This is a genomic window from Pseudomonas sp. HMSC063H08 (assembly GCF_001813645.1).
Taxonomy (GTDB): domain Bacteria; phylum Pseudomonadota; class Gammaproteobacteria; order Pseudomonadales; family Pseudomonadaceae; genus Pseudomonas; species Pseudomonas aeruginosa.
Genome location: NZ_KV813476.1, coordinates 1 through 54543 on the forward strand (window position 1 = coordinate 1; position 54543 = coordinate 54543).

55 protein-coding genes and 1 pseudogene (1 of these 56 only partly in view) are annotated in these 54543 nt (G+C 66.8%); 33 read left to right on the forward strand and 23 right to left on the reverse strand.

The genetic code is table 11. From position 1 onward, the window contains the following. Positions 1-131: 131 nt before the first annotated feature. The 3 genes and pseudogenes from HMPREF2924_RS19185 to pys3 form a co-directional block, all read right to left on the reverse strand. Positions 132-404: a colicin immunity domain-containing protein gene (locus tag HMPREF2924_RS19185; protein WP_031690664.1), complete on the reverse strand. Its 273-nt coding sequence runs from the start codon at positions 402-404 to the stop codon at positions 132-134. Further along, positions 405-734: a colicin D domain-containing protein gene (locus HMPREF2924_RS36785; RefSeq protein WP_174217859.1), complete on the reverse strand. Its 330-nt coding sequence runs from the start codon at positions 732-734 to the stop codon at positions 405-407. Beyond that, positions 720-2616 (reverse strand): annotated as a pseudogene (gene pys3 / locus HMPREF2924_RS19190) (pyocin-S3); the annotation flags it as partial. The pseudogene pys3 and the gene HMPREF2924_RS36785, both read right to left, overlap by 15 nt. Before the next feature lie 494 nt (positions 2617-3110). Between pys3 and HMPREF2924_RS19195 the strand changes: the two are divergent. The 5 genes from HMPREF2924_RS19195 to HMPREF2924_RS19215 all read left to right on the forward strand — a co-directional run bounded on the left by HMPREF2924_RS19195 (position 3111) and on the right by HMPREF2924_RS19215 (position 9547). Then, positions 3111-3479 (forward strand): DUF2195 family protein, encoded by a 369-nt coding sequence (locus HMPREF2924_RS19195; RefSeq protein ID WP_003133848.1) that lies wholly within the window; start codon positions 3111-3113, stop codon positions 3477-3479. A 27-nt stretch (positions 3480-3506) separates the two neighbouring features. Continuing rightward, positions 3507-4286 (forward strand): ATP-grasp domain-containing protein, encoded by a 780-nt coding sequence (locus HMPREF2924_RS19200; RefSeq protein WP_003133850.1) that lies wholly within the window; start codon positions 3507-3509, stop codon positions 4284-4286. A 311-nt stretch (positions 4287-4597) separates the two neighbouring features. Continuing rightward, positions 4598-6514, forward strand: a complete 1917-nt coding sequence (toxA, locus tag HMPREF2924_RS19205) for an exotoxin A (RefSeq protein WP_003133852.1) — start codon at positions 4598-4600, stop codon at positions 6512-6514. A 259-nt stretch (positions 6515-6773) separates the two neighbouring features. Next, on the forward strand, positions 6774-8264 hold the full coding sequence (locus HMPREF2924_RS19210; RefSeq protein WP_003140554.1) for an APC family permease: 1491 nt from the start codon (positions 6774-6776) through the stop codon (positions 8262-8264). A 101-nt stretch (positions 8265-8365) separates the two neighbouring features. Next, on the forward strand, positions 8366-9547 hold the full coding sequence (locus tag HMPREF2924_RS19215; RefSeq protein ID WP_003133856.1) for an iron-containing alcohol dehydrogenase: 1182 nt from the start codon (positions 8366-8368) through the stop codon (positions 9545-9547). 4 nt (positions 9548-9551) lie between these two features. Here the strand turns inward: HMPREF2924_RS19215 and HMPREF2924_RS19220 are convergent, their stop codons facing one another. Beyond that, positions 9552-10454 (reverse strand): LysR family transcriptional regulator, encoded by a 903-nt coding sequence (locus HMPREF2924_RS19220; protein WP_003116332.1) that lies wholly within the window; start codon positions 10452-10454, stop codon positions 9552-9554. A gap of 493 nt (positions 10455-10947) precedes the next feature. Here HMPREF2924_RS19220 and HMPREF2924_RS19225 point away from each other — a divergent pair, with 493 nt between their 5' ends. The 5 genes from HMPREF2924_RS19225 to HMPREF2924_RS19245 all read left to right on the forward strand — a co-directional run bounded on the left by HMPREF2924_RS19225 (position 10948) and on the right by HMPREF2924_RS19245 (position 15844). Continuing rightward, positions 10948-12282 carry an MFS transporter gene (locus HMPREF2924_RS19225; RefSeq protein ID WP_003133858.1) on the forward strand — a complete coding sequence of 445 codons (1335 nt, stop codon included), beginning with the start codon at positions 10948-10950 and terminating at the stop codon, positions 12280-12282. 67 nt (positions 12283-12349) lie between these two features. Continuing rightward, complete coding sequence (locus HMPREF2924_RS19230; RefSeq protein WP_003086534.1) at positions 12350-13003, forward strand: HAD family hydrolase; 654 nt, start codon at positions 12350-12352, stop codon at positions 13001-13003. 83 nt (positions 13004-13086) lie between these two features. Continuing rightward, positions 13087-13803: a UTRA domain-containing protein gene (locus HMPREF2924_RS19235; RefSeq protein WP_003086532.1), complete on the forward strand. Its 717-nt coding sequence runs from the start codon at positions 13087-13089 to the stop codon at positions 13801-13803. 165 nt (positions 13804-13968) lie between these two features. Then, complete coding sequence (locus HMPREF2924_RS19240; protein ID WP_003133861.1) at positions 13969-14871, forward strand: LysR family transcriptional regulator; 903 nt, start codon at positions 13969-13971, stop codon at positions 14869-14871. A 136-nt stretch (positions 14872-15007) separates the two neighbouring features. Next, on the forward strand, positions 15008-15844 hold the full coding sequence (locus tag HMPREF2924_RS19245; protein ID WP_003086528.1) for a bifunctional allantoicase/(S)-ureidoglycine aminohydrolase: 837 nt from the start codon (positions 15008-15010) through the stop codon (positions 15842-15844). Between the two features lie 97 nt (positions 15845-15941). Here the strand turns inward: HMPREF2924_RS19245 and HMPREF2924_RS19250 are convergent, their stop codons facing one another. Next, positions 15942-16790: a CAP domain-containing protein gene (locus tag HMPREF2924_RS19250; RefSeq protein WP_003082304.1), complete on the reverse strand. Its 849-nt coding sequence runs from the start codon at positions 16788-16790 to the stop codon at positions 15942-15944. A 90-nt stretch (positions 16791-16880) separates the two neighbouring features. Then, the gene (locus HMPREF2924_RS19255; protein ID WP_003109095.1) at positions 16881-17756 is read right to left on the reverse strand and encodes a LysR family transcriptional regulator; all 876 of its coding nucleotides are present in this window, start codon (positions 17754-17756) and stop codon (positions 16881-16883) included. Positions 17757-17901: 145 nt separating this feature from the next. Here HMPREF2924_RS19255 and HMPREF2924_RS19260 point away from each other — a divergent pair, with 145 nt between their 5' ends. Then, positions 17902-18888 carry an NAD(P)H-quinone oxidoreductase gene (locus tag HMPREF2924_RS19260; protein WP_003133873.1) on the forward strand — a complete coding sequence of 329 codons (987 nt, stop codon included), beginning with the start codon at positions 17902-17904 and terminating at the stop codon, positions 18886-18888. Between the two features lie 6 nt (positions 18889-18894). Here HMPREF2924_RS19260 and HMPREF2924_RS19265 read toward each other — a convergent pair whose 3' ends face one another. Continuing rightward, positions 18895-19626 carry a PA1136 family autoinducer-binding transcriptional regulator gene (locus tag HMPREF2924_RS19265; protein ID WP_003086520.1) on the reverse strand — a complete coding sequence of 244 codons (732 nt, stop codon included), beginning with the start codon at positions 19624-19626 and terminating at the stop codon, positions 18895-18897. Positions 19627-19797: 171 nt separating this feature from the next. Here HMPREF2924_RS19265 and hchA point away from each other — a divergent pair, with 171 nt between their 5' ends. The 3 genes from hchA (at position 19798) to HMPREF2924_RS19280 (ending at position 21759) form a co-directional block, all read left to right on the forward strand. Then, positions 19798-20673: a glyoxalase III HchA gene (gene hchA / locus HMPREF2924_RS19270; protein WP_003133875.1), complete on the forward strand. Its 876-nt coding sequence runs from the start codon at positions 19798-19800 to the stop codon at positions 20671-20673. Between the two features lie 255 nt (positions 20674-20928). Beyond that, positions 20929-21342, forward strand: a complete 414-nt coding sequence (locus HMPREF2924_RS19275) for a thiol-disulfide oxidoreductase DCC family protein (RefSeq protein ID WP_003163116.1) — start codon at positions 20929-20931, stop codon at positions 21340-21342. A gap of 66 nt (positions 21343-21408) precedes the next feature. Beyond that, positions 21409-21759 carry a DUF7079 family protein gene (locus tag HMPREF2924_RS19280; RefSeq protein ID WP_003133878.1) on the forward strand — a complete coding sequence of 117 codons (351 nt, stop codon included), beginning with the start codon at positions 21409-21411 and terminating at the stop codon, positions 21757-21759. Positions 21760-21768: 9 nt separating this feature from the next. On the opposite strand, the gene HMPREF2924_RS19285 is transcribed toward HMPREF2924_RS19280, so the two are convergent. Beyond that, positions 21769-22458 (reverse strand): hypothetical protein, encoded by a 690-nt coding sequence (locus tag HMPREF2924_RS19285; protein ID WP_003133880.1) that lies wholly within the window; start codon positions 22456-22458, stop codon positions 21769-21771. Positions 22459-22770: 312 nt separating this feature from the next. Here HMPREF2924_RS19285 and HMPREF2924_RS19290 point away from each other — a divergent pair, with 312 nt between their 5' ends. Then, the gene (locus HMPREF2924_RS19290) at positions 22771-24039 is read left to right on the forward strand and encodes an MFS transporter (RefSeq protein WP_003133883.1); all 1269 of its coding nucleotides are present in this window, start codon (positions 22771-22773) and stop codon (positions 24037-24039) included. Next, positions 24027-25004, forward strand: a complete 978-nt coding sequence (locus tag HMPREF2924_RS19295; protein ID WP_003082283.1) for a rhamnosyltransferase — start codon at positions 24027-24029, stop codon at positions 25002-25004. Before HMPREF2924_RS19290 ends, HMPREF2924_RS19295 begins: the two co-directional genes overlap by 13 nt. Here HMPREF2924_RS19295 and HMPREF2924_RS19300 read toward each other — a convergent pair. Beyond that, entirely contained in the window at positions 25001-25408 is a 408-nt protein-coding gene (locus HMPREF2924_RS19300) for a FosA family fosfomycin resistance glutathione transferase (RefSeq protein WP_003082280.1), read from the reverse strand. The two genes, HMPREF2924_RS19295 and HMPREF2924_RS19300, sit on opposite strands and share 4 nt — an antisense overlap. Positions 25409-25442: 34 nt before the next feature. Then, positions 25443-26354: a LysR family transcriptional regulator gene (locus tag HMPREF2924_RS19305; RefSeq protein WP_003086503.1), complete on the reverse strand. Its 912-nt coding sequence runs from the start codon at positions 26352-26354 to the stop codon at positions 25443-25445. Between the two features lie 134 nt (positions 26355-26488). Between HMPREF2924_RS19305 and HMPREF2924_RS19310 the strand changes: the two genes are divergently transcribed. Together HMPREF2924_RS19310 and HMPREF2924_RS19315 are read left to right on the forward strand one after the other, a co-directional pair. Continuing rightward, positions 26489-27478, forward strand: a complete 990-nt coding sequence (locus tag HMPREF2924_RS19310) for an aldo/keto reductase (protein WP_003133886.1) — start codon at positions 26489-26491, stop codon at positions 27476-27478. Positions 27479-27572: 94 nt separating this feature from the next. Next, the gene (locus tag HMPREF2924_RS19315) at positions 27573-28160 is read left to right on the forward strand and encodes a DUF4234 domain-containing protein (RefSeq protein ID WP_003082271.1); all 588 of its coding nucleotides are present in this window, start codon (positions 27573-27575) and stop codon (positions 28158-28160) included. Between the two features lie 6 nt (positions 28161-28166). On the opposite strand, the gene HMPREF2924_RS19320 is transcribed toward HMPREF2924_RS19315, so the two are convergent. Both HMPREF2924_RS19320 and dgt read right to left on the reverse strand, forming a co-directional pair. Then, entirely contained in the window at positions 28167-28919 is a 753-nt protein-coding gene (locus HMPREF2924_RS19320) for an SIR2 family NAD-dependent protein deacylase (protein ID WP_003086499.1), read from the reverse strand. A gap of 13 nt (positions 28920-28932) precedes the next feature. Next, on the reverse strand, positions 28933-30429 hold the full coding sequence (gene dgt, locus HMPREF2924_RS19325; protein ID WP_003133889.1) for a dGTPase: 1497 nt from the start codon (positions 30427-30429) through the stop codon (positions 28933-28935). Between the two features lie 230 nt (positions 30430-30659). Between dgt and HMPREF2924_RS19330 the strand changes: the two genes are divergently transcribed. Both HMPREF2924_RS19330 and HMPREF2924_RS36485 read left to right on the forward strand, forming a co-directional pair. Beyond that, complete coding sequence (locus tag HMPREF2924_RS19330; RefSeq protein ID WP_003082265.1) at positions 30660-30980, forward strand: DUF2025 family protein; 321 nt, start codon at positions 30660-30662, stop codon at positions 30978-30980. A gap of 132 nt (positions 30981-31112) precedes the next feature. Then, a complete protein-coding gene (locus tag HMPREF2924_RS36485) occupies positions 31113-31244 on the forward strand; it encodes a hypothetical protein (RefSeq protein WP_003086493.1) in 132 nt (43 codons plus the stop codon). 33 nt (positions 31245-31277) lie between these two features. Here HMPREF2924_RS36485 and def read toward each other — a convergent pair whose 3' ends face one another. Beyond that, complete coding sequence (def, locus tag HMPREF2924_RS19335; RefSeq protein WP_003133891.1) at positions 31278-31817, reverse strand: peptide deformylase; 540 nt, start codon at positions 31815-31817, stop codon at positions 31278-31280. 209 nt (positions 31818-32026) lie between these two features. Here def and yfiR point away from each other — a divergent pair, with 209 nt between their 5' ends. From yfiR to HMPREF2924_RS19360, 5 genes are all read left to right on the forward strand, one after another. Continuing rightward, entirely contained in the window at positions 32027-32599 is a 573-nt protein-coding gene (gene yfiR, locus HMPREF2924_RS19340; RefSeq protein WP_003086488.1) for a small colony variant regulatory diguanylate cyclase inhibitor YfiR, read from the forward strand. Further along, complete coding sequence (tpbB, locus tag HMPREF2924_RS19345; RefSeq protein WP_003116327.1) at positions 32599-33906, forward strand: small colony variant regulatory network diguanylate cyclase TpbB; 1308 nt, start codon at positions 32599-32601, stop codon at positions 33904-33906. The genes yfiR and tpbB overlap by 1 nt, the downstream gene beginning before the upstream one ends. Further along, on the forward strand, positions 33878-34384 hold the full coding sequence (locus HMPREF2924_RS19350) for a small colony variant regulatory network protein YfiB (protein WP_003133895.1): 507 nt from the start codon (positions 33878-33880) through the stop codon (positions 34382-34384). The genes tpbB and HMPREF2924_RS19350 overlap by 29 nt, the downstream gene beginning before the upstream one ends. A 274-nt stretch (positions 34385-34658) precedes the next feature. Beyond that, positions 34659-35213 (forward strand): magnesium transporter, encoded by a 555-nt coding sequence (locus tag HMPREF2924_RS19355; protein WP_023094830.1) that lies wholly within the window; start codon positions 34659-34661, stop codon positions 35211-35213. Between the two features lie 106 nt (positions 35214-35319). Next, entirely contained in the window at positions 35320-35694 is a 375-nt protein-coding gene (locus tag HMPREF2924_RS19360; protein WP_003082252.1) for a hypothetical protein, read from the forward strand. A gap of 9 nt (positions 35695-35703) precedes the next feature. Here HMPREF2924_RS19360 and HMPREF2924_RS19365 read toward each other — a convergent pair whose 3' ends face one another. Continuing rightward, entirely contained in the window at positions 35704-36543 is an 840-nt protein-coding gene (locus tag HMPREF2924_RS19365) for a CvfB family protein (protein ID WP_003082250.1), read from the reverse strand. Positions 36544-36797: 254 nt separating this feature from the next. Here HMPREF2924_RS19365 and HMPREF2924_RS19370 point away from each other — a divergent pair, with 254 nt between their 5' ends. Then, positions 36798-39122, forward strand: a complete 2325-nt coding sequence (locus HMPREF2924_RS19370) for an LTA synthase family protein (protein ID WP_003109109.1) — start codon at positions 36798-36800, stop codon at positions 39120-39122. A gap of 103 nt (positions 39123-39225) precedes the next feature. Further along, a complete protein-coding gene (locus tag HMPREF2924_RS19375) occupies positions 39226-39561 on the forward strand; it encodes a lysozyme inhibitor LprI family protein (protein WP_003133901.1) in 336 nt (111 codons plus the stop codon). A gap of 2 nt (positions 39562-39563) precedes the next feature. Here HMPREF2924_RS19375 and hcuC read toward each other — a convergent pair whose 3' ends face one another. Then, positions 39564-41330, reverse strand: a complete 1767-nt coding sequence (gene hcuC / locus HMPREF2924_RS19380) for a hydrophobic compound transporter HcuC (RefSeq protein ID WP_003086478.1) — start codon at positions 41328-41330, stop codon at positions 39564-39566. 470 nt (positions 41331-41800) lie between these two features. Here hcuC and HMPREF2924_RS19385 point away from each other — a divergent pair, with 470 nt between their 5' ends. Beyond that, complete coding sequence (locus tag HMPREF2924_RS19385; protein WP_003109112.1) at positions 41801-41992, forward strand: hypothetical protein; 192 nt, start codon at positions 41801-41803, stop codon at positions 41990-41992. Between the two features lie 100 nt (positions 41993-42092). After that, complete coding sequence (locus tag HMPREF2924_RS19390; RefSeq protein WP_003082243.1) at positions 42093-42314, forward strand: VF530 family protein; 222 nt, start codon at positions 42093-42095, stop codon at positions 42312-42314. Between the two features lie 3 nt (positions 42315-42317). Here HMPREF2924_RS19390 and hcuB read toward each other — a convergent pair whose 3' ends face one another. Both hcuB and hcuA read right to left on the reverse strand, forming a co-directional pair. Continuing rightward, positions 42318-43466: a hydrophobic compound transporter HcuB gene (gene hcuB / locus HMPREF2924_RS19395; protein WP_003133903.1), complete on the reverse strand. Its 1149-nt coding sequence runs from the start codon at positions 43464-43466 to the stop codon at positions 42318-42320. A 90-nt stretch (positions 43467-43556) separates the two neighbouring features. Next, the gene (gene hcuA / locus HMPREF2924_RS19400) at positions 43557-44180 is read right to left on the reverse strand and encodes a hydrophobic compound transporter HcuA (RefSeq protein WP_003082239.1); all 624 of its coding nucleotides are present in this window, start codon (positions 44178-44180) and stop codon (positions 43557-43559) included. Positions 44181-44292: 112 nt separating this feature from the next. On the opposite strand from hcuA, the gene HMPREF2924_RS19405 reads away from it, so the two are divergent. Further along, positions 44293-45003: an rRNA pseudouridine synthase gene (locus tag HMPREF2924_RS19405; protein WP_003086466.1), complete on the forward strand. Its 711-nt coding sequence runs from the start codon at positions 44293-44295 to the stop codon at positions 45001-45003. 4 nt (positions 45004-45007) lie between these two features. Here HMPREF2924_RS19405 and HMPREF2924_RS19410 read toward each other — a convergent pair whose 3' ends face one another. After that, positions 45008-45787, reverse strand: coding sequence for an AraC family transcriptional regulator (locus tag HMPREF2924_RS19410; RefSeq protein ID WP_003082235.1), 780 nt, complete (start codon positions 45785-45787; stop codon positions 45008-45010). An 89-nt stretch (positions 45788-45876) separates the two neighbouring features. Between HMPREF2924_RS19410 and HMPREF2924_RS19415 the strand changes: the two genes are divergently transcribed. The 3 genes from HMPREF2924_RS19415 (at position 45877) to HMPREF2924_RS19425 (ending at position 49259) form a co-directional block, all read left to right on the forward strand. Beyond that, complete coding sequence (locus HMPREF2924_RS19415) at positions 45877-47034, forward strand: multidrug effflux MFS transporter (protein ID WP_023094831.1); 1158 nt, start codon at positions 45877-45879, stop codon at positions 47032-47034. A gap of 116 nt (positions 47035-47150) precedes the next feature. Then, positions 47151-48347, forward strand: a complete 1197-nt coding sequence (gene roeA, locus HMPREF2924_RS19420) for a diguanylate cyclase RoeA (protein ID WP_003116321.1) — start codon at positions 47151-47153, stop codon at positions 48345-48347. Positions 48348-48545: 198 nt separating this feature from the next. Continuing rightward, positions 48546-49259, forward strand: coding sequence for a TorF family putative porin (locus tag HMPREF2924_RS19425; RefSeq protein ID WP_003086461.1), 714 nt, complete (start codon positions 48546-48548; stop codon positions 49257-49259). A gap of 4 nt (positions 49260-49263) precedes the next feature. Here the strand turns inward: HMPREF2924_RS19425 and fliJ are convergent, their stop codons facing one another. The 5 genes in view from fliJ to fliF are tightly spaced (at most 13 nt apart) and all read right to left on the reverse strand, a layout consistent with a single transcriptional unit that may run on beyond the window. Next, positions 49264-49707, reverse strand: a complete 444-nt coding sequence (gene fliJ, locus HMPREF2924_RS19430; RefSeq protein WP_003133917.1) for a flagellar export protein FliJ — start codon at positions 49705-49707, stop codon at positions 49264-49266. Between the two features lie 13 nt (positions 49708-49720). After that, positions 49721-51076 carry a flagellar protein export ATPase FliI gene (gene fliI / locus HMPREF2924_RS19435; protein ID WP_003133919.1) on the reverse strand — a complete coding sequence of 452 codons (1356 nt, stop codon included), beginning with the start codon at positions 51074-51076 and terminating at the stop codon, positions 49721-49723. Then, a complete protein-coding gene (gene fliH, locus HMPREF2924_RS19440) occupies positions 51066-51872 on the reverse strand; it encodes a flagellar assembly protein FliH (RefSeq protein WP_003082217.1) in 807 nt (268 codons plus the stop codon). Before fliH ends, fliI begins: the two co-directional genes overlap by 11 nt. A gap of 1 nt (position 51873) precedes the next feature. Next, positions 51874-52890: a flagellar motor switch protein FliG gene (gene fliG, locus HMPREF2924_RS19445; RefSeq protein ID WP_003082212.1), complete on the reverse strand. Its 1017-nt coding sequence runs from the start codon at positions 52888-52890 to the stop codon at positions 51874-51876. A gap of 5 nt (positions 52891-52895) precedes the next feature. Beyond that, on the reverse strand, positions 52896-54543 hold the 3' portion of the coding sequence (gene fliF / locus HMPREF2924_RS19450; protein ID WP_003109118.1) for a flagellar basal-body MS-ring/collar protein FliF. Its footprint extends 149 nt past the window's final position; 1648 of the gene's 1797 nt are visible here — the last part of the coding sequence; its start codon lies beyond the right edge, outside the window — the gene reads right to left on this strand; the stop codon is at positions 52896-52898.

Genomic DNA, 54543 nt, shown 5'->3' on the forward strand with positions numbered 1-54543 from the left:
ACGCGGCGAGCATCGACACGCCGCCGTCGAAGCCGAATCTGATGGCTTATTCGGAAGTTTCCCTAAGAAGCAGACGAAGCCCATAAACTGACTTCGCCTGATCTATATTTTTGGATATAAAAGACTATCAGCTAGATATAGCTATATTTCTTCAAAAGCTCTCTAACTTCCTGTTTTAGCTCCTCTTCATTTATCTCACCATCATCATCCTTCGGGCCATCCGTGAAGCAATCTGCCATTCCAAACATAAGTCTGAGGCAAGCGCCAAGATTATCATCATCCTTTTTCAGCAATCCTGACGCACCTTCGCTACGCCACATTTCAAAGAATTTTTTTGTGAAACTCTTTCCGCTTAACGATCCATCCAAAAAATTTCTTGCAAGATCAATAAGTGCCATGCTCATTTAAAGCACCTCATTCTCAAAATAGTTTTTTTCCTGTTTGCTTCCTGGTTCAAGATACCACCCTGACAAAAACATTCCATCCTCTTTGATAACAACCACAATATTAGTGTCAGGATTGTAAAATACCTTGGATCCTTGATATCTATGATAAACACCTTTTTCAATAGTTGAAGGTAAGCCAAGGTGTTCCAGAATTTTATCTCTGAACTCCGCCAAGGTGGTGTTATTTGCATTTCTGCCGGCGAAGCCAAAGTCATCGGCATGACTTTGATATTTCTTAAGCAGCTGCTTTCTCGTGAATATACCACTATCAAGAGGACTACTGAGCATTACATAAACAGGTTTGACTCCAGAATCCGCCGGGAAAATCACGATCAGATCGTCCAGATCTAACGGCACTTCCGGATAGGACTCCGGTTCGGCCTGCACTGGGGTGATCGTTGCTCCCTCATACACCGGAACCGGCTGCGGTACGACCGGAGTGTTGCTTGAGGGGTTCTGGCTTCCTGGAGGGGTAGCAGGGGTCCAGGTCAAGATCAGCGGGGGTGTATTCGGCACGGTGGACTTTGCGGGAACCGTCACCTCATACCGGCCTGTCGCAGTATTGAGGGTCGCGGCGCGAACAGGCACGCCCTTGGGGACAGTTGCACCGTTGGTCAACATCGCGGCAATCTGCGATTTACCACTCGGGCTCTCTTGTGCAGCACTCGTGAGTCGTACCGGCATATCAACCGTGCCACCTGCCTTGGCGACGCTTTGCAAATCAGCCGTGCCAGGAAGCCCCAGAGCGGACGCCTCCAGTGCCAATGCATTGCGAACGCCGGCAGGAACCTTGTCACTGTCTTTACCAGCCTGGTCGGAGTAGAGCGATAGCACCGCGAAGGTGGCCACGTATGCGCCAGGTCCACTACCAGCAATCTGAATCAAGCGATTGACAGCATTCGTTAGGGAAGCCGCCAGGCGAGCCGTCTCCACTGCCGCACTACCAAACCCGGCCACCGAAACCAGCGGCGTAGAGGTGGCCGGCATCGCCAAGGTGTTCGCAGCCTGAATGATCTGACCTGGTACTACATCGGCTGTTTTTTGCAAATCGTTGGTCGCCGCACGCTGTGCCTCGGCTACCGCTGCCGAAACCTCCTTGGCTTTGGCCTGCAGCGCTGCTTCGGTCTGCAGGGCAAAGGTGTTCACCTTGGCATAGGTGCTTTCAGTGAATTGTCGAAGGGTTGCTTGTGCAGCTTGCGAAGCCGCCTTGGTGGGGCTGGCCTTGACCTGGGCGGTTAGCCTGTTGACCTCGGTTTCGACCTCGGCGGCCGCATTGGCAGCAAACTGAGCCAGCGCTTGTTTTCGTGCTGTCGAAAACGCCGTGGCTTCGTTGACGATCTGCTTGACTTTGGTGTTGAAAGCCGTGACCTGGGCTTCTCCACTGGCCTGTGCTGCCAAGGCAATCTGATTCCGAAATGCCGCGCTGATCAGGTTCTGGCTGGACGAAATCTGGCTGTTGGCTTGTTGCTGGGCTTGCGCTGTCTTGACCTGCACCGCCTGGGTTGCCGAGGCGACTGCACCACTGACCTGGGTGGAAACCTGAGACAGACTAGCATCCACTGCTTTCACACGTTGCTGGACCTTGGTGGCGGTCGGAGTGGTGATCGCGTTGAAGTCGGCACCGAGCTGTTGAGTGACCTGCTGGGCTTCCAGGCGTGCCGCTTCTTCCGCTTTGCGTTTGGCGTCCGCTTCTGCCTGACGCTGGGCTTCTGCCTCCGCCCGGCGGCGGTCGGTTTCAGCATTGAGCTTGTTCAAGCGCTCTTGAAGACTATTGATCTGATCATTCAGGATGATTGTGTTGTAGCTTATCCAGACTAGCCGAGTTCTGAACCACATCCAATTCGTTATCTAGTTCAGGGCGCTTTCGATTTAGCAGCCCGGTGACAACTACGGTTGATCTTTCCAGCCACTGCTCAGGTGTGAAGCTGGCAGATAGTGCCGGATACTTGGCAGCTTCCGTATCCAACTCTGCCTGAACGTCGGCTTCCAGACTCTCTTTCCTCTTTTTGAAGTCAGCCTCCATGGCCAGAGTAAAACCACGGAAAGGGTTACCGAACGGATAGTTGCTTAGTATGTCCTGCCTGTCTCGTGATACGTCTATGCTAACTCCGCCAGGTTTCCCGGGGCGACTTGAGTATCTAACAATCAGTGGCTGTGGTGCATCAGCCATAGTTTTTACCTCGATTTGAGCTTGAGAAAATATACAGAGGTATTCTTGCTGGAATATGTGCCCACTGGAATCCAACTTCTAAAATCAACGCCAATGCACCTGGCACACACGCCAATCAACTACAATCCCTCCACACGACCATGAGCGTCATCGATTTCCTTCAATAGAGCTGACTCATTTGCGCATGTGTCCATCAAACGGTCATTTCCTGAACGCACACCTCATCTACCCCGGCCAGTCACGGAAGCCGCATACCTTCAGTTCATTAACGAACTCCCACTTTCAAAATTCATCCATGCCGCCCCTTCGCGAGCTTCCGGACAAAGCCACGCTGATTGCGAGCCCAGCGTTTTTGATTGAAAGCCGCTGCACCTGGTCAGGCCGTTTCCGCAACGCTTGAAGTCCTGGCCGATATACCGGCAGGGCCAGCCATCGTTCGACGAATAAAGCCACCTCAGCCATGATGCCCTTTCCATCCCCAGCGGAACCCCGACATGGACGCCAAAGCTCTGCTCCTCGGCAGCCTCTGCCTGGCCGCCCCATTCGCCGACGCGGCGACGCTCGACAATGCCCTCTCCGCCTGCCTCGCCGCCCGGCTCGGTGCACCGCACACGGCGGAGGGCCAGTTGCACCAGCCAATCATCCTTGAGGCCCGGCGCTCCACCGGCGAATGCGGCTGTACCTCAGCGCTGGTGCGATATCGGCTGCTGGCCATGCATGCCAATGCGAAGGCACAGGTCCTTCAGGAAGGTCTGCTCGACGGTCGCTACGAAGGCACCCGTACCCTAACGCTGGCAGCGGATGCGCAACTGGCGGCCGACAGCACGCTCGTGGTACGTCTTGGTTGCGCCGTCGCCGAATGACCATCCACCGACCCAGCGAGGTTCGCGATGCACTTGCTTTACCCCTCCGCCCCCGACCGCAGCAACGCGGTCGATGAACTCTTCGTCGAGGAATATGACGCGGCCCGTTCGGCAGGCTTGGCCTGTTCGCTGTTCTGCGACGAGGAACTGGAGAGTGGACGCTTTCGCGCCCGCCCGGAGTTTCCGGCAAACCCCCAGGTGCTGTATCGCGGCTGGATGCTCACACCGGAAAACTACGCTCGCCTGCACGGCGCGATCCTCGTCGCTGGCGGACGGCCCCTGACCAGTCCACAGCAATATCGGCACTGCCATTACTTGCCGGAGTGGTATCCGCTCTGTGAGGACCTCACGCCGGCGACCCTGTTCCTGTCCAGGAACGCCGACTTCGAGGCAGTGTTGGCGCAAAGCCCGTGGCGCGCCTGGTTCGTCAAGGACCATGTGAAATCCCTGACCACCCAGCGCGGCTCGAAGGCCACCAATGCTGCGGAAGTGCGGGAAGTCCTCGATTCGATCGAGCGTTATCGAGGCACCATCGAAGGCGGTGTATGCCTTCGGGAGTTCGAGGCGCTGCGTGCGGAAACCGAGGAACGCTACTTCGTTCTTCACGGCCGCGCTCACGGGCGTCTCGATACCGTCCCGCCGCTAGTGGAACAGGTGGCACAACGTATCGATTGCCCGTTCTTTTCCGTCGACGTGGTCGAGTCGACCAGTGGCGAGTTGCGCCTGATGGAACTCGGCGATGGCCAGGTCTCCGACCGCAAGCAATGGCCCGCCGCACGCTTCGCGGCGATGCTGGCACAGGCATAGTCGGAACCGCTGCAATCCCAACCCGACCAAGCTCCCCTTGATCGATCCCGAGGGGGGCTCGTCACTCGCCCAGTGCCTCGACCACTTACTCTCATCCGAAGCCCAGGAACGGTTGTCCGTCCCCTCGCCCATGGATATTTCTTCCACTCTGCAATCCAGTTCATAAATCCCATAAAAGCCCTCTTCCGCTCCCCGCCAGCCTCCCCGCATCCCGCACCCTAGACGCCCCGCCGCTCTCCGCCGGCTCGCCCGACAAGAAAAACCAACCGCTCGATCAGCCTCATCCTTCACCCATCACAGGAGCCATCGCGATGCACCTGACACCCCATTGGATCCCCCTGGTCGCTAGCCTCGGCCTGCTCGCCGGCGGCTCGTCCGCGTCCGCCGCCGAGGAAGCCTTCGACCTCTGGAACGAATGCGCCAAGGCCTGCGTGCTCGACCTCAAGGACGGCGTGCGTTCCAGCCGCATGAGCGTCGACCCGGCCATCGCCGACACCAACGGCCAGGGCGTGCTGCACTACTCCATGGTCCTGGAGGGCGGCAACGACGCGCTCAAGCTGGCCATCGACAACGCCCTCAGCATCACCAGCGACGGCCTGACCATCCGCCTCGAAGGCGGCGTCGAGCCGAACAAGCCGGTGCGCTACAGCTACACGCGCCAGGCGCGCGGCAGTTGGTCGCTGAACTGGCTGGTACCGATCGGCCACGAGAAGCCCTCGAACATCAAGGTGTTCATCCACGAACTGAACGCCGGTAACCAGCTCAGCCACATGTCGCCGATCTACACCATCGAGATGGGCGACGAGTTGCTGGCGAAGCTGGCACGCGATGCCACCTTCTTCGTCAGGGCGCACGAGAGCAACGAGATGCAGCCGACGCTCGCCATCAGCCATGCCGGGGTCAGCGTGGTCATGGCCCAGGCCCAGCCGCGCCGGGAAAAGCGCTGGAGCGAATGGGCCAGCGGCAAGGTGTTGTGCCTGCTCGACCCGCTGGACGGGGTCTACAACTACCTCGCCCAGCAGCGCTGCAACCTCGACGATACCTGGGAAGGCAAGATCTACCGGGTGCTCGCCGGCAACCCGGCGAAGCATGACCTGGACATCAAGCCCACGGTCATCAGTCATCGCCTGCATTTCCCCGAGGGCGGCAGCCTGGCCGCGCTGACCGCGCACCAGGCTTGCCACCTGCCGCTGGAGACTTTCACCCGTCATCGCCAGCCGCGCGGCTGGGAACAACTGGAGCAGTGCGGCTATCCGGTGCAGCGGCTGGTCGCCCTCTACCTGGCGGCGCGGCTGTCGTGGAACCAGGTCGACCAGGTGATCCGCAACGCCCTGGCCAGCCCCGGCAGCGGCGGCGACCTGGGCGAAGCGATCCGCGAGCAGCCGGAGCAGGCCCGTCTGGCCCTGACCCTGGCCGCCGCCGAGAGCGAGCGCTTCGTCCGGCAGGGCACCGGCAACGACGAGGCCGGCGCGGCCAGCGCCGACGTGGTGAGCCTGACCTGCCCGGTCGCCGCCGGTGAATGCGCGGGCCCGGCGGACAGCGGCGACGCCCTGCTGGAGCGCAACTATCCCACTGGCGCGGAGTTCCTCGGCGACGGTGGCGACGTCAGCTTCAGCACCCGCGGCACGCAGAACTGGACGGTGGAGCGGCTGCTCCAGGCGCACCGCCAACTGGAGGAGCGCGGCTATGTGTTCGTCGGCTACCACGGCACCTTCCTCGAGGCGGCGCAAAGCATCGTCTTCGGCGGGGTGCGCGCGCGCAGCCAGGACCTCGACGCGATCTGGCGCGGTTTCTATATCGCCGGCGATCCGGCGCTGGCCTACGGCTACGCCCAGGACCAGGAACCCGACGCGCGCGGCCGGATCCGCAACGGTGCCCTGCTGCGGGTCTATGTGCCGCGCTCGAGTCTGCCGGGCTTCTACCGCACCGGCCTGACCCTGGCCGCGCCGGAGGCGGCGGGCGAGGTCGAACGGCTGATCGGCCATCCGCTGCCGCTGCGCCTGGACGCCATCACCGGCCCCGAGGAGGAAGGCGGGCGCCTGGAGACCATCCTCGGCTGGCCGCTGGCCGAGCGCACCGTGGTGATTCCCTCGGCGATCCCCACCGACCCGCGCAACGTCGGCGGCGACCTCGACCCGTCCAGCATCCCCGACCAGGAACAGGCGATCAGCGCCCTGCCGGACTACGCCAGCCAGCCCGGCAAACCGTCGCGCGAGGACCTGAAGTAGCTGCCGCGACCGGCCGGCTCCCTTCGCAGGAGCCGGCCTTCTCGGGGCCTGGCCATACATCAGGTTTTCCTGATGCCAGCCCAATCGAATATGAATTCATCCTGATAGATAATCCGCCTAACCTGCGTCTGCCACGCTTTCGCTCGTCCCGGAAGCGGCCATAACAATTCCAATAGCCGACGAGGACTCTCCATGCTCACCCATCGCACCGGTGGCATCCGCCTTTCCCCTTCCCCGCAGCGCTCGCCCGGAGACCGCCATGACTGATCTCCGCGATACCTCCCGCGACGAACGCCTGCTGGCGGCCCACGGCTATCGCCAGGAACTGGAGCGCGGGCTGAGCCTGTGGTCGTCCTTTTCCGTCGGCTTCGCCACCATCTCGCCGGTGGTGGGCATCTACTCGGTGATGTCCCTCGGCGCCATGAGCATGGGCCCCTCCTGGGTCTGGGTGGTGCCGCTGTGCCTGCTGCTGCAGTTCGGCGTGGCGCTGGTCTACGCCGAGCTGTCCTCGCAGTTTCCGCTGGCCGGCGGCTGCTACCAGTGGGTGCGGCGCCTGGTGGGCGACCGCCTGGCCTGGTTCACCGGCTTCCTCTACCTGGCTTCGGCGCTGGCCTCGCTGACTACCGTGGCCTACCTCGGTGGCTTCTGGCTCGGCCTGCTGGCGACCGGCGCGCCGCCGTCGGCCAACGGCCAGGTGCTCTGCGGCGCGCTGCTGCTGGCGCTGGGACTGGCGGTGAACCTGCTGGGGATCAACCCGTTGAAGTACTTCGTCAATGCCGGGATCGTCGCCGAGGCCATCGCCTCCATCGGTATCGGCGTGCTGTTGCTGCTGTTCTTCCGCAACCATCCGCTCGACCTGCTGTTCAGCGGCCCGGGCGGCACAGGCGATGCGGACGGTTCCTACCTGGACGGCGTGCTGACCGCGCTGGCGGTGGGCGGCTGGGCCTTCCTCGGCTTCGACGCCTGCTCGCAGATTTCCGAGGAAACCACCGATGCCCGCGTCTCCACTCCCCGGGCGATCCTGCGCTCGATGCTGGTGGTGGGACTCACCGTGATGCTCACCGCCTTCGCCGTGACCCTGTCCTACCAGGACATCGGCGCGGTGGTCAGCGGCCAGGTGGTCGACCCGGTCACCCCGGCGGTGGTGGACGCCTTCGGCGCCTGGGCCGAGCGGCCCTTCGTCGCAGTGGTGCTGATCGCCTTCGTCGCCTGCGTGGTGTCGGTGCAGACCTACATCGGCCGGGCGATCTTCGGCATGGCGCGCGACGCCATCCTGCCCGGCTCCGCCCTGCTGCGCCGGGTCGACCGGCGCAAGGTGCCGATGGCGGCGATGGTCTGCAGCACGCTGCTGGCCAGCCTAGGCCTGGCCCTGGGGCTGAACGCCACGGCGGTCGGCACGCTGATCGCGTTCGGCAGCGGCGGTTTCTTCGTGGTCTTCCTGATCGTCGCCGCCTGCGCCCTCTGGGCCCGCCTCGTCGGCCGCTGGGACCCGGACAAGGGCGCCTTGCGCCTGGGACGCGCGGGGCTGGCGGTGAACGTCCTGGCAGTCGCCTGGCTGTCGTTCGAGGCGCTCAACGTCGCCTGGCCGCGGGCCAGCCTCGCCCCGCCCGACGCGCCCTGGTTCCAGGTCTGGGCGGTGGTCGTGGTGTTCTCCGCGCTGGCCGCGTTCGGCCTGCTCTACATGGTCATCGCCAAGCCGCATCGGCGCATCGCCACCAGCCTCAGCTTCGCCGCTCCGCCGGCGGACTGACCCGCACGCGCCGGCCGTTCCGGCGCCTCCTCCGGTTGTTCCCGCACGCTGGCTTCGCGCCCGGCGGGGCCCGGCTCATCCTGCTTTCACGGAGCATCGCCATGAGCGACCTGCATTACTGGAACTACCCCACCGATATCCTCTGCGGCGTCGGCGCCCTGGAACAACTGCCGAGGCGTTGCGCGCTGGCGGGCGCACGCCGGCCCCTGCTGGTCACCGATCCCGGCATGCTCGCCCTGGAGCCCCTGCGCCTGGTGCGCGAGTGCCTGGAACGCGCCGGCATCGACCATGACCTGTTCCACGAACTGTCGAGCAACCCCAGCCTCGCTGAAGTCCAGGGCGGCGCCAGGCGCTTCGAGGCCGGCGGGCATGACGCGCTGATCGCCCTCGGCGGCGGCAGCGCCCTCGACGCGGCCAAGGGAATCGCCCTGCTCAGCCGCGATCCGCACGGACTCGAACGCTTCGAATGGACACAGACGCTGCGCAGCTATCCGACCCTCGCCGACTACCCGCCGCTCGGCCTGCCGCCGCTGCTGGCGCTGCCCACGACCGCCGGCACCGGCTCGGAACTGGGACGCGAGGCGGTGCTGACCGACACGCAACTGGGCATCAAGCGGGTCGTCGGCCACCGCGAGCTGTTGGCCGCCTGCGTATTCCTCGACCCGCGCCTGACCCGCGGGTTGCCGCCGGCGCTGAGCGCCGCCACCGGCATGGACGCCCTCACCCATCACCTGGAGGCGCTGTTCTCGCCGCTCTACCATCCGATGTCGGCGGGCATCGCCCTGGAAGGCGTGCGCCTGGTCAGGCAGCACCTGGAAAACGCCGTGCGCGACGGCAACGACCTCGCCGCCCGGGAAGGCATGCTGGTAGCCTCGGCCAGCGCCGCAGTGGCATTCCAGAAGGGGCTTGGCGGGGTCCACGCCCTGGCCCACCCGCTGGGCGCTCGCCATCACCTGCACCACGGCCTGCTGAACGCCGTGCTGCTGCCCTACGTTCTGCTGGCCAACCGCCCGGCGATAGAAGCCGACGCCGCGCGCCTGGCGCGCTACCTGGAACTCGACGAAGCGAGCTTCGACGGCCTGCTGGCGTGGATCCTCGAACTGCGCGCGCGCATCGGCATCCCGGCGAACCTCGCCGCCCTCGGCCTGGATGGCGAGGACGCGCAATGGGTGGGCGAGCAGGCGCTGGCCGACCTGTCCTCCTCGGCGACCAACGCCCTACCGCTCGATGCCCGGGATTATGCGCGCATCTACCGCCAGGCGGTGGCAGGGACTCTCGCCTGAGTGCTCAGGACCCCAGGCCGTGGACCTGCAGCAGGTCGTCGATGAAGGCGCGGGCGGCTTCGCTGAGGGGGCGCCCGGCATAGACGATCATGCTGTGCTCCACCGGATAGCTCAGCCGCTCCGGCAACAGCGCGCGCATCCGCCCGCGCTCGATCCAGGCTTCGGCGTAATGGGTCGGCAGGTAGCCCAGGTGGGTGCCGGCCAGCACGGCATGGGCCACCGCTTCCATGTGGTAGGCGGTGGCGCGGCTGCGCGACGGGCGTAGCGGCAGGACCAGGTTTTCCGGCAGGAAGCCGTGCATCACCCAGTCGCAGGCGGCGATCCGCTCCAGGGTCGGCTGCGCCTCGGCGAACAGCGGATGGCGATCGCCACAGAACACGCCGATCTCTTCGCGATACAGCGGGCGGTATTCGAGGCTCGGCCGCGAACGGCTGAAATAGGAGATCGCCAGGTCCAGCTCGCCTTCGATCACCGCCAGTTCCAGCTCGGTGGGCGAATTGACGAAAAGGTTCAGTTGGACATCCTGGTCGCGCCGCTGGAAGCGCGCCAGCGCATCGCCGAAACGGGCCTGGGGCAAGGTCGCGAGATTGTCCGCCAGGCCCAGGTACAGCTCCCCGACCAAACGTCCGGACAACGCCTGCGCCTGGTCGCGAAACAGGCCGATGGCGTCGAACATCGTTCGCGAAGCCTCCAGCACCCGGCGGCCCTTGGCGGTCAGTCGGAAGCCGCCCTTGCCGCGCTCGCAGAGCCGGTAGCCGAGGCGCTTCTCCAGGCTGGCGATGTGCATGCTGATGTTCGACTGGCTCATGTTCAGCTCGGCCTGGGCCGCGGTGAAACCGCCGCACTTCACCACGCAGGCGAAGATGCGCAACAGACGCAGGTCTAGGTCGGTGACGTTTCTCAGCATGGCGGTCCGATCCGGCGCGAGGTCCCGCAGTCTAGCCGAGCGCCGCGACACACGGCCATCCAGCGGCGGCGCACGGCGCGCCAGAGGCGCTGGCACATCATCGAAAATCTGGTCTATTCCAATTTCTTGAAAATACGCGGGAAAGTCCCACCCAAAGGCGCAACCAGGACAAGAAAACGCACCAATACCGGGCAATCCCCCGAAAAAATCGAATGGTTTCGCTCTATTTTTGGTCTAGACCATAAAAATACCCGGTGCTAGATTGACCTTCGCCAGCCGGCCCAGCCTGACCGGATCGGCGCCACGCACCGCCGCCACACCTTCACAATCCATCTCAGCCTCGGCAGGACCGAGCAGGAGCGCGCCGACAGCCAACCTTGCGCACGAAAAAAGTCATGGAAAAGGCATCTGGCCTAGACCATGCATCCGGACAGCTTTGCAGCAGCACAACAAGAACAACCTCCCCGCACTGTCTAGACCCATAGGGACCCACATGAACAACCACAACGGTACCCTGCACCGTGGCTGGCAATCGCTCCAGCGCTGGCGCATCCAGATCTTCGTCATCACCTGGCTGGCCTACGCCGCCTTCTACTTCACCCGCAAGGCCTTCTCGGTGGCCAAGCTCGGCATCGCCGAAGACCCCTCCTTCGAACTCGACAAGAGCGCCATGGCCGATCTCGATGCCCTCTACCTGGCCGCCTACGCCGTGGGCCAGTTCATGTGGGGGGTGTTCGCCGACCGCTTCGGCACCCGCGTGGTGGTGCTCGGCGGTTTGCTCACCTCGGCGCTGGCGGCGCTGGCGATGGGTACCTTCGCCACCCTGCCGATCTTCGCCGCCTGCATGGTGGTCCAGGGCCTGGCGCAGTCCACCGGCTGGTCGGGGCTGTGCAAGAACATCGGCGCCTTCTTCGCCACCTACGAGCGAGGCCGCGTGCTCGGCCTGTGGAGCACCTGCTACGCCTTCGGCGGGCTGGTGGCGACGCCGTTCGCCGGCTGGTGCGCCTACCGGTTGACGCATGACTGGCGCATGGCCTTCCTGTCCTCGGCGGGAGTGGTGCTGGCGGTGGCCGTGCTGTTCTTCTTCCTCCAGCGCAACCGTCCGCAGGACGTCGGCCTGCCGCCCGTGGAGGCCGAGGCCGCGCCCCCCGCCGACGCGCCCCGGCCGAGCCATTCCGGCGCCCTGCTGAAGGCGCTCAGGAATCCCCACGTGCTGGTCCTCGGCATCGCCTACTTCCTGCTCAAGCCGGCGCGCTACGCGATCCTGCTCTGGGGCCCGGTGATCATCTACGAACGCATGCCGGAGATCGGCAAGGTCGCCTCGGCCATCGTGCCTTCGGCCTTCGAGGTCGCCGGGCTGGCCGGGCCGATCCTCATCGGCCTGGCCTCGGACAAGCTGTTCGGCGCCCGCCGCATGCCGGCCTGCGTGCTCAGCCTGGCGGCGCTGACCCTGAGCCTGGCGCTGTTCGTCCCGGCGATGCAGAGCGGCAGCCTGTACCTGGTGGTCGGCCTGCTGTTCATGATGGGCGTCACCCTCTACGGGCCGGACTCGATGATCAGCGGCGCCGCCGCCATCGACTTCGGCACCAGCGAGGCGGCCGGCACCGCCACCGGCTTCGTCAACGGCTGCGGCTCGGTCGGGGCGATCCTCGGCGGCCTGCTGCCGGGCTACTTCGACACCCTCACGGTGTTCTTCGTGTTCACCGCCACCGCGCTGCTCGCCAGCCTGCTGCTGGTGCCGTTCTGGAACAGCCGGCCGGGCACGCGCCGCGTCGAACCGAAGGCGCATGCCGGCGGGCCGCTGCTGGCGGCCGGCAAGCCGCGTTGAAACCTCTCCGAACCACCGCCCGGCGCCAGGCGCGCCGGGCCAATCCCTAGCGAACAAGGAACCGCCTATGCCACTTGCCCTCTTCGACCTCGACGACACCCTGATCGACGGCGACTGCGCGACCCTCTGGGGGCGCTACATGACCGAACTGGGCTGGGTCGAGAAGACCGCCTTCCTGCACCAGGAACGCCGCCTCATGGAACTCTATGCCGAGGGCCGGCTGGCCATGGAGGACTACATGGACTTCAGCCTGGCGCCCATCGCCGGCCGCACCCCGGCGGAAATCGCCGGCGCCGTCGAGGATTTCGTCGCGCGGATCGTTGCGCCGCGCATCCACGCCGACGCCGTGCGCTGCCTGGAACGCCACCGCCAGGCCGGCGACCGCCTGCTGATCATCTCCGCCTCGGCGCACTTCCTGGTCAGCGCCATCGGCCGCCGGCTGGGGGTGGACGAGGTGCTGGCGATCGACATCGAGGAGCGCGACGGCCTCTACACCGGGCGCACCCGCGGCACCCTCACCTACCGCGAGGGCAAGGTCCGCCGCCTCGATGCCTGGCTGGCCCAGGAGGGCGAGACGCTGGCCGGCGCGACCTTCTATTCCGACTCGCGCAACGACCTGCCGCTGCTTTCGCGGGTCGACCGGCCGCACACGGTGAACCCCGACCCGGCGCTGCTCGGGCACGCCCGCGAGGCCGGCTGGCCGGTGCTGCAATGGCGCTGAGAAGGCGCGTCGCGCTATACCGCCGGCGGCCCGGAAGCATTACCCTGTAGCCCCCCCCGGAGCCCCAGCGGAGAAGCGTCGATATGCGCGACGAGCCGTCCCGCCCCCTGACGGTGATCTACCAGTCCCTGCGCGAGCAGATCGAGCGCGGCCTGCTCGCGCGCGGCAGCAAGCTGCCCAGCGAACGGCAGTTGAGCGAGCTGTTCTCGACCACCCGCATCACCCTGCGCGAGGCGCTCGGCCAGTTGGAGGACCAGGGCCTGATCTACCGCGAGGAACGCCGCGGCTGGTTCGTCTCGCCGCAGCGGCTGCTGTACAACCCGCTGGTGCGCAGCCACTTCCACGCGATGGTCGCCGACCAGGGCCGGGTGCCGGAGACCGAGGTGCTCGGCGCGGCGATGATCCCGGCCAGCGTCGACATCTGCCAGCGCCTGGAGCTACCGGCGCTGTCGCGGGTGTTCCAGATCCGCCGGGCGCGGCGGGTCGACGGGCGGCTGGTGCTGTACGTCGAGCACTACCTGAATCCCGCCTACTTTCCCGGCATCGAGCGCTTCGACCTGACTCGCTCGCTGACCGATCTCTACGCCAACCACTACGGCATCCGCTATGGCCGGGTGCGCTTCGAGATGGTCCCGACCATCCTCCCGGCGGAGGCCGCCGGGCCGCTGCGGGTCTCGGTGGGCAGCCCGGCGCTGCAGATCGTGCGGGTCAACCGCGACCAGGCGGGCCGCCTGATCGACTGCGACCTGGAGTACTGGCGCCACGACGCGCTACAGGTCAACGTCGAGGTGCCCGAGTAGCGCTCCGCAGTCCTGTTCCTGGCGCATGCATGACCGCCTGGCGGGTTTCCCGCCGCTTCCAGCGCATTGGTCGACCGCTGGGCACGCTGCGTCGACGCTGAGCGGTTGCCGCTGACGGCACGGCCTGCTAAAAGCGGCGACGACATTCGAAAATGCGATACGACCATGAGCGACAGTGAAAAATCGAATAGCCGCCTGTTCGACCTCGACCTGCTCCGCGCCATCGTCACGGTGGCCGACTGCGGCAGCTTCACCACTGCCGCCGCGCGCCTGCACTCGACCCAGTCGACCGTCAGCCAGAAGGTTCGCCGCCTGGAGGAAATGGCCGGACACCGCCTGCTGGAGCGCGGCAACCGCGACGTGTTGCCGACCGACGCCGGCGATACGCTGCTCGGCTACGCGCGTCGCCTGCTGGCGCTGAACGACGAACTGGCCGAGGCGCTGTCCGGCGCCACGGTGGCGCTGACGGTGCGCATCGGCGTGCCGGACGACTTCGCCGCCGGCCGCACCACCGAGCGACTGGCGGCCTTCAACCGGCGTTATCCACAGGTCAAGCTGGAAGTCACCAGCGGCATGAGCCGCGACCTCAGCGCCAGCTACGACCGCGGCGAACTGGACCTGGTGCTGCTCAAGCAGCGCCGCGCCAGCCGCGAGGCACTGGCCTGCTGGCCGGAAAAGACATGCTGGGTGGACAGCGCCAGGAATCCCTGCATCGACCTCGACCCGCTGCCCATCGTCACCTTCCCGCCGCGCGGAGTCTACCGCGACGAGATGATCGCCGCCCTGGAAGCGGTCGGCCGGCGCTGGCACATCAGCTTCACCAGTTCCAGCCTCAGCGGCCTGCAATCGGCCATCGCCGACGGCATGGGCATCGGCCTGCTGCCGCTGCGCGCGGTGAGCGCAGGCCATGCGGTGCTGCCGAAGAACGCCGGGCTGCCGGCGGTGGACGTGTTCGAAGTGGCGCTGCTGCACCGGCCGGCGGCGGATCCGATGGTGAAGGCGCTGGCGCGCGTGCTGTCGCGGGTGCTGGCGGAAGATACCCGGAGCCGGTCCGCATTCGAAAAATGAATATGCTGGATTCCAACATTTAATTTGTGCATGCGCCAGGCGCTGGATATCGTTGCCGTCAGCAACGGCTCGCGCCCGCCCGTTTCGCTCCGGCGGCGCGTGCGCCGGCAGCAAGACAACAACGAGGAAACGCTCCATGTCCAAGTCCAGCTACTACGCGCCGCACGGCGGGCACCCGGCACAGACCGAGCTGCTCACCGACCGGGCGATGTTCACCGAAGCCTATGCCGTGATTCCCAAGGGGGTGATGCGCGATATCGTCACCAGCCACCTGCCGTTCTGGGACAACATGCGCATGTGGGTGATCGCCCGCCCGCTGTCCGGCTTCGCCGAGACCTTCTCGCAGTACATCGTCGAACTGGCGCCCAACGGTGGCAGCGACAAACCGGAGCAGGATCCCAACGCCGAGGCCGTGCTGTTCGTCGTCGAAGGCGAGCTGAGCCTGACCCTGCAGGGCCAGGTCCACGCCATGCAGCCGGGCGGCTACGCCTTCATTCCGCCGGGCGCCGACTACAAGGTGCGCAATACCACCGGCCAGCACACCCGCTTCCACTGGATCCGCAAGCACTACCAGAAGGTCGACGGCGTACCGCTGCCGGAAGCCTTCGTCACCAACGAGCAGGACATCCAGCCGCTGGTGATGCCGGACACCGAAGGCCGCTGGAGCACCACCCGCTTCGTCGACATGAGCGACATGCGCCACGACATGCATGTCAACATCGTCAACTTCGAGCCGGGCGGCGTGATCCCCTTCGCCGAGACCCACGTGATGGAGCACGGCCTGTACGTGCTGGAAGGCAAGGCGGTGTACCGCCTGAACCAGGACTGGGTCGAGGTGGAGGCCGGCGACTTCATGTGGCTGCGCGCCTTCTGCCCGCAGGCCTGCTATTCGGGCGGCCCGGGGCGCTTCCGCTACCTGCTGTACAAGGACGTCAACCGGCACATGCGCCTGACTCTCAATGCGCCGCATTGAGGGCGGGACAGGCTGAAAGGGAACCCGGCGCCATGGCGCCGGTTTTTTCGTTTGCGGAAGGCGCCCAGCCCGTCGTCAGCTCCGGGCGCGGAGGACTTCAGGGCGAACCGAACATGGCCGTCCAGTAGATTCCCGCGTCACTCTTCGGATCGGTGGCGTAGGCCGCGCCCAGCTCGCGGTAGCCGGGGTTCATCAGGTTGGCGCAGTGGCCCGGGCTGGCCAGCCAGCCGTCGACCACCTTGTCCACCCCGTCCTGGCCGGCGGCGATGTTTTCGCCGATCAGCCCGCCGCTGTAGCCGGCCAGCTCGGCGCGGTCGCCGGGGGTGCGGCCGTCGCGGTCGAGGTGGTCGAAGAAGTTACCGTTGGCCATCGCCCGCGAATGCGCTTCGGCGGCGCCGCCAAGGGTGGCGTTCCAGGCCAGCGGCTGGGCCGCTGCGTAGGGCTTGCCACCGCACTGGCGGGCTTGCCCGCGGGCGGCGTTGATCCGTTCCAGGAGCTTCTGCCCTTCCGCCTGCCAATCGCCCATGCCGCCGCGCAGCAATGGCCGGGCGAGGACGATGCGCCAGTCGCGGTCCTGGCGGCTGACGCCGACGTCGACGAATTGCGGGTCGAGCACCACGCGGCAGAAGCTTTCCTGCAGCGCCTTCATCGCCGCGCCGGCATCGCGCGGCCCGGAAAGGCTGATCGACTGCACGTTGACCATCGGGTAGGCGGCCTGCGCCATCGCCTGCTGCAGGTCGCCGGCGGCATTCACCGGCAAGGCCAGGCGCGGGTCGGCGGCCAGCGGCGGCAGTTCGCCGCTGGCCTGCCCGCCGCAGGACTGCACCTGGCCACGGTAGGCGTTGATCGCCTCGACCAGTTGCGCCTCGTCGGCGGCACTGGCGGCCGCTGCGAGTGCCAGTCCGAGCGTCAGTACGGCCAAACGCGGGATGCTTGGGATTGCCATGGAAATCTCCTCGATCTGATGGCGCCTATGATGCGCGATTCCGCGGCGCGCCGCCGCATTCGACCGGAACCCGGCGCCGGCGTTGCAGGCTCAGGCCGGCGCTTCGGCGAACGCCTCCACCAGCCGCTCGATCACCGCGCGGACCCGCGCGGTGTGGCGCAGGTCCTTGTGGGTAACCATCCACACCTCGTATGGCCGGCGTCGCTCACGCTGCGGCCAGACCCGCACCAGTCCGTCGCGCTCGCCCATGTACAGCGGCAGCTCGCAGAGCCCCAGGCCACGCGCCAGGGCCTGGCGCACCATCATGTTGGAATTCACCGCGATGACCACCCGGCCGTCGCGGATCGGCTCGCCGCCCAGGGTCAGTTCGCGCTGGCTGTGCCAATAGGGTTCGTACATCACCAGGTCGTGGCCGCGGAAACGCTCGCCGGGCACCGGTACGCCGTTGCGCCGCAGGTAGTCCGCGGAAGCGAACAGGCCCATGGGCCAACTGGCGAGTTTTCTCAGGATCAAATCGGGATTTTCCGGCCGCAGGGTGCGAATCGCGATGTCGGTCTCGCGCTTGGGCAGGTCGACCACGGCCGAAGCGCTGTCGAGCAGCACGCGGATATCCGGGTGTTCAAGGTGCAGGCGGGCCAGGGCGGGTAGCACGAAGTCGACGGCCAGGGAGTCGGTGGTGGACAACCGCACCTCGCCGGACAGTCGGTGGTCCATCCCGCGGGTCCGCCGCAGCAGCTCCAGGGCCGAGCGCTCCATCTTCTCGGCCAGTTCGAAGGCCGCCTCGCCGGCCGGGGTCAGCAGGTAGCCGGATGATGTGCGCAGGAACAGGGTCGAGCCCAGCGCCGCCTCCAGCGACGCCAGCCGCCGGCCCACCGTGGCCTGGTCGATGTGAAGCGCGCGGGCGGCGCCGCGCAGGGTGTGCTCGCGGCAGAGCGCGAGGAAGACGCGGGTGTCGTCCCAATTCATGGCGGTTTTCCTGATGCATTTTCGCATCAGTCTAATGAAAAAGCGCTGCGCGACCACGGCATCCGCGCTGATTACCATGCGAATCAGGTCCGAACCATTTTCCCAGGAGCATGCGATGAGCAGCACGAACCGATTTCCCGAACGAATGACCGCCATCGAGATCGCCCGGCCCGGCGGCCCCGAGGTACTGGTGGCGACCAGCCGGCCGCTGCCGACGCCCGGCCCGCGCGAGGTCCTGGTCGAAGTCCGCGCCGCCGGCGTCAACGGTCCCGACGTGCTTCAGCGCAAGGGCGTGTACGACCCGCCGCCCGGCGCCTCGGACATTCCCGGCCTGGAAATCGCCGGCACGGTGCGGGCGGTCGGCAGCGAGGTCAGCCGCTTCGCCGTCGGCGAGGCGGTGATGGCGTTGATTCCCGGCGGCGGCTACGCGCAGTTCGCGGTGGCCGACGAGCGCACCACCCTGCACCTGCCCGACGGCCTGGGCATGGAGGAAGCGGCGGCGCTGCCGGAAACCTTCATGACCGTCTGGGTCAACCTGTTCCAGCGCGGTGGCTTCAAGGCCGGCGAGACGCTGCTGGTCCACGGTGGCGCCTCCGGCATCGGCACCACCGCGACCATGCTGGGCAAGGCCTTCGGCGCGGCGAAGATCTTCACCACGATCTCCAGCGAGGCCCAGCGCGAGGCCAGCCTGCGCCTCGGCGCCGACGTGGCGATCGACTACACCGAGCAGGACTTCGTCGAGGAAGTGCTGCGCGGCACCGAAGGTCGCGGGGTCGATGTGATCGTCGATATCGTTGCCGGCGACTATGTGACGCGGAACTACCAGGCGGCGGCGATGAACGGACGGATCGTGCAGATCGGCGTGATCAAGGGCAAGGCCGCCGAAGTCGACCTGTTCCCGATGCTGAGCAAGCGCCTGGTCCATCTTGGCTCGACCCTGCGCTCGCGAAGCCACGACGAGAAAGGCGCGATCATCGCCGAACTGGAGCGCCAGGTCTGGCCGCATGTGCGCGCCGGCACTGTCCGGCCGCAAGTGTTCCGCACCTTCCCCCTGGAACAGGCGCGCCAGGCCCACGAACTGATGGACTCCGGCCAGCACATCGGCAAGATCGTCCTCACGTCCGCTCCCTGAGGCGGCTCAGACCTCGATATCGCCCAGGCGCAGCGCCCGCGCCACCGCCTGGGCGGTGGACGCCGCGCCGAGACGGCGGCGGGCGGCACGCAGGTGATTCTCCACGGTGCGCTCGGAAATCATCAGGATCGCCGCCACCTCCGCTTGCTGCTTGCCCAGGGCGATCCATTGCAGGACTTCCCGCTCGCGCTCGCTGAGCGCTTGCGCATCGCCCGCCGACACAGGGCCGCGCAGGCGCTTCAGGGCGAAGAACAGGATCGGGCAGAAGGCCTGGGCGGCGAGCTTGCAACCGGCATTCAGGTCCAGCCGCTCGCCGGCGAAAGACACCGCGCCCTCCAGACCGTTGCGGCCGAACACCGGCACCTGCATGCCATTGACCTGGCCGAGGTCGCGGACCCCACGGACGATGCGGTAGGTCATGCGCTCGGGATCCTCCGAGGGGCTCTTCGACCAGAAGAACGGCTCGTCCAGTTCGAGGATGTGCCGGGTGACCGGACAGTGCAGAAGATAGGCGTCGCGCTCCTGGGCGCTGCGCCCCTCGGCCCAGTCGCCATGGACGAAGAACAGCTCGTCGATCAGTTCGTCCTCGCCGGGGCGGGGGAACAGGCTGCAGACGATCACCCGGTCGAAGCCCAGGCGTGCGGCGAACTCCACCATCTCGCGGCAGACCGCCTCGGTGGTAGCGGCCTTACGCAGCCGGGCGACGCTGTCGAAGAGAAGGCTGGCGTAGTCGGTCATGGAGCGGACGTTCCTGGCTTTTCCCGCATGATCCCCGGCTTGCCGGCAAAAGCCCATAGGGGAAAACCCTCAGGCGACCGATCGTGGGTTAGGGGATTTCCCCTATTTCGCCGGCCGGCGACCCCGCCTATCGTCTTGGTGCGACCTCCATCACGCAGAAAGGAACGAGCCATGAGCAACGAGCGCGACACCAGCAGAACCCCGACGCCCGACCACGCCGAGCACAACGCGTTCTTTCCCTCGCCCTATTCCCTGAGCCAGTACACCTCGGCGAAGACCGACTTCGACGGCGCCGACTACCCGACCCCGTACAAGGGCGGCAAGAAGGTGCTGATGATCGGTACCGACGAACGCTACATCCTGATGCAGAACGGCAGCATGTTCTCCACCGGCAACCACCCGGTGGAAATGCTCCTGCCGATGTACCACCTGGACAGGGCCGGCTTCGAGTTCGATGTCGCCACGCTCTCCGGCAACCCGGTGAAGCTGGAGATGTGGGCGATGCCCGGCGAGGACGAGGCGGTGAAGAGCATCTACGCGAAGTACCTGCCCAAGCTGAAAGCGCCGCAGAAGCTCGCCGACCTCCTGGAGCAGGCCGTCGCCGACGACTCGCCGTACGCCGCGGTGTTCGTTCCCGGCGGCCACGGCGTGCTGGCGGGCATTCCGCACAGCCGGGAGGTGAAACGGCTGCTCAATGCCTTCCTCGCCAAGGACCGCTACATCATCACCCTTTGCCACGGTCCGGCCTGCCTGCTGGCACCGGCGGTCGACGAGAAGCCGGAGGACTACCCGTTCAAGGGCTACGAGATCTGCGTGTTCCCCGACGCCCTGGACACCGGCGCCAACCTGGAGATCGGCTACATGCCCGGTCCCCTGCCCTGGCTGGTGGGCGAGAACCTGCAGAAGCTCGGGGTGAAGATCCTCAACAAGGGCATCACCGGCCAGGTCCACCGCGACCGCAAGCTGCTCACCGGCGACAGCCCGCTGGCCTCCAACAACCTTGGCAAGCTGGCCGCCAAGACCCTTCTCGAAGCGTTCGCCCGCTGATTCCCCGCCGCGCCCCGTCCGTGCCTCACGGACGGGGACATCTCCCGTTCGTCCCGGCGTCATCGAACTTAAACCGGCCTGGCGCAGCATCGTCCTTCAGGAAGAGGAATGGCGCGTTGCCCGACGCCGTCCGGCGAAAGACGAATCGATGACCGCACAGAAAGAAAACTCTGACAGCACACCGACTAGTCGTCCTCCCTTCCCGCCGTTACGGTTCCGGGCTTGCGCACAAAGCCGAACCCAAGGGGGCCCCTCATGTCACTGCCGCCGTACCTCAAGCCCGGCGACAAGGTCGTGTTGTACGACCAGCACTGCCGCTTCTGCACGCTCTGGAGCGGTTTCCTGGCACGCCGCGCCGACCACCGGCTGAAGCTGCTTGCCGCGCAGTCCGCCGAAGGCCTGGCGATTCTCGATTGGTTCGGGCTGGCACCCGATCATTTCGACACCTGGCTGTTCGTCGACGGCGCCTACGCCTGCGACGACAACGATGCCCTGCTCGAGGTGCTGCGCCTGTTGCCGGGCCCCTGGCGTCACCTGCGCTGGCTGCGCCTGCTGCCAGCCTGGCTGCGCGACGAGTGCCACGAGGCGCTACGGCGCAACCGCTGGCGCTGGTTCGGCCGCCAGCGCCCACCCCTTCGTCGTCGCTCCTGGCGTCCCCGTCGAGCCTGACGCCTCTCCGCGCGGGCCGTGGCGGGTTATGCTGCCTGCGCACCAGCCTGCGGACCCATACTTGCCATGGCCCTTGACCCGAGCCAACGCCGACGACTGCGCCACGCGCTATCCGACGCCTTCGTCGACACTCTCCTGGAGCCCGAGGATATCGCCCGGCGGATAAAGGGCGTCGACCCGGCGTTGCTGGAGCGGTTGTTCTTCGAGGAAGTGGCGCCGGTCTGCCACGGCAACCTGCTCAGCCCCGCTCCGGCGGTCTGGACCGCCTTCGACGAGGCCTGGCTGGAAGAGGCCATCGAGCGACGCCTGGCGCGGCAAAGGAGCAGCGCCCTGCGACGCTGGCACGAGCGCTGCCTGGTCGCCTGGCTGCGATGGCGATACGCCGACACCTGGCGCGCGATCGCCGGCGCTCTTTGAGCGAGCGCCTCAGCGAAATACCGAATGGATGAGCTTGCCGGCCTTCTTCGTGTCGACCGCCTGCTGGCGTACCGGCGGCAGCGGCTCGCGCTTGTCCTTGTCTGCCTCGTTCATCTGCGCCACCCAGGCGTCCACCCGATCGCGGCTGACGGCGCCGTAGTTGAGACGGCAGCTATCGACGAGGGTCTTGCCCTTCTTCTCCTTGTAGCTGCACTGCACGCGGAAGTCGCCGATGTAGTTGGTGGCGAAGCTCTCGGCACGGAACGGCGCGGAGAACGGCTTGGAGGTATAGGTCTCGTAGTAGTAGTCGGTCTTGGTCAGCGGCGTAGAACGACAGTTGGACTCCACGTTCACCGCCGTGTGGGTGACGCTGCGCTTCCTTTTCTGGACCGTCTTCTCCAGCGCCTCGCCGTTGGCCTCGCAGCGCTCCTCGTACGCACCGGTCTCGCGGGTGACGGTATAGGACAGGTACCTCACCTCGAACTCGTAAAGCTCGTAGTAGCGCGGCGTCAGTGCGAGGCTGAACAGCTCGGAGTACGACGAGGTGGTGACGTGGGCCGCATGGGTCTTGGAGGCGGGATCGCGGAAACGCAGGGTCAGGCGGGTGGACGGGTCGTTGCTGCCGGTGTTCTCGAAGCCGACCACGCCGGTGACGAAGCTGGGCGGATCGCCGGCGCGCATGGAGAACCAGGACGACACCGAGCCCTGGTTCGCCGGGTTGATGTTGCAGCCCGCCAGCGCTGCCATGCAGGCGAGCACGGCAGGTAGCTTTCCTTTTCTGGGCGTCATTGAAATCCCTTTGCTCGCGACAGGAGGAAAATATCGTTAGGAAACAACGTTGAGAGGCCGGCAAGGATACCCGACTGGCGCACGGGTCGCATCATTATGACATCACGCCGCCCGCCGGCGTTGCCGCGACCGTTCGTCGAACCTGTGAATTCCGGTAGTTTCCCTTGCCGTCGCTGGCGTCCCAGGATCGGGATTTCCTGTGTTCGCCGGGAGGATCCTGGCGTGTCCACGACCAGCCTCTGCCCCTCCGCCACGCGGGAACACGGTCCCGGCGCGAAACGCGTCCTGCCTCTGCTGTTCCTTACCTGCCTGCTGGATGCCGCTGGCGTCGGCCTGATCGTGCCCCTGCTGCCGACGCTGATCGGCAGCGTGGCGCCGCTGGCGGTCCGCGACGCGGCCACCTGGGGCGCCGCCCTGGTGATGACCTTCGCGCTGCTGCAATTGTTCTTTTCGCCGGTCCTCGGCAGCCTCAGCGACCGCTTCGGACGCCGCCCCGTCCTGGTCCTGGCGATGCTCGGCTTTGCCCTCAGCTATCTGCTGCTGGCGTTGGCCGACAGCCTCTGGATGCTGTTCCTCGGTCGCGCGCTGGCCGGGCTCACCGGCGCCAGCGTGGCCACCGCGATGGCCTGCGCGGCTGACCTCGGCACGCACGGGCAGCGCACCCGGCACTTCGGCTGGCTGTACGCCGGCCTCGCCCTGGGCATGATCCTCGGCCCCGCCCTCGGTGGGCTGCTGGCGATGCACGGCACGACGCTGCCGCTGTTGCTGGCCGCCGGCCTGTGCCTGCTCAACGCCCTGCTCGCCGGCCTGTTCCTCGAGGAAACCCTGCCCCCGACGCGACGCCGCCGCCTGGATCCGAGGCGGATGAACGCCTTGCGCTCGATCAGCGGCCTGGCTCGGCAACCGGGGGTCGGACGCCTGCTGGCGGTGCTTGCCCTGGTATTCCTCGGCTTGCAGGCGGTGATGGTGGTCTGGCCCTTCTTCGTGATCGAGAAGTTTCACTGGAGCAGCGCCTGGATCGGCTACTCGCTGGCCCTCTACGGCGTGCTCGCGGTGCTCGCCCAGACCCTCGGCGTGAACCTCTGCAAGCGGCGCCTGGACGACGCCCGCTTGCTGCGCCTGGGCCTCGCCCTGCAAGGCTGCGGCCTGCTGCTGTTCGCCCTGGTCGACTCGTCATTCTGGCTGGTCTGCGCGCTGCTGCCCTTCGCGCTCGGCAGCCTCGCCACCCCGGCCATGCAGGGGCTGCTCTCGGCCCGCGTGCCGGTCGATCGCCAGGGCGAGTTGCAGGGCGTGCTGAGCAGCCTGATGAGCCTCGCCGCGATCGTCGGTCCGCCGCTGATGAGCGGCCTGTTCCACTGGGGCAGCGGTCCGCTCGCGCCAGTGCCCCTGGCCGGCGCGCCATTCCTCGCCGGCGCCCTTCTCGTTCTGGCCGGGCTGGTCCTGGCCTGGCAACTTCGACCTACGGGAGAAGAACGATCATGGACCGGATAGACATGGGCGTGCTGGTGGTGCTGTTCAATCCTGGCGACGACGACCTGGAACACCTTGGCGAACTGGCGGCGGCGTTTCCGCAACTGCGCTTCCTCGCCGTCGACAACTCACCGCACAGCGATCCGCAGCGCAATGCCCGGCTGCGCGGGCAAGGCATCGCCGTGCTGCACCACGGCAACCGGCAGGGCATCGCCGGCGCCTTCAACCAGGGGCTCGACGCGCTGTTCCGGCGTGGCGTGCAGGGTGTGCTGCTGCTCGACCAGGACTCCCGTCCCGGCGGCGCCTTCCTCGCCGCCCAGTGGCGCAACCTGCAGGCGCGCAACGGTCAGGCCTGCCTGCTCGGCCCACGGATCTTCGACCGGGGTGACCGGCGCTTCCTGCCGGCCATCCATCTCGACGGACTGACGCTCAGGCAATTGTCTCTGGACGGCCTGACGACCCCACAGCGCACCTCGTTCCTGATCTCCTCCGGCTGCCTGCTGACCCGCGAGGCCTACCAGCGCCTCGGCCACTTCGACGAGGAACTGTTCATCGACCACGTGGACACCGAGTACAGCCTGCGCGCCCAGGCGCTGGACGTGCCCCTGTACGTCGACCCGCGGCTGGTCCTCGAGCACCGCATCGGCACGCGCAAGACCCGCCGCCTCGGCGGTCTCAGCCTCAGCGCGATGAACCACGCCCCGCTGCGCCGCTACTACCTGGCGCGCAACGGCCTGCTGGTCCTGCGCCGCTACGCCCGGTCCTCGCCGCTGGCCCTGCTGGCGAACCTGCCGACCCTGACCCAGGGCCTCGCGGTGCTCCTGCTCGAGCGCGACAAGCTGCTCAAGCTGCGCTGCCTGGGCTGGGGCCTGTGGGACGGCCTGCGGGGGCGCGGCGGCGCGCTGGAGCGCAACCGCCCGCGCCTGCTGAAGCGCCTCGCCGGTCCGGCCGTGGCGTCCGTAGCTTCCGGCAAGGCCAAGGCCTAGTCGGCGAAACGCATTCCCGCATAGGGCGCTTGCCGGCACGCCGCGAGCCGGCTGCGCAGGTCGCCGACGTGGGCCTCCAGGCGATGGCCGTCCGGGTCGAGGAAGTAGAACGAATCGCCCTCGCTGCGGTTCTGCTTCCATTCGCGCACGCCATGCGCGCGCAGCTGCGCGGCGAAGCGGGCGAAATCCGCGGCGGCGATGCCGAAGGCGTAGTGCGTGTAGTCCGCAGCCGGCCCGCCGTACTGCGGCTCCCGGGACAGGCACAGCCACAGCGAACCCAGTTCGAGATAGGCGCCCTGGTCCCAGCGCGCTTCCAGGCGAAAGCCGAGAAGATCGCGGTAGAAGGCGATGCTGGCCGGCAGATCGGCGACCGCCAGGGTCAGGTGATTGAGACCGGTGAGCATGGGGGCTCCTTGCAAGGTGTGGCGGGAGGTCGACTCAGGCACGTCCCAGCCAGTCGCCGCGGATCATTTCCATCAGTTGGCGCAAGCCGGGTTGCGGCTGGCGTCGGCTCGGATAGTAGAGGCAGAACGGCGCGCCCATCGAGGTCCAGTCCGGCAATACCAGTTGCAGCCGGCCGCTACGCAGCTCCTCGGCGATTCCCACCTCCAGGCAGTAGGCCAGGCCGACACCGTCCAGGGCCGCGGCAACCGCCGTATTGCTTTCGTTGACGCTGAAGGGGCCGGGCACGTCGACCTCGACCATCCGCTCGCCGTCGCCCAGTTCCCATTTGTAGAACGAGTTGTCGCCCAGGCGCATGCGGATGCAGGCGTGCCGCAACAGGTCGTCCGGCCGCTGGGGCACGCCGTGGCGCGCCAGGTAATCGGGCGACGCGGCCACCACCCAGCGCAGCTCCCCGGTCAATGGCACCGCGACCATGTCCTGGGGCACCGTGCCGCCGTAACGGATGCCGGCGTCGTAGCCGTCGGCGACGATGTCGACCATGCGGTCCTCCACCGAAAGTTCCAGTTGCAGGTCCGGATACGCCTCGGTGAAGCGCCTGAGGACCGGCCCCAGCAGCAGCCGCGAGGCATCGCGCGGCACGTTCAGGCGCAGCCGGCCCACCGGCGAGGTGCGATAGGCATCGAGTTCGCCGAGCGCCTCGCCGATCACCTGGAAACCATCCTCCAGCTTGGCCGCCAGCGCGCTGCCGGCATCGGTCGGCACCACCGAACGGCTGGTACGGTTGAGCAGCTTCACCCCGAGCCGCGCCTCGAGGTTGCGCATGCTGTGGCTCAGCGCCGAGGTACTGACACCCAGTTCCTGGGCCGAGTGACGGAAGCTGCGGCGCCGGACGATGGTCATGAAGACGTTCAGGTCGGCGAGTTCGGAACGGGTGAAAGCCGGCATTCCAGGGCTCCTGGCAGTTCTCGGAGGTCAATGCAGCATTGAGCCACATTCAATCTCGGGTGATCTAGAGTAATCGCTCCGTGCCGCCGAGCGCATTGCCGGCAAGCGTTTTCCCGATCTGCAGGAGTATTTCCATGAGCGTTGAAAGCATTCGCATCGAGGGTATCGACACGCCGGTCTCGCGCATCGGCCTCGGCACCTGGGCCATCGGCGGCTGGATGTGGGGCGGCGCTGACGACGCGACGTCGGTGGAAACCATCCGGCGTGCGGTGGAATCCGGGATCAACCTGATCGACACCGCGCCGGTCTATGGCTTCGGCCATTCCGAGGAGGTCGTCGGCAAGGCCTTGCAGGGCCTGCGCGACAAGGCGGTGATCGCCACCAAGGCGGCGCTGGAGTGGAGCGACGCGGGCATCCACCGCAACGCCTCCGCCGCACGCATCCGCCGGGAGGTCGAGGACTCGCTGCGGCGGCTGAAGACCGATCGCATCGACCTGTACCAGATCCACTGGCCGGACCCGCTGGTGGCGCACGAGGAAACCGCCGGCGAACTGGAGCGCCTGCGCCGCGACGGCAAGATCCTCGCCATCGGCGTGAGCAACTATTCACCGGAACAGATGGATGGGTTCCGCCAGTTCGCTCCGCTGGCCAGCGTGCAGCCGCCCTACAACCTGTTCGAGCGCGCCATCGACGCCGACGTGTTGCCCTACGCCGAGCGTAACGGCATCGTCATGCTGGCCTACGGAGCGCTGTGCCGCGGCCTGCTTTCCGGACGGATGAACGCCGAGACCCGCTTCGATGGCGACGACCTGCGCAAGTCCGACCCGAAGTTCCAGCAGCCCCGCTTCGCCCAGTACCTGGCAGCGGTCGCGCAACTGGAGGAACTGGCTCGCGAGCGCTATGGCAAGTCGGTGCTGGCCCTGGCCATCCGCTGGATTCTCGATCGCGGCCCTACGGTGGCGCTGTGGGGGGCGCGCAAGCCGGAGCAGTTGAACGGCATCGCCGACGCCTTCGGCTGGCGCCTGGACGACGAGGCCATGGCCCGCATCGAGCGGATCCTCGCCGAGACCATCCAGGATCCGGTCGGTCCCGAGTTCATGGCGCCGCCCAGCCGCAACGCCTGATCGGACGGCCGGGGCGGCAACGCCCCTGGCCGCTGGCCTGACGGAGCGGCGGAAGGCAAAATGGCGGTTTTTCTCAAGGACTGCCGGATCAGTTATGGAAAACGTCTACAAGACCCCGGAAGCGCCCCTGGTGGAAACCCGCGGCGCGAAGCGGGCGCATTTCTTCGTCACTTCCCTGGGCAAGATGAGCGTGCTCTTCCTCGTCACCCTGGGGCTGTACGGCGTGTACTGGATGTACAAGCACTGGAAGGCCCAGCAACCGCAGATGGAGCGGCGGATCAGCCCGGTATGGCGGGCGATCTTCGGCATCTTCTTTTTCCACGCCCTCGCCCGGCGGATCCACCAGGCCCTGCCGGAAGAGCGCCAGGCACTATGGAGCCCGAGCAAGGATGCGACCTGGGCGGTGCTGCTGACGGTCGCGGCGAACCTGATCAGCCACCTCACCGACGTGGTCCCCGCGCTGGAGCCCTACTCGCTGCCCTCGCTCCTGCTGCTGCTCACGCCGCTGATCCCGATGCGCAACATCCAGCGCCAGGCCAACCTCGCCAGCGGCGACCCGCAGGGCACGGGCAACGCCGGCTATTCGGGCTACAACCTACTGTTCATCGTGCTCGGCGCGCTCTACTGGCTGCTGATCCTGATCGGTTCCGCGGTGATCCTCTTCGGCTCGTCCCAGGGCTGAGCCGCCTCAGCCGGGAAACGCCCGGCGCAACAGTTCGGGCAGCACCTCGCCGGCCGGACCGACGAGACAGTGCTCGCGCGGATGGCGGGTGCGCACCGGTTGCGGGTTCACATGCACGACGCTGGCACCGTGTTCCAGCGCCAGTCCGGGTATCCGCGCCGCCGGCTGCACCACGCCGGAAGTGCCGACGCTGAGCAACAGGTCGCACTCGCAGGCCGCGGCGAAAGCCTCGCGCAGCGCCGCCTCGGGCAGCGCCTCGCCGAACCAGACCACGCCCGGCCGGACCTGTCCGCCGCAGGCCGGACAACGCGGCGGCTCGATCCGTCGTCCCTCTTCCGGCTCGACCGAATCGGGCAAGGCGTCCCGGTAGGCTGCCGCGCAGGTCGCGCAACGCGGCGCGTGCAGGCTGCCATGCAGGTGAAGGACGTCGCGGCTGCCGGCGCGTTCATGCAGGTCGTCGACGTTCTGGGTGACCAACCGGGTGTCGGCGATCCGTCCGCTCAACGCGGCGATCGCCCGGTGCGCGGGATTCGGCTGGACACCCAGCACCTTCAGGCGGCGCCACTCGTACCAGCCCCAGACCAGCGCGGGATCGTCGGCGAAGGCCGCGGGCGTGGCCAGGGCCGCCGGATCGTAGCGCGCCCAGAGACCGCCAAGGGCATCGCGGAAGGTGGGAATCCCGCTTTCCGCCGACACCCCGGCGCCCGTGAAGATCACCAGGCGGCGGGCCCCGGCGAGCAGTTCGACGACAGCGCGCATCTCGCTCCTCCGCTTACAGCGCGGACAACGCGCGGTATTCGTCCTGGGCATGCTGGTCGGTCATGCCGCTGACGAAATCCTGGAGCATGCGGCAGCGGTGGTAGAACTCCCACTGCCGCTGCAACGGGTCCTCCGCCACACCTTTCATGGCCTCCAGGTAAGCCTTGATCTGCTGGCTCGGCAGGCGCCGAACCAGCAGTTGCGGATGCGGCGCGGCGGCCTGGCGACCTTCGGCGAGGGCCTGGAACTCCTCGGCCGGCAGGCGCAGCAGCGGCGCGTAGAAATCCAACAGGCCCTGGATGATGCGGTAGCCCTGCAATTCCAGGGTTTCCACCTCCGGATGGCAGAACACCCATTCCATGGCCACGTCCTTGAACGTCTGGACGATGGCGTGCGGCAGGCTGCCGTCCTCCATCAGCGCGCGGCCGAGGGTGCCGGCATGAACCGCTTCGAGGTTGTCGATGAACTGCTGGGCGGCGTGCTGGACCAGCGGGTGGATCATTTTCACCCGCAGGCGGATGAAGAATTCGCTGACCTTGTTGATCGGCTCCCGCTCGGCCTTTTCCAGCGAGTAGTCGACCATCCGCTGGAAGCTCATGTTGTCCGCGTCGCCGGGAATCGGCGCGTCCGGCGAATGGTGGACGGCAAACTTCTTCACCAGCAGATCCGCCAATTGACGGATGTCGAGGATGCCTTTTTCCACCGAGTCTTCGATATCGGCCAGGCAATAGGAGATATCGTCGGCCGCTTCCATGATGTAGGCCACAGGGTGGCGAGTGCCCGGGCGCATGCCGAGGACTCGGCGCAGTTCGTCGACGAAGGCTTCCTCGGAAAGATAGAAGCCCGGCTTCTTGTTCAGGTAGTGGTTCGCCGCCGCCTTGTCCGGCTTCGGCTCGTAGGCCGGGCGCACGTACTTGAGCAGGCCGGCGGTCTGCGTGTAGGTGAGGTTCAGGCGCAGCAGCTTCACCACCAGGCGGATGGCCTGGGCGTTGCCTTCGAAGTGCTTGAGGTCGGTGAGCATGCGCTGCTGCAACAGGCCGTCGCCCTGGCCCGGCGGTATGCGGCGCTCGAACAGGGCGTCGAGATTGCGTTCGAACCAATCGTTGATGGCGTACTCGCCGAAATGACCGAACGGCGGATTGCCGACGTCGTGCATCAGGCAGGCCATTTCCACCAGGCTTTCCAGCGCGCCTTCCAGCCCGTCCAGGCCGACCTCCGCGGCACGCGGGCCCAGTTGGCGGAACAGCGTGCGGACGATGAAACGCCCGGTCTGCTGCACTTCCAGGGAATGGGTCAGGCGGCTGCGCACCGCCGCGTTGCGCTCCAGCGGGAAGACCTGGGTCTTCTGCTGCAGGCGCCGCACGGCGGCGGAATTGACGATGCGCCCGCGGTCGCTTTCCAACTGGTAGACGATGTCTTGCAGATCGGTATTCCCGGCATGTCCGTAGGTTTCCCTGTCATGCGGACGCTGGCGGGATATCCGCTCCTTGAAATCCACGGCCCCTGGCATCTGGCGCTGTTCTCCACTCGGTCGGCTGCGAACCCCGAGCCTAGCGCGTGGCGGCGGTTTAACCAAGGTCGCGACAATCCGTCCCACTACCGTTCGCGGTCCGCCCTCTTCCCCGGGCGGCGGCAACTGGCAGAATACCCCGCTCGGCACCAGCGACCCCCGCCGCAGAACGGGGGCGCCGCCGATCATGCGTGCGCCCATAGAAACAGGAACGTTCAGGGAGGTTCCGCATGAGCATCACATCCACCGACATCTGCCAGGCCGCCGATGCCCTCAAGGGGTTCGTCGGTTTCAACCGCAAGACCGGCCGCTACATCGTGCGTTTCAGCGAAGACTCCTTCGGCATGGACGTAGCCGACGACAGCATCACGCCCACCAGCGAGTTCGTCTGGAGTTCGGTACGCGACGACGTCATGCGCCTGGGCCGCGAGCAGTTGCAGATCCTGCTGGAACAGAACATCAACGAACGACTGAACATCGGCGAGCCGCTACTGGTCTATCTGCGCCGCCAGGACCTGCCGGAAATCACCGCACAACGCCAGTTGCGCTGAGCGCCGTCGATCGCCACCCGCGCCGGGCGCTGCGCCACGCATTATGCTGGAAGCGTCCGCCGCCGTCCGGCGTCGCGGACGCCATCGGCCATCCGGCGCGCCACGCAGGTGCTGCGTGGGGAGGTGAACGCCATGAGCAAGGGACTGAACGCGAAGAAGGAAACTCGTAGGAAACCGCTGAAAACCGCCCAGGAGAAACGCCTGGCGAAACGAGCGAAAAAACACGCTCCGGCGGCGCCGCTCGGCACCCCATCGCGGAGCTGAGCTAGGCCGGAGCGGAGCCGCAGGCGCAATCGCTCAATCGTCCGCGGCGGGGTCCAGGTCGGGGAACAGCACCTCGGTGAAGCCGAACTTGCTGAAGTCGGTGATTCGCGAGGGATACAGGCGGCCGATCAGGTGGTCGCACTCGTGCTGCACCACCCGCGCATGGAACCCTTCGACGCTGCGGTCGACCGGCTGTCCCTGCGGGTCCAGGCCCTGGTAGCGGATGCGCCGATGGCGCGATACCGCGCCGCGCAACCCCGGCACCGACAGGCAGCCCTCCCAGCCCTCTTCCATCTCGTCGTCCAGCGGGGTGATCCGCGGGTTCAGCAGGATGGTCGGCGGCACGGCCGGGGCGTCCGGATAGCGCTCGCTGCGCTCGAAACCGAAGATCACCAGTTGCAGGTCGACGCCGATCTGCGGCGCGGCCAGCCCTACCCCGCCGACGTGATGCATGGTTTCGAACATGTCGTCGATCAGCCGTTGCAGCTCCTCGCTGCCGAGCAGTTCGGACGGCACCGGCTGCGCAATGCGCAACAGGCGCTCGTCACCCATCTTGAGGATTTCCCGGATCATGCCGCCCCCTGATAAAGGTCAGTAACGTCCTACATGCTCAGCCAGAAAACCAGACAGGACAAGACGCAAAGAGCTTCCATCTCCGGCAATTGCGTCATTGGTTTGACACCGAACGGCTTTCTTTCCCGGCACATCCGGTAATATTCGCCGCACACCGACTACACTGGCCAGTCGTACCACCCCGCTACGTTTTCCTGGAGGAAACCTTTTTGCCTTCGTTGCCCACCTTGCAGCCCCTCGACCTCTACAGGCGCACCCTGGCCTGCCTGGTCCTGGCGGTTTCCTGCCTGGGCGGCGGAGGCCTGTGGGCGGACGACGCACGGACGTCGGTCGAGCAACGCAGCAACGCGGTCAGCCAGGTTCTGCTGGGCATATTCAGCTACGTGCGCTGGCCGAAGGAACCGGCGGTTCTGCAACTCTGCGTGGTCGGCCCGACCGAGTACGCCGACGGCCTGCTCCGCGGCATGGTGCAGGCCAATGGCAGGCGCGTGCATGCGGAACGCCGCGCGGTGGACAACCCGGACCTCGGCACGCTCTGCAACGTGATCTACCTCGGAGTGGTCGACGAGCGCGAGCGCCAGCAGGTGTTCCACAGCCTGGCCGGGCATCCGGTCCTGTCCATCAGCGAGCGTGGCACCGAATGCAGCGTCGGCAGCATGTTCTGCCTCAACGTCGGCGGTCCGCGCATCACCTTCGAGGCCAATCTCGACTCCATCGCCCGCAGCGGCGTACGCGTGCACCCGAGCGTATTGAAACTGGCAAGGCGGCAGGCCACTCCGTGATGAACCGTCGTCGTCGCTATACGGGTTCCAATCCATCGCTGCGCCGGGTGCTCTATCGCGCGCACCTGGGCGTGGCGCTGGTCGCGGTATTCACCGCCGGGCTGGCAGTGACCCTGGTCGGCCTGCTGACCCTGCGCGCCTACGCGGACCCCAACCAGCAACTGATCGCCCGTTCCATCAGCTATACCGTCGAAGCCGCGGTGGTCTTCGGCGATGCCCAGGCCGCCGAGGAATCCCTGGCGCTGATCGCCTCCAGCGAAGAGGTCTCCAGCGCCATCGTCTACGACCGCCAGGGGCAGCCCCTGGCCAGCTGGCATCGGGAAAGCACCGGGCCGCTGCACCTGCTGGAACAGCAACTGGCGCACTGGCTGCTCAGCGCGCCGACCGAACAACCGATCCTGCACGACGGCCAGAAGATCGGTTCGGTGGAGGTGAAAGGCTCCGGCGGCAGCCTGCTGCGCTTCCTGCTCACCGGTTTCGCCGGCATGGTCCTGTGCCTGCTGCTTACCGCCCTGGGCGCCTTCTACCTCTCACGGCGGCTGGTACGCGGTATCGTCGGCCCGCTCGACCAACTGGCGAAGGTCGCGCATACCGTGCGCCGCGAACGGGATTTCGAGAAGCGCGTACCGGAAGCCGGCATCGCCGAGCTGAGCCAACTGGGCGAGGACTTCAACGCCCTGCTCGACGAACTCGAATCCTGGCAGGCGCGCTTGCAGGACGAGAACGCCTCGCTGGCGCACCAGGCCCACCACGACAGCCTGACCAGCCTGCCCAACCGCGCCTTCTTCGAAGGCCGCCTGAGCCGGGCGCTGCGCGATGCCAGCGAGCACCGCGAGCAATTGGCGGTACTGTTCATCGACAGCGACCGTTTCAAGGAGATCAACGACCGCCTCGGCCATGCCGCCGGCGACACCGTGCTGGTCAACATCGCCATGCGCATCCGTGGGCAGTTGCGCGAAAGCGACCTGGTGGCGCGCCTGGGTGGCGACGAATTCGCCGTGCTGCTCGCACCGCTGGCGTCCGGCGCCGACGCCCTGCGCATCGCCGACAACATCATCGCCAGCATGCAGGCGCCGATCCGGCTCAGCGACGGCAGCACGGTGAGTACCTCGCTGACCATCGGCATCGCCCTCTATCCCGAGCACGCGGATACCCCGGCGGCGCTGCTCCACGACGCCGACATGGCGATGTACATCGCCAAGCGCCAGGCCCGCGGCAGCCGGCGCCTGGCGGAACTCAACGACCCCCGCATCCTTCAGGAAGAAAAGGAGATAGACAGTGCTACCCCAGAGGCTCCACCCAAGTAGATTGCTCGCCCTCGCCCTGTTCAGCCTTGTGCTGGGCCTGGCCGGTTGCCAGACCAAACCGCCGCAGACCGGCCTGAGCGCCGAGCAGATCGCCGTGCTCCAGGAGCAGGGCTTCGAACTCCGCGACGAAGGCTGGGAGTTCGGCATGTCCAGCAAGGTGCTGTTCGGCAACAATCTCGACCGTCTCAATCCCGACAGCCGCAACACCCTGACGAAGATCGCCCACGCCTTGCTCGCGGTAGACATCGACAAGGTCCGCCTGGAAGGCCACACCGACAACTACGGCGACGAAGGCTACAACCAGAAGCTCTCCGAACGGCGCGCCGAATCGGTAGCCGCGGTGTTCCGCGAAGCCGGCATGCCGGCGGCCAACATCGAGGTCCGCGGCCTGGGCATGAGCAAGCCGGTGGCCGATAACAAGACCCGCGCCGGCCGCAGCGAGAACCGCCGCGTCGCCATCATCGTTCCCGCCGAGTAATCCTGCGCTCGCGGGCTGCGTACGGCCCACCCGTACCTGGCCCGTCCATCGCCCGGCCCCGCCGCCACCCCGCTTCCGGCCTATGTTGAAGGAAGAAGCCAGCAGACCGGCGTACCGGCCGCCGCTGCCGCGGATGCTAGACTGAATGCTGCGCAAGAAACCGACAATCCCGGCCGACCTGCCGCTTGCGGGTGCTCCGGGATTCACCGACAGGGGGTATCGACCTTTGCCTGTTCGCCCAAGGAACAGGCCGTCAGACGATGGGAGGCATGCCATGAACCGGCATTACTACATCAGCGACAACCTCGACGAGCTGGAACGGCTCGAAGCCGAACTGGAAGCCAGCGGCATCGCCACCGAGCAGATCCACGTCCTCAGCGAAAAGGACGCGGAGACCGGCCAGCGCCATCTGCACGAAGTCTCTCCGTTCATGAAGAAGGATGTGGTCCGCTCCGGCCGTGTCGGCCTGTTGGTCGGCCTCGTCCTGGCCATCGTCGCCGTGGCCTTCGCCTATGCCAGCGGCTGGACGGAAACCGCCGCCGGCTGGATTCCGGTGATCTTCCTCGGCGCCGTGCTCTGCGCGTTCTGCCTGTGGGAAGGCAGCTTCTTCGGCCTGCAGCGCACCAACCGCGCCTTCCGCCCCTTCGAAGAACGCCTGCACCAGGGGCAGCACCTGTTCTTCGTCGATGTGAAGAACGCCCAGGAGCCGATCCTGGTCAACGTGGTCAGCCACCACCCGCGCCTGCAGGACGCCGGCACCGGCCCCGCGGTCTCTTCGCTGCTGCTGGGCTGGCAGCAACGCTGGCGGCGGTTCCGGCGGATGGTCTGAGCGGCGGGGCCTGCGCACCGCGCAGGTCCTGCGCCGTCCCTCCGGCTGCTAGAATATCCGGCTACCCGCCCGCCATCCCGGCCGGCGCGGCCCGTCAGGAAACTCCATGAAACTCGATAAAGCGGCAGCCATCGCACAGCTCAACCAGGCCTTGGGCATGTCCGTGCTGGATGCCGGCAACACCCTGCTCGCCCGCTTCAACAAGAGCAAGAACGTCTGGTGGTTCGATATTCCGCTCAGCCAACTGAAGGCCGGCAAGTTCCTCAACCTGCTGCTGGCGAACCCGGCCGGCGATGCAGTGGAGCACCTGAAGGTGCCCACCGGTTTCCTTCGCCAGCAGCAGGACAGCCTGGAACTGCGCGACAAGAACGCCCGCCGGCCGACCCTCAGCCTGGAGCTGAGCGCGGACCCCGGCAAGCGCCTGCGCGACGTCCGCCCCGGCGGCGCTGGCCTGGACTTCGCCCCGTTCCTCCAGCCCTGAGCGGAAACCTCAGCGCGGCAGTTCGATGCGTTCCGGGTGGATCAGGATCAGGCCTTTCTTGTAGAGACCGCCGATGGCCTTCTTGAAGGTCCCCTTGCTGACCCCGAAGAGCCGGTGGATATCTTCCGGCGAACTCTTGTCGCTGAGCGGCAGGCTGCCGCCGGCCTCCAGCAGCCGGGCGAGAATCTGCTGGCTCAGCTCGACGGCGGCCTCGGCGCCGACCGGCTGCAGGCTCAGGGCGATCTTGCCGTCCGCGCGCAATTCCTTGATGTAGCCCTGTTCGCGCATGCCGCTGCGGAGGAACTTGAACGCCTCGTTCTTGTGGATCAGGCCCCAGTGCTTGCCCTCGATGATCGCCTTGAAGCCCATCTCGGTACGCTCCACCACCAGCAGGTCGACCGCCTGGCCGACGCTGTAGCGCGGCGGCAGGTTGTCCAACTGCCGGTCCAGGCGCGCGGTGGCGGTGATGCGGTTGGTGCGCTTGTCCAGGTAGACGTAGACCACGCAGTAGTCGCCGACCTGCAACGGACGCTTCTCTTCCGAATGCGGCAGCAGCAGGTCCTTGGGCAGGCCCCAGTCGAGGAACAGGCCGATCCGGTTGATCTCCACGACCTTCAGGCTGGCGAAACCGCCGACCTGGACCTTGGGCGTCTGGGTGGTGGCGATCAGGCGGTCGTCGCTGTCCAGGTAGATGAACACGTTGAGCCAGTCACCCACTTCGCTGGGCTGGTCCTTCGGCACATAGCGCTTGGGCAGGAGGATCTCGCCGTGCTGGGTACCGTCGAGATAGAGCCCGAACTCCGTGTGCTTGACCACCTGCAGTGAATTGAAACGCCCGATGACCGCCATGTTGTCTCCCCCTGTCGAAGGGGCGGCATTCTACCGGGCGCCACGCAGGCGGGCGGAAGTTTTTGCCGGTACGCCGACGCCGCTCATCGCCTTGCCGGCCGTTCGCGCCGAAACATCCTGAACCACGCGGACATTTCCCAAATGCCGACTGTCTACTGGCAGTAAGCACAACGATGTTTCAAAATCGTGAACCCTAAAGACTTTTTTGGAACATCCTTATCAAGGATTCTCGCTGCCGCTCATCAGGAGTTCCTGTGCGTCCACTCAGCCGTTGGCTCTCATCTTGCGGCTCGCTTCTGGCGCTGGCCGCGCTGTTCCTGGTCGTTCCCCTCGCCGGCCGCTACTGGCTCGGCTGGTCGACGCCGTTCGGCTATCTCTCGGACCTGGCCCTCGGCAGCCTGCTGGTGCTGCTCCTGCATCGACGCTCCCTGTGGTTCGCGCTCCCGGTCATGCTGCTCTGGTGCCTGTTCCTGATCGGCAATGCCGAACTGGTCGGCGCGGTCGGGCGCATGCCGGAGCCTTCCGACCTCAAGTACCTGCTGGATCCGCAGTTCGTCAGCAGCTCCACCCAGGGCGGCGGCCTCGCCCACCTGCCACTGGCGCTCGGCCTCGGCGGCGCGACATTGCTTTGCGTGCTGCTCTGGCGTCGCCGCGGTCCGCGCCTGCCGCGCTATGCCTACGCGCTGCCGGCGGCGTTCCTGGCGGCGCATGTCGGCCTGCAATACCTGCGTCCGAGCGATGCCGACCAGTGGCAGCAGTACAACCTGCCGCACAAACTGCTGGCCAGCGCGCTCAGCAGTGGCCAACTGGCGGTCGAAGACTGGCTCGCCGGCGACCGTCCGGACACCCCGCCGGACGTCGCCGGGCTCAACCAGCTCGACCTTTCCGGAACGCCGCTGCTGGCCGGCGGAGGGCGCGCGCGCAACGTCCTGATCGTGGCCATGGAGGGAATCCCCGGCGCATATATCGCCGCCAACCGCGCCGCCATCAACAGCAGCTACCACGAAGCGCCGATGCCCAGGCTGAGTGGCTGGGCCGAACGGGCGATGACCACCCCGGACTACGTGCTGCACAGCCACCAGACTATCCGCGGCCTCTACGCCATGCTCTGCGGCGACTACAGCAAGCTCGACTCGGGCACGCCGAAGGGCGTCGAGCTGCTCAACAACCCGGCCCGGGCCAGGGAGTGCCTGCCCGCCCAGCTGCGCCAGCACGGTTTCAGCACACACTTCCTGCAGGGTGCCGGCCTGCGCTTCATGGCCAAGGACAAGGTCATGCCGCAGATGGGCTTCGACAAGACCCTCGGGCGCGACTGGTTCCGCAACACGTCCTACCTGGAATTTCCCTGGGGCATGGACGACAAGGCCTTCTTCGAGGGCGCCGCGACCTACGTGAAGCAGCTGCGCCAGCAGAAGAAACCCTGGATGCTGACCCTGCTCACCGTCGGCACCCACCAGCCCTACTCGGCGCCTGCCGACTACCTGGCCCGCTACCCGAACGCCAAGCAGGCCGCGGTGGCCTATCTCGACGACGCGATCGGCGCCTTCCTCGCCGACCTGGAGAAACAGGGCGTGTTGCGCGACACCCTGGTGGTGCTCACTTCCGACGAATCCCACGGTGTCGACCAGGTGCGCCTCGCCTCGGCCTGGGGCTTCAACCTGGTGCTGGCACCGGAACAGGCGGCACTGCCGCCGATCAAGAGCGGCGTCTACGGCCACGTCGACCTCGCCGCGTCCGTCCTCGACTATTTCGGCTACCGCGTGCCGGCGGGGATTTCCGGGCGCTCGCTGTTCCGCGACTACGCCAGCGGTCGCGAAATGATGTCCTACACCAACGGCATGCTGCGCCACCACGACGGCAAGGCCACCTTCGTCGAGTGCGATTTCCAGCAGGTCTGCCGGCGCTACCGCAGCGAGGGCTTCATCGCCGACGAAGCCGAGTTCCTCGGTCGCTTCAGCGGACGCCAGGCACGCCTGGTCAGCCAGCGCGCCGCCGTCCTCGACCACTCCGTGCAACAGGCCGGCCAGTTGGGCCAGGAGTTCCAGTTCGCCACCCACGAACGCATCCGCCTGAAGCCGGAAACCCACAACGACTGGACCGACAACCTGATCGGCGCGCAATACCTGGAGATGCCGAAGAACAGCAGGACCACGGTCACCCTGAAGATCCGCGCCTTGCAGATGGACCGCAACGGCGCCCGGGTGACGCTGAAGACCAAGGAGTTCGAACGCGACGTTCCCATACCGGTACCGGACATCCCGCGCCTGCTCAAAGGCAAGCCGCTGGACATGAGCTTCACCTTCGACAACCCGGAAGCGCGCAAGGCCTTCTCCTTCCACTTGCTCGCCGAGGGCCGCGGGATCATCGAGATCAGCGACTTCCACGTGGTCACGGCGGCCAACCCGGAACCCGTGGAAAGCCGCAGCCAGGTCGCCGAAGCGGCGAAGGAACAGCCGCTGCTGAGCACCCTGAAAAGCCTGTTCGCCAACCGCCCCGAAACCGAGGAAGCGGAACGCGCGGACGCCCCTCGGGAGCGCACCGTCATCCCCGAGCAGAAGGCCCTGATCCTTTCGCACTGACCGCGCCGGAGCGGCCCGCCCGGCCGCCGCGCGCTCCCCGCTGAACCCAGCGCCGTCGCTGGCGTCGAAGATTCGCAAGCAACCAGGCGAAACGGAGAACGGCATGAAGCACCTGGCATTCCTCGCCCTCGGCGGACTCCTGCTGGCGCCCCTGGCCGAAGCGGCCAGCTTCGATTGCGAAAAGGCTGAGCGAGCGGACGAAAAGGCCATCTGCGCGAACCGGGCGCTGAACGACAAGGACGTCGAGATGAGCGTCAAGTACCACTTCCTCCGCGGCCTGTTCGCCATGGGCGGCCGCGGCGCCATGCAGGACCAGCAGCAGGACTGGCTGCGTGAGCGCCGGCGCTGCGGTGGCGACACCGACTGCCTCTCCCGTGCCTACGCGCAGCGTATCGACGAGCTGGACAAGCAGTACGCGGGTATCGACAAGCCGCTCTGAAGCTAGCGTCCGCCGACGGCGAACTGCAGTTCCGCCAGGCGCGCATAGAGCGGGTTCTCGGCGATCAGACGGGCGTGGCTACCAATCGCCACCAGCCGCCCCTGGTCGATCACCGCGATGCGGTCGGCGCTCTGCACCGTGGCCAGGCGATGGGCGATCACCAGGGTGGTACGTCCGCTCATCAGGCCTGGCAGGGCCTGCTGGATCAGGTGCTCGCTTTCCGCATCCAGGGCGCTGGTCGCCTCGTCGAGCAGCAGCACCGGCGCGTCTACCAGCAACGCCCGGGCGATCGCCAGGCGCTGGCGCTGGCCGCCGGACAGGCCGATGCCGCCCTCGCCCAGGTGGGTGGCGTAGCCCTGCGGCAGACCCAGGATGAACTCGTGGGCATGCGCGGCACGCGCTGCGGCCTCGACCTCGGCGGCGCTGGCATGCGGACGGCCGTAGCGGATGTTTTCCTCGACGCTGCCGAAGAACAGCGCGGGGTTCTGCGACACCAGGGCAAAGCTGCGGCGCAAGTCGGCCGGGTCCAGTTCGACGATCGGCTGTCCGTCCAGCAGCAGCCGTCCCTGCTGCGGATCGAAGAAACGCAGGAGCAGATCGAACAGGGTCGACTTGCCGGCACCGGAAGGTCCGACCAGGGCCAGGGTTTCCCCCGGTTCGACGGCCAGGCTGATGTCGTCGATGGCCCAGTGTTCGGGACGGGTCGGATAGGCGAAGCGCACCGCCTGCAATTCGATCCTCCCGCTCACCCGCGCCGCCAGCTTGCGTGGTTGCGCTGGCGGGCGGATCTCGCTGCGCGCCCTGAGCAGCTCGGCGATGCGCTCTGCGGCGCCGGCAGCGCGCTGCAATTCGCCGATCACCTCGCTGAGGGTGCCGAAGGCCATGCCGACGATCAGGCTGTAGAAGACGAACGCGGCCAGTTCGCCGGCCGAGATGCTGCCGGCGATCACGTCGCGGCCGCCGACCCAGAGCATGATGCCGACTGCGCCGAGCACCAGCACGATCACCACGGTGATCAGCCAGGCGCGCTGGGCGATGCGCTTGCGCGCGGTGTCGAAGGCGCGTTCGACGGTGCCGGCGAAGCGCTGGCGATCCTGCGCCTGGTGGTTGTAGGCCTGCACGGTCTTGATCTGGCCGAGGGTTTCGCCGACGTAGCTGCCGACGTCGGCCACCCGGTCCTGGCTTTCCCGCGACAGGCTGCGTACGCGGCGGCCGAACAGCAGGATCGGGGCGATCACCAGCGGCAATGCCAGCACCACGATGCTGGTCAGCTTGGCGTTGGTGACGAACATCAGCAGCACCCCGCCGACCAGCATCAGGGCATTGCGCAGGGCCATCGACAGCGAGGAACCGATCACCGTCTGCAGCAGCGTAGTGTCGGCGGTCAGGCGCGACTGGATCTCGGAGCTACGGTTGGTTTCGTAGAAACCGGGATGCAACTCGATCAGGTGGTCGAACACGCGCTTGCGGATATCGGCGACGAAGCGCTCGCCGATCCAGGACACCAGGTAGAAGCGCACGAAGGTGCCCACGGCCAGGCCGAGCACCAGCACGAAGAACAGCAGGATGTAGCGATTGAGCAATTCGGGCGAGGCGGTGAGGAACCCCTGGTCCACCAGCAGGCGGATGCCCTGGCCCAGGGACAGGGTGATCGCCGCGGTGAACAGCAACGCCACCAGGGCCCCGAGCATGCGCCAGCGGTAAGGCGCCATGAAGCGCCAGGCCAGGCGCAGGGCGATACGTTGGCGGGAGGAGAGAATGGCTGGCATGCGGCGCTCGCTCGGCGGCTGGGGTTCCGCAGGTTAGCACCGGGAACGCAGCGAGGCGATGCATGCCCCGGCCGGCAGCGCGATGATATCGACGTATATATCCGGGCAACTTAGCCGATAACTAATCGTGAACTTTTCATTATTCTCGATATAGGCGAGTTAGAGTCCCGGAGAACTTTCTCGCTCAATTAGTGCAAACATTGGAATTCATGCCGGGATGCGCGAAGGAGTTATCCACCTGGCGGTATCCTGCGTCGCCCGGGGTCGGCGGGACATCCAGCCGCGGAGACCTCGAGCAGTTCGCCGCCGGCTCGCCAATGCCGCAGCGCCTCGCTCGGGTATTGCCTAACGGACTTTATAGAAAACAGCAGGTTACGTCCGAAATCTGATCGACAATATTCAAGATGAAATAAAACGCCGCTTCGGTTATAATGAACGGCCATATTTAATGCAGAGACAGGTCCCCGGATATGGCCATCATGAAGAAAACCGTCGCGCCGAAAGCCGCCAAGCCGGCTCCCGCGGTCGAAACCCGCGAATCCATCGAAGCGCAGGTCGCCGCCTTCCTCCAGGCCGGCGGCGAGATCCAGAAGATCGCCAAGGGCGTCAGCGGCCAGGTCTACGGCCCGTCGCGGCAGATCACCATCAGCAAGAAGCGCTGATCGCCCGCCCCTCGCCGGGGACTACGAAGGGGATGGCAGGCCGGCACGCAGATGTGCCACGCTCCATCCCCTTTTTCATTGCCTGAATCCCGAGCCCTTCATGCCTGGCCATCCCGATCCACTGCACGGCGTCACCCTGGAAAAACTGCTCACCGAACTGGTCGCCCACCACGGCTGGGCGGAGCTTGGCAAACGGGTCGACATTCGTTGTTTCAGGAACGACCCGAGCATCAAGTCCAGCCTCGCCTTCCTGCGCAAGACGCCCTGGGCCCGGGAAAAGGTCGAGGCGCTCTACGTCCAGCTCAAACGCAACCAAGGCTGAAGGCTAGCGCGCCAACCCCAGGCGCAGCAATTGCCCGTCCTTCTGGTCGGTGAGCAGGTAGAGATAGCCGTCCGGGCCCTGCCGCACGTCGCGGATGCGCACCCCGAGATCGCCCAGCAGGCGCTCTTCGTGGACGACCCGGTCGCCATCCAGTTGCAGGCGGATCAGTTCCTGCGTCGCCAGCGCGCCGATGAACAGGTTGTGCTGCCAGGCCGGGAAGCGCTGCGCATCGTAGAACGCCATGCCGCTGATCGCCGGCGACTTCTCCCAGACATGGTGCGGCGCCTCGGTACCGTCGACGGCCTTGCCCCTGGCTTCGGGGATCGGCAGCAGGGTGTAGTTGATTCCATGGGTCGCCAGCGGCCAGCCGTAGTTCCCGCCGGCCTGGGGTATGTTGATCTCGTCGCCGCCGCGCGGGCCGTGCTCGTGGGTCCAGAGCCGGCCGGTCCAGGGATTCAGCGCGGCGCCCTGCTGGTTGCGGTGGCCATAGCTCCAGATCTCCGGCCGCGCGTCTGTACGGCCGACGAAGGGATTGTCCTTGGGAACGCCGCCGTCCGGATACAGGCGGACGATCTTGCCCTGCAACTTGTCCAGGTCCTGCGAGGTGCTGCGCTGGTTGTTCTCGCCGAGGGCGATGAACAGGTGGCCCTTGCCGTCGAAGACCAGGCGCGAGCCGAAGTGATGGCCGCTGGAAAGCTTCGGCAACTGCCGGAAGATCACGTGGAAGCCCTCCAGCCGTCGCTTGTCCGCCGATAACCGGCCGCGTCCCGCCGCCGTTCCGGCGCGGCCGTCCTCGCCGGCCTCGGCATAGGTCAGGTAGACCAGCCGGTCCTCGGCGAACCCCGGCGACAAGGCGACGTCGAGCAGGCCCCCCTGGCCGCTGGCGAAGACCCTGGGTACGCCTTCCAGCGGCGCCGACAACTGGCCCTCGGGACTGACGAAACGCAAGCTGCCGGGCCGCTCGGTGACCAACATGCCCTGGTTGTCCGGCAGGAAGGCGACGGCCCAGGGATAGGCCAGACCGCCAACCACCGGGGTGACCTCGACGGCGCCCAGCTCGCTGTCGTGGCGACCGGCGTCCACCGCCTCGGCCGACGGGGCGAGCAGTGCGACAGCGCTCAGCAGGATGGCATTCAAAGACAGGCCCGGCATGCGTTCTCTCCTTCCCAAGCAAAAACACCACTCTAGTCGCAGATCCGCCGCGCCTGGCGGTCCGCACACGGGCTGTAACAAACCCGCCCCTCAAAGCAAGGCGACCATTTCCTTGAGGGTCACCGCCCAGGTGCCCTTGGCATTGATATAGCGATAGCCGAACCGGGAACCGTGCGCCTCGCTGGTGATCACCGCGTTCCAGGCCTGCCCGCGCGGCAGGTCGTGGGCCGGGTCGAGGAGCAGGAAGGCGCGCTCGCTCATGCCGATGGCCAGGCCCCAGTGGCGGATATCGCTGCCCTTGCGGCCGTGGAAACCGAGCACTACCGGAAAGCCGGCCTCCAGGTATTCGCGGGTGTGCCGGACCAACCTACGCCCCTCGCCCTTGAGGGCGAAATGCTCGGTATCGTTGATCTCGGCCAGCAGCTCCAGCAGGTCGACGCCGGTGGTGCCGACGCGCAGCAGCGGGCCGTGCTGGTCCAGCGCCTTCATCAGGCGCCCGTAGCGACTGCGACTGTCGACCCGCTCCAGGCCCTTGGCCTGGCGCCGGCGCAGTTGGCCGCGGACCAGCATCGCCATGACCAGGCAGTAGGGCCCGCAGGCGCCGTCCATGTCGCCCTGGCGCAGATGGACCTTGTCGCCATGGACGTTGCACAGGCCGCCGCTGCCATCCTCGTCCAGGTCCCATTCCAGGCCATCGATCAGGCGTGACTGCATGAGGGTCTCCTCTCCGGTTCCTTAAGTTGGGACCGAGCGGGCGCCGAATCATTCCTCGGCGCCCATCGCCACAACGAGTAAACTGGCGGTCTTTCATTCCAGTAGCCTCGCCATGACCGACCCGATCCGCCTGTCCAAACGCCTCGCCGAACTCACCGCCTGCTCGCGCCGCGAAGCCGAGCTGTACATCGAGGGCGGCTGGGTCAGCGTCGACGGCGAAGTGATCGAGGAGCCACAGTTCAAGGTGCTCGACCAGCGCGTGGAGCTGCTGCCGGGCGCCCGCGCGGAAACGATCGAACCGGCCACCCTGCTGTTGCACAAGCCGGCCGGCTGGCGCCACGACGATTTCGAAGGTCTGCTCGCCGCGGGGCGACGCTGGAGCGATGACCCCAGTCCCTTGCGAGCGCTGAAAAAACACTTCGCCCGCCAGCGTCCCACCCTGGCGCTGGACAGCGAGGCTTCCGGGCTGGTGGTGTTCAGCCAGCAGCACGGCGTACTGCGCAAGCTGGTGGACGACGGTGCACGGCTGGAGCAGGAATACCTGGTCGAGGTCGCCGGCGACCTGGCCGCCGGCGGCCTCGAGCGCCTGCGCCACGGCCTCGCCTACCAGGGCCGCAGGCTATCGCCGTGCAAGGTCAGCTGGCAGAACGAAAGCCACCTGCGCTTCGCCCTCAAAGACGTGCTACCCGGCCAGTTGCGCTTCATGTGCGAAAGCGAGGGGCTGGAAGTGCGGAGCATCCGCCGCCTGCGCATCGGCGCGCTGTCGCTGGCCAGGCTACCGCTCGGCGAATGGCGCTACCTCGGCCTCCACGAACGCTTCTGAGCGCTCATTCGAGGCCACGCAGGGCGCGCCCCGGCGACTGCCCGCAGACCCGCCGGTACATGGCGATGAACGCACTGTCGCTGGCGTAGCCCAGGGCGTGGGCGACCTCGGTCACCGAGCGGCCTTCGGCCAGGCGTCTCCGCGCTTCGAACAAGCGAGCCTGGGTTCGCCAGCGAGAGAAACCCAGGCCGGTCTGCTCGGTGAACAGACGCGCCAGGGTCCGCCCGCTGGCGCCGACCTCGCGTCCCCATGCCTCGATGCTCCAGTCCAGCGCGGGTTGCGCCAGCAGCGCCTCGGCCACCTTCAGCGCCCGCGCATCGCGCGGCATCGGCAGGCTCGCGGCGTGTGCCGGCGCGCTCGCCAGTTCATCGAACAGTGCGCGCAACAGCGTCAGGTGCGGCCCTTCCAATTGCAAGTCGGCTGCCCAACCGGTCATGCGCAGGATCAGTTCGCGCATTAGCGGCCCGACCTCGAGGACCTGGACGCTGTCCGGTAGCTCGGCGAACGCCGAGGGTTCGAAGTACAGGCTACGGTAGGCGAAGCGCCCGTGCAGGACCGTGCGATGCGGCACGCCGGCCGGCAGCCAGGCGGCCTGGAGCGGCGTCAATTGGCAAATGCGCTCGGCGAAATACAGCGTGACGCTACCGGCCGCCATGTACAGCAACTGCGCGCGCCGGTGGCAATGCCAGTCGCTGCGGTGGCCGGTGCTGTCGACCTCGAGGCCGACCACCGGGCAGCGGGCGAGATCGGGATCCTCGACCCGTTCGTAGGGATAGCGCGGCACCTTGTCCTCTTCGCGATGTTTTCCGTCCTGACCGCAGCATTCTGCCAGGCGCAGGCGGCCTAGGCTTGGCTCTTTTTTCCGGAGCCATCATGCCTGACCGTCCTCGCCCTCCCCTGCTGCTGGTGCTCGCCCTGCTAGCCCTGCCGCAAGTCGCCGAAACCATCCTTTCCCCCGCGCTGCCGGCCCTGGCCAGCCACTGGCGACTGGACGACGCTACCAGCCAGTGGACCATGGCGCTGTTCTTCGTCGGTTTCGCCCCCGGCATCTGGCTCTGGGGCTGGCTGGCCGACCGCCTCGGCCGGCGCCCGGCTCTGCTCGGCGGGCTCGGCCTGGCGGCCCTGGCGACCTTCGGTGCCTGGGCCAGTACCGACTATTCCTACCTGCTTGCCTGTCGCCTGGTCCAGGGCCTCGGCCTGGCGACCTGCTCGGTGACGGTGCAGGCCAGCCTGCGCGATGTGCTGCAAGGCCCGGCGTTGATGAGCTATTTCGTCACGCTCGGCGCGGTGCTGGCCTGGTCGCCGGCAGTCGGCCCCCTCGGCGGCCAGTGGCTGGCCGACCTCGGCGGGCACCCGGCGGTGTTCGCCACCCTGGCGGTGCTGCTCGCCTCGCTGGCGGCGCTGGTCGTCCCGGCCTGGCCGGAAACCCGTCCGCTGCTGGCGGGCACGCCCGAGCCCGCGACCCTGGCGATCTTCCGACGGGTCCTGGCCGACCGCCCGCTACAAACGCGCGCACTGCTGGTGGCGGTGCTCAATGTGCTGGTGTTCTCCTTCTACGCCGCCGGGCCGTTCATGGTCGGCGACCTGCCCGGCCTGGGCTTCGGCTGGATCGGCCTGGCCATCGCCATTGCCGGGAGCCTCGGCGCCTTGCTCAACCGACGCCTGCCGCGCACCTGGAACAGCGCTCGCCGGGTACGCCTGGGCCTGGCGCTGGCGGCCGCCGGCGCGACAGCGCAGACGCTCTTGGCCGCCGGCGGATACGCCGAAGGCCTGTCCTGGGCCCTGCCGGCCCTGCCGATCTTCATCGGCTTCGGCGTGGCGATTCCCAACCTGCTGGGTCCGGCGCTGCACGCCTACGACGATTGCCGGGGACGCGCCGGAGCCCTGTTCGGGCTCGCCTACTACCTGCTGATCGGCCTCGGACTGGGCGCGTCCACCCTGCTACCGTTCGACCGTCCCTGGCCGCTGGCGGCGTACTGGAGCCTGCTGGGCCTGGTCGCACTGCTGCTGGCCAGGCGGCTGCCGGAATGAAAGCGGCGCCAGGTACGCCCGTGCAAACCGGACGACCGGCCCGGAAAGCCGGATAGGGCGGCCGTCGCGACGCTGCTATGCTGTGATGGCACAGCGCCCACGCGGACCCGCAGAACGTGGCCAGAACGACGCTCGAATCGATCCAGCACGCCATCGAGGTGAATTCGTCCCTGGCCCTTCCCATCGCCCTGGAGAATCTCTCGCGTCTGACCCACCTCGCGCTGCTGACCGTCCCCTTCAACCTGATCCACATCCTGGTGTTTTCCCTGAAGGACTTCCGCCCGGACCTCGGCCATCAGCTCTGGCGCCAGGAAATCATGTACGCCCATGGCGCCATGGCCCTGCTCTTCGGCGGCATCGGCCTGCTCGCGCTATGGCTGCGCCGCCAGCCACCCAAGCTGTGGCGCATGCGCCTGCTGATCCTGCTGGGCGGCGCAGGGATCATAGGCTTCGGCGTCGCCATCGCCTGCATCGACCAGCGCATCACCAGCAACATCACGCCGCTGCTGCTGGCCTGTTTCGCCTGCGCCATGTTCATCCTGATCCGCCCGGCCTACGCCGTGCCTTTCTACGGCCTGGCCATGCTGGTCTTCCAACTGGCGATGGGCTACGCCCAGGCCGACCCGCAACTGCGCCTGTCGAACCAGGCCAACGGCCTCACCGCGTTCGGCCTCGGCCTGCTGCTGTCGCTGATCCTCTGGCACGGGCACGTGCGCAACCTGCGCCAGCAACGCAAGCTGGAGTTGCAGCGGCAGGAGCTGGAGGAGAAGAATCGCCAGTTGGAGTACCTGGCCGGTCACGACCCGCTGACCGGCCTGTTCAATCGTCGCGAATTCGACCAGCTGGTGCTCATGGAACTCGCACGCATCGCTCGCCAACCGCAGCCGCTGAGCCTGCTGATGGTCGACCTGGATCACTTCAAGTACATCAACGACCGCTATGGGCACCCCTTCGGCGACGAGGTCATTCGCCATACCGCCAACCTGCTGCGCGGCAATACCCGTAGCAGCGACAGCGTGGCGCGCCTGGGCGGGGAAGAATTCCTCCTGCTCCTGCCCGACACCGCCGAGCAGCAGGCTCGCAGCCTTGCGGAAAAACTCCGCGAACGCCTCGAAGGTACCCCGCTGGCGACGCAGGACGGCGTGCTCTGCCTGACCGCCAGCTTCGGCGTGGCCAGCCTCGACGGAGGCGGCCAGGCCAGCTACGAGCAGCTCTACAGCGCCGCCGACCAGGCTCTCTACCGGGCCAAGAGCAGCGGTCGCAACCGGGTGGAAGTGATTCGCCTGGCCAGCCTCGCGGAAAGCCTGCGGTAACAATTGATCGGCCGGCCCTGACGAGCGGTCGGTCAGCCGCCCGAACCTTGGTTAAGATGGTCCGTGGCGCTCTAGCTCGCCGCTCTTCCTGCCCTTCCGACCTGCCCGACCTCGCCCGGCCCCATGCCGCGGCCTTGCCGTTGGCGTCGTGCGGGAAGACCGGCGCAGCGCCGTTGTCCGCTTTACCAGGGGAGAACCATGCTCAAGCACCTGCTCGTGCTCACCTGTGCCCTGCTCGCCAGCTCCTCGGCCCTGGCCCAGGTGATGGCCCGCGACCTGGGCGATTTCGAACTCAAGCTGGCCACCAGTCCGACCCGCAGCATGGCCCAGGGCCTGGTCACCCCGGGCAGCTCCGGCAGTTTCCACGGCGGCCTCGACCTAAGCCACGAAAGTGGCTGGTACATCGGCAACTGGACCTCCAACCTCGACCCCGGCAAGCCCACCGAGATCGACTCCTACGCCGGCTTCAAGCGCCCGCTGAACAACCGCCTGGGCTACGAAATGGGCCTGATCCGCTACAGCCGCCCGGAGCAGCCGGCCAACGACGCAGCCGAACTCTACGGCGGCCTGTCGATCTTCGGCAGCCGGCTCGGCGCGGCCCTGAGCAGCGACCCGGGGCGCAACGACACCACCCTGTTCGCCGACCTCGGGGTCAACCCGCCGTTCGGTTTCGACGTCACCCTGAAGTACGGCAACCATCGCCTGGACAACCCGGCGAGCCTCAGCGGCGGGGGCTACGTGAGCGTCTTCAACGACTGGTCGGTGAACCTCTCGCGGCCCTGGCTGGGCATCGACCTGAACCTGTCCTACAGCGGCACCAGCCTGACCGGCAGCGATTGCAGCGCCTACTCGGGACACAACAGCTACTGCGACACCACGTTCATGCTGAAGGCGTCGCGTCCGTTCTTCTGAGTCGTCAGTCGTCCTGGCGGCGGGTACGCTGGGCGAGTTCGTCGAGCTGTTTCTGCTCGCGCTTGTCCTCGGCCTGGCGCGCCTCTTCCAGGTAGCGCTCGACCAGCTTGCGCAGCCCTTCCAGGCGGGCGTATCTCTCCTGCCAGTTGAGCCGCGCCTTGTCCACCGCCTCGCGGTGCCAGGTCACGCTGTTGGCCTGCTGGACAACGGCGGTCTCCAGTTGCGAGAGGAAGCGCTGGTAGTTCATCAGCCACTGGCCGCTGACGCCCTTCTGGCCCTGGCTGATCCATTGCTGCTGGTAGTCGTTGCGGTAGCGTTCCAGCTCCGCCAGCTTCTGCTGTGCCGCGAGCAATTGCTGCTGGCACTTGCCCAGCTGGGTCGCGGCATCCCGCTCGGCCTTGCTGGCCATGTCCACCACCGGCGCCAGCCGCGCCGCACGCTTCTCCATGCCTCAGGGCGCCTCAGGCCTGCCCGCCGGCGAGCAGGCCCGCCAGCCGCGCACGGCTTTCCGCCAGGCTTTCGCTTTCGTCGAGGCCCTGGCGCAGGAACTGGCGCATGACCGGGAAGCGCGCGATGGCCAGGTCGGTCTCGGGATCGCCGCCGGCCACGTAGGCACCGACGCTGATCAGGTCGCGACTCTGCTGGTAGCGCGACCAGAGCTGCTTGAAGCGCTGGGCGTCGCGCAGGTGCTCGGCCTCGACCACCTGCGGCATCACCCGGCTGATCGAAGCTTCGATATCGATGGCCGGATAGTGGCCTTCCTCGGCCAGCCGCCGGGACAATACGAAGTGCCCGTCGAGCACGCCGCGAGCGGCGTCGGCGATCGGGTCCTGCTGGTCGTCGCCCTCGGAGAGCACGGTGTAGAACGCGGTGATCGAGCCGCCACCGGCTTCGGCATTGCCGGCGCGTTCCACCAGCTTCGGCAGCTTGGCGAACACCGATGGCGGATACCCCTTGGTCGCCGGCGGCTCGCCGATGGCCAGGGCGATCTCGCGCTGGGCCTGGGCGTAGCGGGTCAGCGAGTCCATCAGCAGCAATACGTTCTTGCCCTTGTCGCGGAAGTACTCGGCGATCCGCGTGCAGTATTGCGCGGCGCGCAGGCGCATCAGCGGCGCGTCATCGGCCGGCGAGGCGACCACCACGGAGCGCTTGAGGCCTTCCTCGCCGAGGATCTCGTCGATGAACTCCTTCACCTCGCGACCCCGCTCGCCGATCAGACCGACGACGATGATGTCGGCCCTGGTGAAACGGGTCATCATCCCCAGCAGCACCGACTTGCCCACCCCGGTACCAGCGAACAGGCCGAGGCGCTGGCCGCGGCCGACCGTGAGCAGGCCATTGATCGAGCGGATGCCGACGTCGAGAGGTTCGCTGATCGGGTGGCGCTTGAGCGGGTTGATCGTCGGGCCGTCCATCGGCACCCAGTCTTCGGCGCGCATCCCGCCCTTGCCGTCGAGGGCGCGGCCGGCGCCGTCGAGCACCCGGCCGAGCATCGACATGCCCATCGGCAGGCGCCCGGTGTCCGGCAGCGGCACGACCCGCGCGCCAGGCGCGATGCCGGCGAGGCTGCCGACCGGCATCAGGTACACCTTGCTACCGGAAAAGCCCATCACTTCGGCCTCCACCTGCACCGGGTGGTAGCCGCTTTCGTTGATCACGTTGCAGCGGCTGCCGACCGCAGCCTGCAAGCCTTCGGCTTCGAGGGTCAGGCCGACCATGCGCAGCAGGCGGCCCTCGACCACCGGCTGCGTCGGCAGCGAGACAGCCTCGGTGTAGCCCTCCAGGCGCCTGGCGAAACTGGTTCGCTCAAGGCGCATCGACGTCTCCGGGGGCGTCGAGGTCGATCCGGATGTCGCTGGCCAGCGGATGGGTCGCCTGTTCGCGCTGTTGCTCGAACAGTTGCTTCACTGCCTGCGCCAGGCGCGTCTCGATGGTCGCGTCGATGCGACTGTGCTCGGTCTCGATGCGGCAGCCGCCGGGCAGCAACGAATCGTCCTCGAGAATCCGCCAGCTCTCTTCGTGGCGCTCGCGCAGCGCCTTGACCCGCTCGAAGTCCTGCGGGTTGACATGGATACGGATGTTCGCCGCGCCCATCGGCAGCAGCTTCAGAGCCTCGCGCAGGACCTGGCGGACATGGCTGGAGTCCATGTGCAGTTCGCGCTGGATCACCTGGCGGGCAACGTGGTTGACCAGGTTGACCATGCCCTGCTCGATCAGGGCGTCCTGCTCGGCGATGGGTTCCAGGAGCTGCGTCATCAGGCGCTCGAGACTTTGCAGGCGCTCCTTCAGCGCCTCCTCGGCTTCCTGCCGCGCCTTCAACTGGCCGGCGTGGAAACCGTCGCGCTCGCCGGTGGCGAAGCCTTCGTTGTAGGCGTCCTGGCGGATCGCCTCGATTTCCTCCAGCGTCGGCGGCTTGACGGTCTCCAGCTCGACCTCTTCCACCGCCGGCGGCGCCGGCGCGGGTTCGGCGACCGCGGGCACCTGCGGCGCGGCAACGGCCGGCTCGTCGCGCGGCTCGTCGAAGCTCGGCAACGACCAGAGGCCGAAGGCCGCCACGTCCTTGCCGCGGATCAGTTCGCTGGGATTGTCTTTGTCCTTGTCGTGGGGGACCACCTCAGATCATCTCCTCGCCACCCTTGCCGCCCAGCACGATATCGCCGGACTCGGCCATGCGCCGGGCAATGGTGAGGATTTCCTTCTGCGCACCTTCCACTTCGCTGACCCGTACCGGCCCCTTGGCCTCCAGGTCGTCGCGCAGCAGCTCGGCGGCACGCTTGGACATGTTCTTGAAGACCTTCTCGCGGATCGCCTCGTCGGAGCCCTTGAGCGCCAGCACCAGTACGTCCGAGGAGACTTCCCGGAGCAGCGCCTGGATGCCGCGGTCGTCGACGTCGGCGAGGTTGTCGAAGACGAACATCAGGTCCTCGATCTGTCCGGACAGGTCTTCGTCGACCTCGCGGATCGAATCCATCAGTTGGCCTTCGATGGAGCTGTCGAGGTAGTTCATGATGTCCGCCGCGCGCTTGACCCCGCCCATGGTGGTGCGGGTGGCGTTGGAATTGCCGGCGAACTGCTTCTCCAGGATCAGGTTGAGTTCCTTCAGCGCCGAGGGCTGTACGGTGTTCAGCGAGGAGACGCGCAGGACGATATCCAGGCGCACCTTGTGGTCGAAATGGCTGAGCACCTCGGCGGCCTGGTCGGGATCGAGGTAGGCGACCACGATGGCCTGGATCTGCGGGTGTTCGTAACGGATCACGTCGGCCACGGCACGCGGCTCCATCCACTTCAGGCTGTCCAGGCCGCTGGTGCTGCCACCGAGGAGGATGCGGTCGATCAGGTTGTTGGCCTTGTCCTCGCCGAGGGCCTGGGTGAGCATCTTGCGGATGTAGCCGTCGGCACCGACGCCGAGGCTGGTCTGGTCGCCGACCACTTCGACGAACTCGCCCATCACCTGCTCGACCTGTTCGCGATGCACGTTGCGCATCGACGCCATGGCCACGCCGACCCGCTGCACCTCTTTCGGTCCCATGTGCCGCAGCACCTGCGCCGCGTCGGTCTCGCCGAGCGACAGGAGCAGGATGGCGGCCTTGTCGACCTTGGTCAGTTTGGCGGCGAGACGATTCTCACTCATGGCACTTACTCATCGGCGTTGATCCACTCTTTCACGACCTGGGCGACGCGGCCCGGGTCCTGTGCGACCAGGTTCTTGATCGCGTTCAATTGCGCATCATACCCCTCCGTGGGGCTCGGCAGGAGGATGCTCGACGGCCCGCCGATGCTCACCCGATCGTCGGCCAGCGAGCCTTCCAGGCCACTCTCACCCAGCGCCAGGTCGCCGTCGCGACCGCCGCCGCCGGCCAGCGACTTGCCCTTGCCGCCGCCGGTGATGTTGCTCAGCACCGGACGCAGCACGCCGAACACCAGGACCAGGATGAACAGCACGCCGAGCACCTGCTTGACGATGTCCCAGAACCACGGCTGCGAGTAGAACGGAATGCTGTCGATCTCTTCGGCCTGGGCCGGGGCGAACGGCGCGTTGATCACGCTGACGCTGTCGCCGCGGCTGGCGTCGTAGCCCACCGAATCCTGTACCAGGCGGGTGAAGCGCGCCAGTTCGTCGGCGCTCCAGGGCTGGTGGCTGACCTCGCCGGTCTTCGCGTCGACCTTCATCTGGTCGTCCAGCACCACCGCCACCGACAGTCGGCGCAAGCGCCCCTGCTGCTGCTTGGTGTAGCTGATCGAGCGGTCCAGTTCGTAGTTGCGGGTGGTCTGGTCGCGCTTGTCGGTCGGGTACGGCGCCAGCTCCGGCTTGCCGGTCTTCGGATCGATGATGGTCTGGCCGTTGGCGTCCTTCAGCGGCTGGCCCGGCGCGACGTAGTCGGCCGGCGCGCTGGCGGTGGCCTGCTGCGGAGCGCTGGCCGGGCCCGGCGGCTGGTTCGACAGCGCCCCCGGCACGCCCTGCGGCCCGGACGAATTCTGCCGTTCCTCGTTGTTGCGTTGCTCGCTGCGCAGGGCCGGCTGATCCGGGTTGTACATCTCCGAGGTCGACTCGACCGCGCTGAAGTCGACGTCGGCGGACACCTCGGCCTTGTAGCGACCGTTGCCCAGCACCGGTTGCAGGATATTGTGCACGCGCTGGGTGAGCAGGCCTTCCATGCGCCGGGTGAAGTCGAACTGCTTGCCGGCCATGGTCAGCTCGGAGAGTTCCTGCTGGTCGGAGAGCAGGTTGCCCTTCTGGTCGACCACGGTGACTTGCGACTTGTCCAGCTCCGGCACACTGGTGGCGACCAGGTTGACGATCGCCATCACCTGGCTCGGCTCCAGGCTGCGACCCGGATACAGCTCGACCAGCACCGAGGCGCTGGGCTTGCGGTCGTCGCGGACGAACACCGAACTCTTCGGGATCGCCAGGTGCACGCGGGCGGCCTTGACGTTGTTCAGGCTCGACACGGTGCGCGCCAGCTCGCCTTCCAGGCCGCGGCGGTAGTTGGTGGCTTCCATGAACTGGCTGGTGCCCAGCGCCTGTTCCTTGTCGAGGATCTCGAAACCGACGTTGTTGTCGGTCGGCGCCACGCCGGCGGAGGCCACCTTCATGCGTGCCCGGCCGAGGTCGTCGGCCTTGACCAGCAGCGCGCCGGAGTTGGGTTCGACCTTGTAGGGAATGTCCGCCGCGGTCAGCGCTTCCACCACACGGTTCGCGTCGACCCCGTTGAGGCTGCCATAGAGCGGCTTGTAGTCCGGCTGCTGGGACCAGAGCACGACGGCGAAGCCGATCGCCACGCTG

What these genes read in the sequence shown, in the direction of transcription:
- HMPREF2924_RS19185 (WP_031690664.1), bottom strand. Translation starts at nt 404, where the DNA reads ATGAGCATGGCACTTATTGATCTTGCAAGAAATTTTTTGGATGGATCG.
- HMPREF2924_RS36785 (WP_174217859.1), bottom strand. Translation starts at nt 734, where the DNA reads ATGCTCAGTAGTCCTCTTGATAGTGGTATATTCACGAGAAAGCAGCTG.
- HMPREF2924_RS19195 (WP_003133848.1), top strand. Translation starts at nt 3,111, where the DNA reads ATGGACGCCAAAGCTCTGCTCCTCGGCAGCCTCTGCCTGGCCGCCCCA.
- HMPREF2924_RS19200 (WP_003133850.1), top strand. Translation starts at nt 3,507, where the DNA reads ATGCACTTGCTTTACCCCTCCGCCCCCGACCGCAGCAACGCGGTCGAT.
- toxA (WP_003133852.1), top strand. Translation starts at nt 4,598, where the DNA reads ATGCACCTGACACCCCATTGGATCCCCCTGGTCGCTAGCCTCGGCCTG.
- HMPREF2924_RS19210 (WP_003140554.1), top strand. Translation starts at nt 6,774, where the DNA reads ATGACTGATCTCCGCGATACCTCCCGCGACGAACGCCTGCTGGCGGCC.
- HMPREF2924_RS19215 (WP_003133856.1), top strand. Translation starts at nt 8,366, where the DNA reads ATGAGCGACCTGCATTACTGGAACTACCCCACCGATATCCTCTGCGGC.
- HMPREF2924_RS19220 (WP_003116332.1), bottom strand. Translation starts at nt 10,454, where the DNA reads ATGCTGAGAAACGTCACCGACCTAGACCTGCGTCTGTTGCGCATCTTC.
- HMPREF2924_RS19225 (WP_003133858.1), top strand. Translation starts at nt 10,948, where the DNA reads ATGAACAACCACAACGGTACCCTGCACCGTGGCTGGCAATCGCTCCAG.
- HMPREF2924_RS19230 (WP_003086534.1), top strand. Translation starts at nt 12,350, where the DNA reads ATGCCACTTGCCCTCTTCGACCTCGACGACACCCTGATCGACGGCGAC.
- HMPREF2924_RS19235 (WP_003086532.1), top strand. Translation starts at nt 13,087, where the DNA reads ATGCGCGACGAGCCGTCCCGCCCCCTGACGGTGATCTACCAGTCCCTG.
- HMPREF2924_RS19240 (WP_003133861.1), top strand. Translation starts at nt 13,969, where the DNA reads ATGAGCGACAGTGAAAAATCGAATAGCCGCCTGTTCGACCTCGACCTG.
- HMPREF2924_RS19245 (WP_003086528.1), top strand. Translation starts at nt 15,008, where the DNA reads ATGTCCAAGTCCAGCTACTACGCGCCGCACGGCGGGCACCCGGCACAG.
- HMPREF2924_RS19250 (WP_003082304.1), bottom strand. Translation starts at nt 16,790, where the DNA reads ATGGCAATCCCAAGCATCCCGCGTTTGGCCGTACTGACGCTCGGACTG.
- HMPREF2924_RS19255 (WP_003109095.1), bottom strand. Translation starts at nt 17,756, where the DNA reads ATGAATTGGGACGACACCCGCGTCTTCCTCGCGCTCTGCCGCGAGCAC.
- HMPREF2924_RS19260 (WP_003133873.1), top strand. Translation starts at nt 17,902, where the DNA reads ATGACCGCCATCGAGATCGCCCGGCCCGGCGGCCCCGAGGTACTGGTG.
- HMPREF2924_RS19265 (WP_003086520.1), bottom strand. Translation starts at nt 19,626, where the DNA reads ATGACCGACTACGCCAGCCTTCTCTTCGACAGCGTCGCCCGGCTGCGT.
- hchA (WP_003133875.1), top strand. Translation starts at nt 19,798, where the DNA reads ATGAGCAACGAGCGCGACACCAGCAGAACCCCGACGCCCGACCACGCC.
- HMPREF2924_RS19275 (WP_003163116.1), top strand. Translation starts at nt 20,929, where the DNA reads ATGTCACTGCCGCCGTACCTCAAGCCCGGCGACAAGGTCGTGTTGTAC.
- HMPREF2924_RS19280 (WP_003133878.1), top strand. Translation starts at nt 21,409, where the DNA reads ATGGCCCTTGACCCGAGCCAACGCCGACGACTGCGCCACGCGCTATCC.
- HMPREF2924_RS19295 (WP_003082283.1), top strand. Translation starts at nt 24,027, where the DNA reads ATGGACCGGATAGACATGGGCGTGCTGGTGGTGCTGTTCAATCCTGGC.
- HMPREF2924_RS19300 (WP_003082280.1), bottom strand. Translation starts at nt 25,408, where the DNA reads ATGCTCACCGGTCTCAATCACCTGACCCTGGCGGTCGCCGATCTGCCG.
- HMPREF2924_RS19305 (WP_003086503.1), bottom strand. Translation starts at nt 26,354, where the DNA reads ATGCCGGCTTTCACCCGTTCCGAACTCGCCGACCTGAACGTCTTCATG.
- HMPREF2924_RS19310 (WP_003133886.1), top strand. Translation starts at nt 26,489, where the DNA reads ATGAGCGTTGAAAGCATTCGCATCGAGGGTATCGACACGCCGGTCTCG.
- HMPREF2924_RS19315 (WP_003082271.1), top strand. Translation starts at nt 27,573, where the DNA reads ATGGAAAACGTCTACAAGACCCCGGAAGCGCCCCTGGTGGAAACCCGC.
- HMPREF2924_RS19320 (WP_003086499.1), bottom strand. Translation starts at nt 28,919, where the DNA reads ATGCGCGCTGTCGTCGAACTGCTCGCCGGGGCCCGCCGCCTGGTGATC.
- dgt (WP_003133889.1), bottom strand. Translation starts at nt 30,429, where the DNA reads ATGCCAGGGGCCGTGGATTTCAAGGAGCGGATATCCCGCCAGCGTCCG.
- HMPREF2924_RS19330 (WP_003082265.1), top strand. Translation starts at nt 30,660, where the DNA reads ATGAGCATCACATCCACCGACATCTGCCAGGCCGCCGATGCCCTCAAG.
- HMPREF2924_RS36485 (WP_003086493.1), top strand. Translation starts at nt 31,113, where the DNA reads ATGAGCAAGGGACTGAACGCGAAGAAGGAAACTCGTAGGAAACCGCTG.
- def (WP_003133891.1), bottom strand. Translation starts at nt 31,817, where the DNA reads ATGATCCGGGAAATCCTCAAGATGGGTGACGAGCGCCTGTTGCGCATT.
- tpbB (WP_003116327.1), top strand. Translation starts at nt 32,599, where the DNA reads ATGAACCGTCGTCGTCGCTATACGGGTTCCAATCCATCGCTGCGCCGG.
- HMPREF2924_RS19355 (WP_023094830.1), top strand. Translation starts at nt 34,659, where the DNA reads ATGAACCGGCATTACTACATCAGCGACAACCTCGACGAGCTGGAACGG.
- HMPREF2924_RS19360 (WP_003082252.1), top strand. Translation starts at nt 35,320, where the DNA reads ATGAAACTCGATAAAGCGGCAGCCATCGCACAGCTCAACCAGGCCTTG.
- HMPREF2924_RS19365 (WP_003082250.1), bottom strand. Translation starts at nt 36,543, where the DNA reads ATGGCGGTCATCGGGCGTTTCAATTCACTGCAGGTGGTCAAGCACACG.
- HMPREF2924_RS19375 (WP_003133901.1), top strand. Translation starts at nt 39,226, where the DNA reads ATGAAGCACCTGGCATTCCTCGCCCTCGGCGGACTCCTGCTGGCGCCC.
- hcuC (WP_003086478.1), bottom strand. Translation starts at nt 41,330, where the DNA reads ATGCCAGCCATTCTCTCCTCCCGCCAACGTATCGCCCTGCGCCTGGCC.
- HMPREF2924_RS19385 (WP_003109112.1), top strand. Translation starts at nt 41,801, where the DNA reads ATGGCCATCATGAAGAAAACCGTCGCGCCGAAAGCCGCCAAGCCGGCT.
- HMPREF2924_RS19390 (WP_003082243.1), top strand. Translation starts at nt 42,093, where the DNA reads ATGCCTGGCCATCCCGATCCACTGCACGGCGTCACCCTGGAAAAACTG.
- hcuB (WP_003133903.1), bottom strand. Translation starts at nt 43,466, where the DNA reads ATGCCGGGCCTGTCTTTGAATGCCATCCTGCTGAGCGCTGTCGCACTG.
- hcuA (WP_003082239.1), bottom strand. Translation starts at nt 44,180, where the DNA reads ATGCAGTCACGCCTGATCGATGGCCTGGAATGGGACCTGGACGAGGAT.
- HMPREF2924_RS19405 (WP_003086466.1), top strand. Translation starts at nt 44,293, where the DNA reads ATGACCGACCCGATCCGCCTGTCCAAACGCCTCGCCGAACTCACCGCC.
- HMPREF2924_RS19415 (WP_023094831.1), top strand. Translation starts at nt 45,877, where the DNA reads ATGCCTGACCGTCCTCGCCCTCCCCTGCTGCTGGTGCTCGCCCTGCTA.
- HMPREF2924_RS19425 (WP_003086461.1), top strand. Translation starts at nt 48,546, where the DNA reads ATGCTCAAGCACCTGCTCGTGCTCACCTGTGCCCTGCTCGCCAGCTCC.
- fliJ (WP_003133917.1), bottom strand. Translation starts at nt 49,707, where the DNA reads ATGGAGAAGCGTGCGGCGCGGCTGGCGCCGGTGGTGGACATGGCCAGC.
- fliI (WP_003133919.1), bottom strand. Translation starts at nt 51,076, where the DNA reads ATGCGCCTTGAGCGAACCAGTTTCGCCAGGCGCCTGGAGGGCTACACC.
- fliG (WP_003082212.1), bottom strand. Translation starts at nt 52,890, where the DNA reads ATGAGTGAGAATCGTCTCGCCGCCAAACTGACCAAGGTCGACAAGGCC.